The organism is Thalassotalea litorea (genome assembly GCF_005843925.1).
Classification (GTDB): domain Bacteria; phylum Pseudomonadota; class Gammaproteobacteria; order Enterobacterales; family Alteromonadaceae; genus Thalassotalea_A; species Thalassotalea_A litorea_A.
This window is the reverse complement of sequence record NZ_VCBC01000013.1, coordinates 1-46003: the sequence shown is the minus strand read 5'-3', so window position 1 is coordinate 46003 and position 46003 is coordinate 1. Positions and strand designations below refer to the sequence as shown.

Here is a 46003-nt window from a genome sequence, read left to right as displayed (position 1 = left end):
AGTTGGGAGAGAACCGCCCGCTCTTAACAACCCGCGCCGAATCACTGGTTCGAGCCCAGTACCGTCCACCAATATACCAAGTCCAATAGTTATCTGCCCACTGAGTCGCATTTTCCTTGAACTAAAATGCAACCCTACGGGAATGAATCTAACACGTTCTAACGGCTTAAAATTTAATGAAGATAGGTCGACTATCCCCATCAAATTTTAATTGTTATAACCCGTTATCTCACATTCTCAATAGAGCACCTAACTAATGGAATTGGCATTAGTTCTCAGCGTATGTACGTCAAAAACTAATTCCAAAACCATAATTTATGCAATCGCTTTCGAAGCAACGTTTTATCGCGGGTACAGAATTTCAGTTCCCGACAAACTCGGCATACCAAGGTTCATGTTGGCAACCCTAAATAATCTTCGATGATGTACCCACAGCAATGTTGTTTATCGCGTACCCTCAACCATCTTAGACCTTAATTTCGAGTTATTTGCGTTTATCGTTTTAACCTGTCCCGTCCTCTGCTAAAATATGGCGCAAATTTTTCCGTGTTTCTCTGTTATGCAGATTCTTATAAGTCAGTGATTATTCTGCGAGAATTGCTACCTGTACAGAGACTTTGTTAGTGAGATAAATATGACTTTAACAACCCGTTTTGCACCAAGCCCAACTGGTTATTTGCACGTTGGTGGTGCCCGTACAGCCCTATATAGCTGGTTATTTGCCAAGAAAAATGGCGGTGATTTTGTGCTTAGGATTGAAGATACGGATCTGGAACGTTCCACTCAGGCATCTGTCGATGCAATTATGGACGGGATGAACTGGTTGAAGCTTGACTGGAACTTAGGGCCATATTATCAAACCAAGCGTTTTGATCGTTACAAAGAGGTAATTCAGCAATTAGTGGATAACGGCCAGGCATATCGCTGTTATTGTACGCCGGAAGAAGTTGAAGCGATGCGTGAAGAGCAACGTGCCAATGGCGAGAAACCTCGCTACAACGGTATGTGGCGTGAACGCACTGATTATCCGCAAGATAAGCCTTACGTAATCCGTTTTAAAAACCCGTTGGCTGGTTCGGTCATTATCGAAGACTTGGTGAAAGGGAATATTGAAATCTCTAACCAGGAACTGGATGATTTGATTATTGCCCGTTCTGACGGTTCGCCAACCTACAACCTTACAGTGGTTGTAGATGATTGGGATATGAAAATTAGCCATGTGATCCGCGGTGACGATCACGTTAACAACACACCTCGCCAAATCAATATTCTTAATGCCTTGGGTGCTCCTTTACCAAAATATGCGCACATTCCAATGATTTTAGGGGATGACGGTAAGCGCTTATCGAAACGTCACGGCGCCGTTGGTGTGATGCAGTACCGCGATGACGGCTACTTGCCTGAAGCTCTGCTGAACTATTTGGTTCGTCTTGGCTGGTCTCACGGCGATCAAGAAATTTTCTCCCGTGACGAGATGATTGAACTATTCGACTTAAGCGGCTGTAACCGCGCGCCGTCAGCGTTCAATACTGAAAAGCTAATTTGGGTAAACCAACACTACATGAAGTCATTAGATCCAGAATATGTTGCGAGTCACCTGCAATGGCATATGGATAATCAGGACATTAATACTGCACAAGGCCCTGCGCTTGCTGATGTTGTTAAGGTTCAGGCAGATCGTGTAAAAACGTTGAAAGAGATGGCCGAAATCAGTCGCTATTTCTTCGAAGAATATCAAGAGTTTGATGCTAAAGCGGCGAAGAAACATCTACGTGGTGTTGCCAAAGAGCCATTAGAAGTGGTGAAAAGCAAGCTTGCTGCTATTGACGAATGGTCTCCAGAAAATATTCAAAAGGCGATCAATGATACCGCAGAAGAACTCGAAGTTGGCATGGGGAAAGTGGGAATGCCATTACGTGTGGCTTCAACCGGTGGCGGGAATTCACCATCGTTAGATGTGACGTTAGCATTATTGCAGCCAGAGCAAATACAAACACGTATTGATAAAGCAATTGCCTTTATTGACGCTCGCGCCCAGCAGTAACTCACGAAACTTGTTCGTAACCGACTAAACTAGTTAGTAACCAATAAAAACGCACAGCTTGTAAATACATTCTGTGCGTTTATTTTTATCCTCCCAAGGAGCATAGATTTTTGCAATTTGATCAATTTAATCTGGATAACCGATTAGTCAAAGCCATTGAACATTTAGGCTTTGAGCAGGCGTCTGAAATTCAGCAACATGCGATACCGTCTGCCATGGCAGGCAATGACCTGATCGCATCTTCGAAGACTGGTTCAGGTAAAACGCTGGCGTTTCTATTACCAGCGTTGCATCGTTTAATTCGCCAACGCGCATTGGCAAAGCGCGACCCCAGGGTTGTGATCTTAACGCCAACTCGAGAATTGGCCAAGCAGGTGTTTAGTCAACTGCGCTTAGTAAGCTCCGGTACCCAGTTTAAATCGGTTTTGATTTTAGGCGGCGAAAATTTTAATGACCAGGTAAAAGTGCTAGCCAAAGAGCCGCATATCATCGTGGCTACCCCAGGTCGGTTAGCGGATCACCTTAAACAAGGGCATTTTTATCTGCACGGATTGGAATTGTTAATTCTTGATGAAGCGGATCGGATGTTAGATTTGGGCTTTGCCGACCAACTGAAACAAATTCATCAGGCAGCCGATCATCGCAAGCGTCAGACTTTGATGTTTTCGGCAACCATGGATCACCAACAAGTAGAAGATTTTGCTCTCGATTTATTAAATAAACCGAAGCGTATTAAGGTTGGTGAAATCACTTCAGAGCACAAAGATATTCATCAGCGATTTGTGTTAACGGATCACTTAGATCACAAAGAAGCTTTACTAAACCATTTGCTGAGTAATGAATCATTCCAGCAGATGATTATCTTTACCGCAACTCGTTCCGATACCGAACGGTTAGCGAGCTTCCTGCAGGAGCAGGGGGTCGATTCTGTGGCGTTAAGCGGTGATTTAAAACAATCGGATCGAAACCGCATCATGGAACAGTTTGCCAAAGGGCAGGCGAAGGTACTGGTGACAACCGATTTAGCATCCAGAGGATTGGATCTGGTGAATGTTTCCCACGTGATTAACTTTGATTTACCGAAGCACCCTGAAGAATATGTGCATCGCATAGGCCGAACCGGTCGTGCCGGAGAAAAAGGGGATGCGATTTCCTTTATCGGACCGAAAGACTGGCAAAGTTATTTAAGCATTCAGGGGTTTTTGCAACAGGCTATTGAATTTAGCGTTGTTAATGGAATGGAAGCGAAATTCAAAGGCTTAAAACCAAAAGCGAAACGTAAGCCAACGAATAAAGGCCCCGCGACCAAAGCGGCTCAGAAGAAATCGTCAAAACCTAAAGCGAAACCGAAGAAACGAGTATTTCATGATGCTCAAGATATTGGTGACTTACCAGTAATGCGTCGAAAACCCGGTGAATATACCGATGATGGTGAGTAATAATTTAGCGATATAATCTTAGGCTTTTCGTCTTATTGATTAAAGGCCTATAGAAGCTTTCATACAAAAAGAGCATCTAACCGATGCTCTTTTTTTGTGTTTAATATTTAAGAGAGTTAGTTAGGGTTGGCAACAAGTTCCTGTTCCGGGACTTGATATTTATTGTGCAGGTTTGCGTTAATCACACCTTTGCGATGGGCAAGCGCGGATTCCATTTTTTTCACGGAATTTCCGATAGCCTTATACAGATCATCGGCAGCGGCGGTGACAGAAACTTTCGCATTTTCGTACTGAGTCGTGACTTCGATTTTTTGGATGTTTTTCTCCACTTTAAGAATGATGTCAAGAGACATAAGGTTGGGGAAGTGGTTGGCAACTTTTGCATATTTACTATGAATGACTTCGGCGATAGCCTCGGTTACTTCTACATGATGGCCTGAAATATTTATTTTCATACAGCTCTCCTTTTTTCGAGTCTTCATGATAAGCATGGGGACGATAATCTGACCTTACAAGCTTATCCGGGGTAAAAAATTTTATTTAATAAGAGATTTAAGGTTCCTTATCGATTGTTGATGTTTAAAGTGATTGATTAAACAGGATATTTTAATTCCATATCCTGGTAACTCAATTTGATTAATTGTTTCAAAATATCGAGATTAATATCTGCCAGTTTGTTGATATACAAACACGACTTGCCGACTTTGTGTTTTCCTAATTGCGCCATTAACGACTGATACTGACTAAAGCCAAGAATGATATATAGGGCGATGTTTTGTTTTCGCGGTGAAAAGCCCGCTCTTAAAAAATCTCCTTCGCGACCTGAATCATAACGGTAATGATATTGACCAAAGCCAATAATGGAAGTTCCCCAAAGTTTTGGCTTTTGTTTGGTAATGTCGGAAAAAATTTGCAGTAGTTGTTCACTGTCCTGTCGTTTAACAGGGTGTTCGATAGCAGCGATAAGTGTATCGGGGTCAAGGTTTGTTGGTTGGGTTTTGTTGTCGCTCATTAACCACCTTAATCGTTCGCTCTTTACTTAACCTTACTCCATATTTGATTATTCTGACAAGCCATAAATGAAACAATTTTCTTTACCTTGCTTTAAATCAACATCCGTAACCGTATTGGCGTTTATGGAAGGAACAATGGCTGGTCAAAGCATTTGTTTATGCCCAAAAAAAAGGAGCCAATTGGCTCCTTAGATTTTAAATGCATCTAGTGGTCGCACAACATGGTGCTTATTTACTATTTCTGGCTTGCGAGATACTCGTCGTAACCGCCCGCAAAATCAACATAATTATCGCCTTTGAGCTCGATCACGCGAGTGGCTAGCGAGGAAACAAATTCACGGTCATGACTGACGAAAATCAAGGTCCCTTCGTATTTTTCTAAGGCAATGTTCAATGATTCGATTGACTCCATATCCATATGGTTTGTTGGTTCATCCAATACCAGAACGTTCGGCTTTTGCATCATCATTTTTCCAAATAACATGCGGCCTTGCTCACCACCAGACAGAACTTTCACCGATTTTTTGATGTCGTCTTGAGAAAACAATAAGCGCCCTAAGAATCCACGGACTACCTGTTCATCATCGCCAGGATTCTTCCACTGACTCATCCAATCGAATAACGTGAGATCTTGCGCGAAATCGTCCGCATGATCTTGTGCATAATAAGCAATGTTGGCATTTTCTGACCACTTCACTTCTCCAGACTCCGGCTGTAGTTCACTCATTATGGTCCGCAAGAAGGTGGTTTTACCGATACCATTTTCGCCAATGACCGCAATTTTTTCACCGACTTCCGCCATTAAATTAATATTTTTGAGGATATGGTTATCATCAAATGACTTGTTCAATGATTCAATTTCAATGGCATTACGAAACAGCTTTTTTTCCTGATCAAAACGAATAAAAGGATTCACCCGGCTGGAAGCTTTGACTTCATCAAGCTGAATTTTATCGATTTGTTTGGCACGAGATGTCGCTTGTTTTGCTTTTGACGCATTTGCAGAGAATCGACGAACAAAATCCTGCAATTCAGAAATTTGTGCCTTCTTCTTCGCGTTATCGGCCATTAGACGGGCTCTTGCCTGAGTCGCAGCAAGCATATATTCATCATAATTACCGGCGTAGACATTTAACTCACCATAATCCAGATCCGCCATATGGGTACAGACACTATTTAAAAAGTGACGGTCATGGGAAATTATGATCATTGTTGAATTGCGCTCGTTGAGAATTTCTTCCAGCCATTGGATCGTATGAATATCCAGGTTGTTGGTAGGTTCATCAAGCAGCAGAATATCGGGATCAGAGAATAGTGCCTGAGCCAGCAATACTCGAAGTTTAAAACCTGGGGCAATTTCACTCATAGGACCAAAGTGCTGATCCACTGGAATACCAACACCCATCAACAGTTCACCAGCGCGACTCTCGGCGGTATAACCGTCCATTTCCGCAAACTGGGTTTCCAGGTCAGCGACTTTCATACCGTCTTCTTCACTCATTTCGGCCAGCGAGTAAATACGATCTCTTTCTTCTTTAATGGCCCAAAGTTCAACGTGACCCATGATCACAGTATCGACCACAGAATACTCTTCAAACGCAAACTGGTCCTGGCGAAGTTTACCCACCCGCTCATTAATATCGACGGAGACATTTCCAGCGCTTGGCTCTAAATCGCCGCCCAAAATTTTCATAAACGTGGACTTGCCGCAACCGTTGGCACCGATAAGACCGTAGCGGTTACCGCCACCAAATTTTACTGAGATATTTTCAAAAAGAGGTTTAGCACCAAATTGCATGGTGATATTCGCTGTGGTGATCAATGAACTAATCCTGACTACTGGGTTTGTAAAAGTGGCGGCATTATAAAACAATGCAAAGCAGATAGGAATGTCATTCCCCCATCATTACTGTATCAATTGTGTATCCCGGAACAATTACAAAGGGGCAGGCTTCATGGTTTTAATTTCAATTGTATTGCCAAGTGGATCTTTGATGTATACCGACTCGCCAAATCCCTGTGCGCCATAGTTATCATGGATGTCAGAACATTCAACGCCATGATCGGCAAACCATTCTAATAATTTTTTGTCTATTGTTTCGTTAACGGTCAGACAAAAGTGGTCGACATTTTTTTGCCGGAATATTTCGCTACCCGCAGGATTTTGAATTTGATGATTGGATTCTGGCCCAGTCAGTAAATCGATAATGGAAAACCCGGCTCGAAGCTGGGTTAAATGAAAATCCGGTTCTTGTCGTTCCACTACGCAACCGAGTACCTGACAATAAAAATTTAACATGTCCTGTGGCGATTGCTGGGCGTTGAGGACAATATGGTCGATATGTTGTGGTGTCAGCATGTGATTATTCCTTTATCCGGACAAAGTGGATTGTAAATATCCCAAATCCCCTGATGCTTAGTTTTAACTTGCTGATCTCGATGTGAAAAAAGCAATGTTGGGTGTTCAAGTATAGGCGATGAATACCATAAATTCCTATGCAACCCCCTGATACTGATGCGCACTCATTGCGAATCGTCAGCAGAATATCCTGTCATTTGTGTAGCCACTAAATGCTCAGGAAAATGTGAAGAACAGGTGCATTAAAAGTGTTGGAACGGCGGTTAAGGGGGGGCGGTTTTTCAGCCCTGGGGGTGAGCCTGGTGGATTTAAATTATCACTTGGCGAATCGAGAATAGAGATTTACAATACGTTTACAACGAAACATATTGAGATAGGGACCAACACCTCAATGTTATTTAATGCTAAATATCGAATCGCTTTGCCTTTACTGCTGGCCAGTATTCTCGCTGCATGTAGCACTTCCCCTACAGGGCGAAGACAGCTATTAATGCATTCTCCTGATGAACTCAACCAAATGGGCGCAAGATCATTTGATGAGATGAAAAACCAGGAAACCATTTCTACCGATCCCGCGGTCAATAAATTTGTGCAGTGTGTTGCCGATGCGATCACCGTTAATGTTGATCCCAGTGTTCACCAAGGAAGCTGGGAAGTGGTGGTGTTCGATTCAGAAATGGTCAATGCATTTGCCTTACCGGGTGGCAAAATTGGTGTCTATACCGGTATTTTGCAAGTGACTGAAAATCAAGGGCAGTTAGCGGCGATAGTCGGTCATGAAGTTGGCCATGTGATTGCTCAACATTCCAATGAACGTTTGAGCTCGGATCAAATCAGCAAAATTGGTCTTGCGGTTGCAGGTACAACCCTGGCATTAAGTGACGTAGATAATAAAGCCTTAATCATGGCGGGCATGGGGATTGGAGTCCAATATGGCGTTTTGATGCCCTATGGTCGTACCCATGAAACAGAAGCGGATATTATCGGTCAGGATCTGATGGCTAAGTCGGGTTTTGCACCCGAGGAATCGGTTGCTTTGTGGCGCAATATGGCCAAAGCCGGCGGCGGCGAGCCACCAGAATGGTTATCGACTCACCCGTCTAATCAAACTCGTATTAACAATTTAACCGAGCACTTGGCTAAGTCTGAGCCCATTTATGCGGCAACTACCGCCAGACCACAATGTGTTAAACCAAAAATCCCAACACCGAAGAAAGCCAAGTAAAGTTAACTGTTTATTTATTAGACCTTTTACCCAATTATTGTGGTAAAAGGTCTGTAGAGTTGAGGCGGGATATGCTAAGCTTGCCGGCGAATTTTTTATAGAAGAACCTATCATGTCAGAAAATAAATTTGAGTCTATTGAACAGCGTGTTAGTTATGGTGTAGGTCGTCAATTAGGTGATCAATTGCGTAATAACCCGTTTAAAGAATTTGACGTTGCAGCAGTACAAGCTGGTATTGCTGATGCATTATCTGGTGCTGCGAGCGCAGTAAGCCAGGAAGATTTACAAGACGCGTTTACTGTTGTTTCTCAAAAACTTCAGGAACAAGAAGCGGAAGCGGCAAAAGAAGCATCTGCTGCTGGCGAAGCATTTCTTGCTGAAAACGCTAAGCGTGATGAAGTCACTGTTACCGAATCTGGCCTTCAGTACGAAATCTTAGTTGAAGGTAATGGTGATAAGCCATCTGCTGATAGCACTGTTCGTACTCACTATCACGGTACTTTCCCTGACGGTAACGTATTCGATAGTTCATACGATCGCGGTCAACCTGCGGAATTCCCAGTGAACGGTGTAATTGCCGGTTGGACTGAAGCGCTACAAATGATGCCAGTTGGTTCTAAATGGCGTCTACACGTACCTTATAACCTTGCTTATGGTGAGCGTGGTTCTCAAGGTGCGATTCCTCCGTATGCTACTTTAGTATTCGATGTGGAACTGCTAGACATTCTTTAGTATTTAAAAAGCCGGGTTTTCCCGGCTTTTCTTTAAGTAAACATCTAACGGTCCACATTGATGTGAATCGTGAATCGATAACATGTAAATAAAAGCCACACGTAAAGCACCATAAGTGGATGCTAATCGTGGGTCACTTGCTGATAAGTTTAACAAGGATTATCAATGACCATAAATGTCGCGATATTAGGTTGTTCCGGTCGCATGGGACAAAACCTGTTAAGAGCTGCCATTGAAGCAGAAGATATTACATTGGTAGGCGGCACCGTTCGCCAGAACTCAAGCTTAGTCGGTGTAGATGCCGGTGAACTTTGCGGTATGAGTAAAGCTGATGCGCCAATTACTTCTTCGATGGACGATTTACTCAACGCTGATGTGTTTATTGACTTTACCGCGCCCGGTGCAACACTAAGTCATATTGACTGGTGTGCAACGCATAATAAAGCGCTGCTTATTGGTACCACCGGCTTTGATGCTCAAGAAGAGCAACGCATTCGTGAATGGGGTGAGAAAATCCCAGTGGTTCTGGCACCGAATACCAGTGTTGGGGTGAATTTATTATTTAAGTTATTGCAAATTACCGCTCAGGCGATTGGCGACTATACTGATATAGAAATTTTTGAGGCTCACCATCGCTTCAAGAAAGATGCACCATCGGGTACTGCGGTAAAAATGGGGCAGGTCATCGCCGATACATTGGGTCGTGATTTAGAGAAATGTGCAGTCTATGGGCGAGAAGGTATTAGCGACGAAAGAAAGGCCGATACCATAGGATTTGCGACCGTAAGAGCGGGCGATATTGTTGGCGAGCATACGGCATTTTTTGCTGACTTAGGTGAACGATTAGAGATCTCTCATAAAGCGACTTCGCGAATGACGTTTGCGTTAGGTGCGATGCGCGCTGCACGCTGGTTAAGTACAGCTGAAAGTGGTTTTTATGACATGCAAGACGTACTGGGATTGAAATAGATAATTGTTGTTTTTGGCGGTTTAGACAAGTTTTTTACCTGAAACCGTTAATTAGTTTTAATTTGTTATAGACGGATAGCTCTGTAACGCGTAAAATGCGCGGAATTTGCCAAAATTTAGCTTTTGGCATTAAATCCGCTCAATAATTGTTAAATCTGCTTAGGAAAGCGGCGTGTTTAACAGTTATAGACTATTTCTTCACTATGGAGGTTAAATTGACTAAATCTGCCATCTTGGTGCTGGAAGACGGCACTATCTTCAAAGGCACTGCAATTGGTGCAACAGGGGCAGCCGTTGGCGAGGTTGTATTTAATACAGCTATGACAGGCTATCAAGAAATTCTTACCGATCCATCCTACGCTGAACAAATAGTCACTTTGACTTATCCTCATATCGGCAACACAGGTACCAATACCGAAGACGAAGAGTCTGGTGATATCTGGGCCAAAGGCCTGGTAATTCGTGACTTACCTTTGCTGGCGAGCAATTTCCGTAATGAACAGTCTTTATCTGAATACCTGATTGCCAACAATATTTTAGGTATTGCCGATATCGATACGCGCAAACTGACGCGAATTTTGCGTGAAAAAGGTGCTCAGAACGGCTGTATTCTAGCCGGTGACGAGCTTGACCTTGAAAAAGCACAAAACCTGGCAAAAGATTTTCCAGGCCTGAAAGGCATGGACTTAGCAAAAGTTGTGTCAACCAAAGAACAATATCAATGGACTGAAGGTAGCTGGCAACTAGGCAAAGGCCATGTGAGTCCCGAAGCATACCCTCACCATGTTGTTGCTTATGATTTTGGCGCCAAACGTAACATCTTGCGTATGCTAGTTGACCGCGGCTGTAAATTAACGGTTGTACCAGCGCAAACTCCGGCATCGGAAGTACTGGAAATGAGCCCAGACGGAATTTTCCTTTCCAATGGCCCTGGCGATCCAGAACCATGTGATTATGCGATTTCAGCAATCCAATCGTTCTTAGAGACCGATGTACCAGTATTTGGTATCTGTCTAGGTCATCAGTTACTTGGTCTGGCTTCTGGCGCCAATACCATCAAAATGAAATTTGGTCACCACGGTGCCAACCACCCGGTGAAAGATATCGGCCGTGATGTGGTGATGATCACCTCACAGAACCATGGTTTTGCGGTTGACGAAGACACCTTGCCTGCGAATCTTGAAGCGACTCATAAGTCTCTGTTTGACGGTTCACTGCAGGGTATCCACCGTACTGACAAGCCTGCATTTAGTTTTCAGGGGCATCCTGAAGCAAGTCCAGGTCCGCATGATGCGGCACCTTTATTCGATCACTTCATCGAATTAATTAATGAATACAAAGCCAAATAAGCGCCACAAACTGAATAGATAGAGTAGAAACATGCCAAAACGTACTGACATAAAAAGTATTCTTATTTTAGGGGCGGGTCCAATCGTAATTGGTCAAGCCTGTGAATTCGACTATTCGGGAGCTCAAGCTTGTAAAGCACTTAGGGAAGAAGGTTACCGGGTGATTCTGGTAAACTCCAACCCGGCTACCATCATGACCGACCCAAATATGGCCGATGCAACTTACATTGAGCCGATTCACTGGGAAGTGGTTCGTCGTATTATCGAGAAAGAGCGCCCGGATGCGGTATTACCGACCATGGGTGGTCAAACCGCATTGAATTGTGCGCTTGATTTGGAAAAACACGGTGTTCTGGAAGAATTCAATGTTGAAATGATTGGTGCGACTGCCGATGCAATCGATAAAGCGGAAGACCGTAATCGTTTTGATAAAGCGATGAAGAATATCGGCCTGGAAACGCCTCGTGCAGAAATCGTCCACACTATGGCAGAAGCCTTGTCGACGTCTGAACGTATCGGCTTTCCATGTATTATCCGACCTTCATTTACCATGGGTGGTACCGGTGGTGGTATCGCGTATAACCGTGAAGAGTTTGAAGAAATTTGTACCCGCGGCTTGGATTTATCACCAACCAGCGAACTTTTGATTGATGAATCATTGATTGGCTGGAAAGAGTATGAAATGGAAGTGGTTCGCGACAAAAACGATAATTGTATTATTGTTTGTGCGATTGAAAACTTCGACCCCATGGGGATTCATACGGGTGACTCTATCACGGTTGCACCAGCTCAAACGTTGACCGATAAAGAATATCAAATCATGCGTAATGCCTCATTGGCTGTATTGCGTGAAATCGGTGTTGAAACCGGTGGTTCTAACGTGCAATTCGGTGTCGACCCAGATACTGGCCGTATGGTCATTATCGAGATGAACCCGCGTGTATCGCGTTCATCGGCGCTCGCTTCGAAAGCAACAGGTTTCCCAATTGCAAAAATCGCGGCAAAGCTGGCCATTGGTTACACCTTAGATGAACTAAGCAATGATATTACCGGTGGTGCAACCCCTGCATCATTCGAACCAACAATTGATTACGTCGTTACTAAGATACCGCGTTTTAACTTTGAAAAGTTCGTCGGTGCAGAAGATCGTCTAACCACGCAAATGAAATCTGTTGGTGAGGTTATGGCCATCGGTCGTAATCAACAAGAATCTTTACAAAAAGCCCTTCGTGGCTTGGAAGTAGGCGCTCACGGTTTTGATCCTATCGTTGATGTAACCAAACCGGGTGCCAAAACCACTATCATGCACGAGTTGCAGGAAGCTGGCGCTGAGCGAATCTGGTATATCGCCGATGCATTCCGTTTAGGTCTTAGCGTTGATGATGTATTTAAAGCAACCAAAGTTGACCCTTGGTTCCTGATCCAGATTGAAGACATTGTTAAGCATGAACAAAAAGTCACTGATGGTGGCATGGCGGGATTAACCGTTGACTATTTACGTCAGTTAAAACGCAAAGGTTTTGCCGACATTCGTCTTGCCGAGCTTATCGGTGTATCGGAAGCGGAAATTCGTAAGAAGCGTCATGCAGCTGAAATCTTCCCGGTATACAAGCGTGTTGATACCTGTGCGGCAGAATTTAGCTCAGATACGGCATACATGTATTCAACCTACGATGAAGAGTGTGAAGCGAAGCCGTCAGACAAAGATAAGATTATTATTCTTGGTGGCGGCCCTAACCGTATCGGTCAGGGAATTGAATTTGATTACTGTTGTGTTCATGCGGCTTTGGCCTTACGTGAAGACGGTTATGAAACCATCATGGTTAACTGTAACCCGGAAACGGTTTCTACCGACTACGATACCTCGGATCGTTTGTACTTCGAACCAGTAACATTTGAAGACGTGCTCGAAATCGTACGTGTTGAAAAGCCAAAAGGCGTCATTGTCCAGTATGGTGGTCAAACACCATTAAAACTGGCCCGCGCTTTAGAAGCGGCTGGTGTTCCGATTATTGGTACCTCTCCGGATGCCATTGATCGTGCAGAAGACCGTGAGCGTTTCCAGCAGGCAGTAGATCGCCTAGATTTGCTACAGCCAGAAAATGCAACGGTAACCTCTTTGGAAGAAGCCGTTGCCAAAGCTAACGGTATCGGCTTCCCTATGGTGGTTCGTCCATCCTATGTGCTTGGTGGCCGAGCGATGGAAATCGTATATGACGAGCAGGACTTGCGCCGCTATATGACCGATGCAGTAAGTGTTTCTAACGAAGCACCGGTATTGCTTGACCGTTTCCTTGATGATGCTATTGAAGTGGATATCGATGCCATGTGTGATGGCAAGGACGTGGTTATAGGCGGTATTATGCAGCATATCGAACAGGCAGGTGTTCACTCCGGTGATTCAGCGTGTTCATTGCCAGCTTACAGTCTGAGCCAGGAAATTCAGGATGTAATGCGTGAGCAAGTCACTAAGTTGGCGTTCGAACTGGGCGTTATCGGCTTAATGAATACCCAATTTGCGGTAAAAGATAACAAAGTTTATCTGATTGAAGTAAACCCACGTGCTGCTCGTACCGTACCGTTTGTTTCGAAAGCGACAGGTGTTCCTTTAGCGAAAATCGCCGCGCGTGTTATGTCTGGTAAGTCTTTAAAAGAGCAGGGCATCACCAAAGAAACAATCCCTCCATTTTACTCGGTGAAAGAAGTGGTGATCCCGTTTAACAAGTTCCACGGTGTCGACCCGCTTGTTGGTCCGGAAATGCGTTCAACGGGTGAAGTCATGGGTGTAGGTGATACGTTTGAAGAAGCCTATGCTAAAGCAAACCTAGGTGCGGGTGTGACGGTTCCAAAAACCGGACGTGCGTTAATCTCGGTTCGTGACAGTGATAAAACCCGAGTACTTGAACTGGCTAAACAGCTGATTGAATTGGGTTATAAACTTGATGCTACACATGGTACTGCCGTTGTTCTTGGCGAAGCCGATGTGCCAGTGCGTTTGGTTAACAAGGTTCACGAAGGGCGTCCACACATTCTTGATAGAATTAAAAATGGTGAGTACAGCTACATTATTAACACCACTGAAGGTCGTAAAGCTATCGAAGATTCGAAACAGCTTCGTGGCGGTGCATTACGTTACAAAGTTAATTATACTACGACGTTAAATGCTGCTTTTGCTGCATGTATGGCGCATTCAGCAGACGACCGTAATAAAGTAACATCTATCCAAGAATTACATAAAAGGTGTCAATAATGACTACGTATCCGATGACAGTTCAGGGAGCCGATAAGCTTCGTGAAGAATTAAATCAATTGAAATCTGTTCGTCGCCCGGAAATCGTTGCATCGATTGCAGAGGCTCGCGAGCACGGCGATTTGAAAGAAAACGCTGAGTACCACGCTGCACGTGAAGAACAGGGTTTTTGTGAAGGCCGTATTCAGGAAATCGAAGGTAAATTGGGTAATGCTCAAATTATCGATATCACTAAAATTCCGAATAATCATAAAGTGATTTTCGGGGTGACGGTAACTTTGTTGAATATCGACACCGACGCAGAAGTCACCTACCAAATTGTTGGTGATGATGAAGCCGACATTAAGCAAAACCGAATTAGTGTGAGCTCGCCAATCGCTCGTGCGCTGATCGGTAAACAGGTGGATAGTGAGGTAGAAGTCACGACACCGGGTGGTCAGGTTGAATATGAAATTATCTCGGTAGAGCATAAGTAATCAAAAAAGGCGTCCTCAGGACGCCTTTTTTATTGGCCAATTTTCCACGCTATTGTTGGTTGTGATGGAAATTTTCATTTCCATTAATCCGTTATTTGTTTGAGCTCGTATCTCTTGGCAGGCTTGGTAAAGGATTTCCCTTTCCGTTATATTCCGACGCTACTTTAGTTTCTCTTTAAGTAGTAAACTCTTGTTAACGTTAATTAAGTATTTCGCGAATGATAAATAAAATTATAATTTTTACACTCTTTTTCTGGTTGTCCGCAAATGCGATTGCGTTTCAAGAAGAGGTGAACCAAGAGGCCAATCGTGGTCGTGGCGAGAACCGCTCAAAAGTCGAACCTTATGGGTTTATCTACGGACTGGGTTTGAGTCTCAATAATGAAATATACAAAGGCTATGACCGACGTTTTATTCCTCTACCTGTCATTGGCTATCGGGGTGAGACATTCACAATCTATGGTCCGTTTGCAAGTTATGATGTCTATGAAACCGATAGTATTGAAATCTCGTTAAAACTGGCTCCACGATTTGCCGGTTTTGATGAAGACGATAGTTTTATTTTTGCAGGGATGGCAGAGCGTAAATTTTCGATGGACGCTGGGCTTGGGTTCCGTTGGCAAAAAGATGACTGGCGCTTTGACACGCAAGCAGTCTTTGACGTGCTCGGTCGTTACAATGGTTATGAATTAACGGCATCGTTTGGTAAGGTGTTTAGTTACGGCCCATTCTTTTTTGAACCGAATATCGGCCTGAGTTACGTCGATGATAAAATGGCCGATTATTATTACGGTGTGCGAGCCAATGAGGTGTCAGCACAACGCTCGTTTTACCAAGCAGGCAGTGCATTGAATCCAACCTTGGGGGTGAGTTTCTTTACCCCGGTATTATTGGGCGGCATTACACGAATGGGGATTAAGAAAACCTGGTTCGCAGATTCAATCGTGGATAGCCCACTTACGGATGAATCCAGTCGTATTGATATTTTCTTTGCATATTCGCGGCGGTTTTAACTACGACAACCGATCCGGAGCCAGTTGAGCATTATTTCACTTTAAGTGCTTTTATTTGGCGAAGGGGAATGAAAATCGCAAATCGATAGGCACAAAAAAAAGCGCATCGCGGCATAGCCACAAGCGCTTTTTTCGACTTTGACACCATTGCTTACAATTTAGGAATGGCGATTTTTTTCTCGTCAGACTGACGGTACATCACCAAAGTTTTACCAATGGTTTGTACTTTTGTGGCATTGGTTTCACGGATAATGGCTTCAATGATCAACTGCTTAACTTCTCGGTCATCGGTTGGGATTTTAACCTTGATCAACTCGTGATGATTCAATGCGTAGTCAATTTCAGCGATAACCGCTTCGGTTAATCCATTACTGCCTAAAAGGACCACAGGCTTCAGCGAATGAGCCATGCCTTTAAGGTACTGAATTTGTTTTTTATTTAGGTTCATTAAAAAATTTCATGGTGGTTACTTGAATTCCTTATATTTTAACGCCATCTTGTCAGTAATACTAATTTATCTATGCATTTAAATGAGTAAATCTAAGAAACCAAAATTAGCCTCCAGTTCAAATCGCTGGATGCAGGAACACTTTGACGATGAATATGTCAAAAAGGCGCAGAAACTGGGCCTGCGCTCCCGTGCCGTATTTAAAATTGAAGAAATTAATCAAAAAGATAAATTGATCAAACCCGGTATGACCATAGTCGACTTAGGCGCGGCGCCCGGTGGTTGGTCAGAATATGCGGCGAAAGTGGTAGGAGAGAGTGGTCATGTTGTGGCGTGCGATATCTTACCAATGGACCCATTAGTCGGGGTCGATTTTCTGCAGGGCGATTTTCGTGAGGACGCGGTTCTGGAAACCTTGTTAAACCGAATCGATGGCCGCAACGTAGATACCGTTATGTCCGATATGGCGCCAAATTTTAGTGGTAATGAGGCCACGGATCAGGCTCGCAGTATGTACTTAGTCGAGCTGGCGCTTGATATGTGCACTCAGGTGCTGAAACGAAACGGCAGTTTTGTGGTCAAGGTATTTCAGGGTGAAGGCTTTGACCAGTTTGTGAAAGACGTCAGGCAGGCATTTACTACGGTAAAAACCCGCAAACCTGACTCTTCTCGGGCCCGCTCTCGAGAAGTTTATATAGTAGCTACTGGATACAAACTGTAGTAAAGTTAACTATTAGTAACATCGCCCTGTATTTTATTTATCCGATTTTCTAAGAGGCCATCAAATTGAGCGATATGGTAAAAAACCTAATTTTGTGGTTAGTGATAGCCATTGTACTAATGTCCGTGTTTCAAAGCTTTACACCAAGCAATGCCACTGACAGTAAGATTGACTATACAACCTTCATCAATGAAGTGACGCAAGGTCAGGTTCGAGACGTAAAAATTGAAAGCAATGGTGTAATTACCGGAACCAAACGAGCTGGTGGCACTTTCACGACACTAATCCCGACTCAGTACGATGATGGGTTGCTTGATGACCTGATCAGTCATGATGTGAGAGTGGAAGGTGTACTTCCTGAAGAGCAAAGCCTACTTGCCAGTATCTTTATCAACTGGTTCCCGATGTTATTGTTGGTCGGTATCTGGATTTTCTTTATGCGCCAGATGCAAGGCGGCGGTGGTAAAGGCGCAATGTCGTTCGGCAAGAGTAAAGCTCGCCTGTTAAGCGATGATCAAATCAAAACGACGTTTGCCGATGTCGCCGGTTGTGATGAAGCCAAAGAAGAAGTGGCGGAACTGGTTGATTACTTACGCGATCCTTCAAAATTCCAGAAGCTTGGTGGTCGTATTCCATCGGGTGTTCTCATGGTAGGTCAGCCAGGTACCGGTAAAACCTTATTGGCGAAAGCCATTGCCGGTGAAGCGAAAGTACCATTTTTCAGTATTTCCGGTTCTGATTTCGTTGAAATGTTTGTTGGTGTCGGTGCGTCTCGTGTGCGTGACATGTTCGACCAGGCGAAAAAATCTGCACCTTGTATCATCTTTATCGATGAAATTGATGCCGTCGGCCGTCAACGTGGTGCTGGTCTTGGTGGTGGTCACGATGAGCGTGAGCAAACCTTGAACCAAATGCTGGTTGAAATGGACGGCTTTGAGGGTAATGAGGGGGTCATCGTGATCGCCGCGACGAACCGTCCAGACGTACTTGATCCAGCGTTACTGCGTCCAGGTCGTTTTGACCGTCAGGTGACAGTCGGCTTACCGGACATTCGTGGCCGTGAACAAATTCTTAAAGTGCATATGCGTAAAGTACCTCTGGGTGATGACGTAGATGCTGCGGTAATTGCCCGCGGAACGCCGGGATTCTCTGGTGCTGATTTGGCAAACCTGGTTAACGAAGCGGCATTATTTGCAGCCCGTACCAGTCGCCGTTTAGTGTCGATGGCAGAATTTGACAAAGCCAAAGATAAAATCATGATGGGTGCAGAGCGTCGTTCCATGGTGATGAGCGAGTCTGAAAAAGAAATGACCGCATACCATGAAGCCGGTCATGCGATTGTTGGTCGCATGGTACCAGAACATGATCCAGTGTATAAAGTCAGTATCATTCCTCGTGGTCGTGCGTTGGGTGTGACCATGTACTTACCTGAGCAAGACCGTGTTAGTCATTCTAAAATGCATTTGGAAAGTATGATCTCGAGCCTTTATGGTGGTCGAATTGCCGAAGAGATTATTTATGGTGCGGAAAAGGTTTCAACCGGTGCTTCAAATGATATTGAGCGTGCGACTGAGATCGCCCGTAAGATGGTGACGCAATGGGGTCTTTCAGACAAGATGGGACCGATGTTGTATGCCGATGAAGAAGGTGAAGTATTCCTTGGCCGTTCGGCAGCGAAATCGAAGCATATGTCTGATGACACTGCGAAAGAGATTGACGAAGAAATTCGCGCATTTATTGAACGCAATTATAAACGTGCAGAAGATATTCTGAAAAACAATATGGATATCTTGCACGCCATGAAAGATGCGTTAATGAAATATGAGACCATCGATGCATTGCAAATTGATGATCTAATGGCGCGTGTTGAAGTTCGAGCTCCGAAAGGTTATGGCGATGAAGACAGTTCTGGTAATCCACCGAGTGGTTCTGCCAATGCAACTGTAGACGTGAATAAACCGGACGATATCCCGGCGAACTAATTAAATAATGCTAGAAGCCCTCGCTGTCGCGGGGGCTTTTTTTTGATTAATTCACTATCTAGCCTTTATAAATCGTTGATATCCACTTAAAATTGTCGTTAGGGAATCATCATGTCTAGCGTATAAATCGCCAGGCAAAATAACAATAATTTGGACATGACAGTCAAGCAACTTACCTTTAAAGATCACATTCTGGATTTAGCCACGCCGAAAATCATGGGGATACTAAATGTCACCCCGGATTCTTTTTCTGATGGTGGCCAGTTTAGCAATATCGATGTCGCCCTTGCTGCAGCGGAGCAAATGATTATTGATGGGGTATCCATTATAGATATTGGTGGTGAATCGACTCGTCCCGGTGCAGCGGATGTCGCTGTAAACGATGAACTAGCAAGGGTGATACCTGTGATCGAAGCGATTAAACAACGCTTTGATATTCTTGTCTCGATTGATACCAGTAAAGCGCAAGTTATGACCGCGGCGGCGAGCGCCGGTGCCGACCTCATTAATGACGTACGCGCACTGCAAAACCCTGGTTGTATTGATATTGTCGCAAAAACCCAATTACCCGTTTGTTTAATGCATATGCAAGGCTTGCCTCGCACTATGCAAGATGCTCCGCATTATGACGACGTGCTTCAGGATGTCATACAGTTTTTTAAGGAACGCATTAAGGTGTGTGAGCAAGCCGGGATCCAACGGAAAAATATAATTGTCGATCCTGGTTACGGTTTTGGTAAAACCTTACAACAGAACTATCAACTTCTCGCCAATCAACACGAATTACAGGAACTAGGTCTGCCAATTTTGGCGGGTATTTCTCGTAAATCGATGATTGGTAATTTATTAAATCGACCGGTAGCAGAACGCTTATCGGGCAGTTTGTCGGCGGCAGTTATCGCAGCCATGAATGGTGCCAGCATTATTCGTGTTCACGATGTCAAAGAAACCGCGGATGCAATTAACGTGTTAAATGCAACTCATAAGGAGATCCGTTAAGTGAGTTCAAGAAAATATTTCGGTACCGACGGGGTACGTGGCTTAGTCGGTAAAGCGCCAATTTCGCCAGAGTTTGTAATGAAGCTTGGTTGGGCCGCAGGTAAAGTATTAGCGACTAGTGGTACCAAGAAAGTCTTAATCGGTAAAGACACCCGGATCTCGGGTTATATGCTTGAGTCGGCGCTTGAAGCAGGCTTTAGTGCAGCTGGCATTGATATCGGCTTAATGGGGCCAATGCCAACACCGGCGGTGGCGTATCTGACCAAAACGTTCAGAGCAGAGGCTGGCATTGTTATTAGTGCTTCTCATAATCCTTATTATGACAACGGCATTAAATTCTTTTCAACCAGTGGTGAGAAACTGCCGGATGATATTGAGTTGGCGATCGAAAAAATGCTCGACGAACCAATGGATTGCGTGGAATCTGCGAAATTAGGCAAGGCCGTACGCATTAATGATGCCGCGGGTCGTTATATTGAATTTTGTAAGAGTAATTTCCCAGCGCCATTAACGTTAACGGGTCTTAAAATCGTCGTAGATTGCGCAAATGGTGCCACCTACCACATTGCCCCTAATGTATTTAGGGAGCTTGGCGCTACTGTTATTGAATTTGCATCTAAGCCAGATGGTATCAACATTAATGACGATTGTGGCGCAACATCCATGGCCAATATCAGTCGGTTAGTGGTTGAACAGGAAGCAGACTTAGGTATTGCTCTGGATGGTGACGGTGACCGTTTGATGATGGTTGATCACTTAGGGAATGTCGTTGATGGTGATGAATTAATCTTTATCATCGCTCGCGCGGCGCAGCAACGTCAACAATTGAATGGCGGGGTTGTTGGTACTTTGATGAGTAACATGGGTCTTGAGTTGGCATTACAGCAATTAGATATTCCATTTGAGCGCGCCAACGTTGGTGATCGTTATGTGATGGAAAAACTAAAAGCCAATAATTGGCAGCTTGGCGCCGAAAATTCAGGTCATATTATTAACCTTAATTGCACGTCTACTGGTGATGGTATTGTTGCCGCATTGAATGTTTTAGAAGCAATTCAACAATCCGCAAAGAATCTGTTTACCTTGCGTCAGGGAATGCAAAAGCTTCCGCAATTACTGGTCAATGTCCGCTTCGTTGAAGGTAGCGATCCGTTATCTGATCCAAGCGTTAAACAACAGGTGAAAGTGGTTGAACAAGAACTCGCGGGCCGTGGTCGTGTATTGTTACGCAAATCCGGAACTGAGCCGTTAGTTAGAGTGATGGTTGAAGGCCCGGATGCCGATGAAGTAAAAACATTGGCAGAAAGTATTGCCGATAAGGTTCGTGCTGTTTAATCAGCGCGAATGCCGACTTCGGTTACGCTTGTAAACAAATTGTTTGTCTTTTAAGCAAATAAACAGGGAAGTGATTTATTCACTTGTATCTTGTTTGCAGGTTCGTTAATATCTCGCCACTTAATAAGGGAGCGACTATGCACAGAAATACAATTGTTGCCGCTAACTGGAAAATGAACGGGGATGCCTCGTTGATTAGCGAAATGACCACTGCATTAAATGCCATTACGATTAGTGATGACGTGCAAGTCATTATCTGTCCGTCTGCACCTTATTTAGGGGCTTTGACTCAAGCAAATAGCAATAGCCGTGTGGCAATTGGTGCCCAGAACATCAATGAGCAGTTAAAAGGCGCATTAACCGGTGAAGTTTCAGCTTTAATGCTGAAAGATTTATCGGTACAATATGTCATTGTCGGTCATTCAGAGCGTCGCAGTTTATTTGCGGAAAACTCCGAGTTGATTGCCGAGAAAGCTAAAGTTGCTTTGGCACAGGGCTTAACACCAATTGTATGTATTGGTGAAAGCGAACAGGAGCGAGAAGATGGGAATACTGAGAATGTGTTATCCCAGCAATTAGCTCCAGTGTTGGCGGCTTTAGAGAGTCACGAATTATTTGACGTTGTTTTTGCCTATGAGCCTGTTTGGGCGATAGGAACCGGAAAAACAGCGTCCGCTGAGATGGCTCAGCAAACGCATCGCTTTATTCGCGAGTATATTGCGGCAACAGACGCCAATGTGGCAGAAAAAGTTGCAATTTTATATGGCGGCAGTGTTAATGCTGGTAATTACCAGGAACTGTTTGCTCAGCCGGATATCGACGGCGGCCTGATTGGCGGTGCGAGTTTAAAAGTAGAAGAGTTTAAGACAATCTGCGCTGCAGAATAAAGGATTCATTCATGTTATACGAGATTTTGATCGTTGTTTATTTAGTTGTTGCATTAATCTTGATTGGTTTTATTTTGATCCAACAAGGTAAAGGTGCCGATATGGGCGCGTCTTTTGGTGCAGGTTCATCAGCAACGATTTTTGGTTCAAGTGGTTCTGGCAATTTTATGACAAAAACCACCGCAATTCTTGCAACCGGATTTTTCGTGATCAGCCTATTTTTAGGTAACTTAACCGCACAAGCGACTAAGAAAGGTGACGAGTGGAACAATCTAAACCCAGGCGCTGAACAAACCCAAAGTTTAGAGCCAACAGATGTTCCAGTGAGCGACGACAACAACGAGTCTGACGTTCCAAACTAAGCAAATTCTCGCGGATGTGCTGAAATTGGTAGACAGGCAGCGTTGAGGTCGCTGTGCTCGAAAGGGCGTGAGGGTTCGAGTCCCTCCATCCGCACCATTATTAGGTTCAAAGAGAACCCAGAAAAGCCGAAATACTCTTATTTAACAAGAGGTTTCGGTTTTTTATGTCCTAAGAAATATCACTAGATTTGTTGAGAACAGAAAAGTTTAGCGGTACTTTAAGGAGTTCCAAATAGTTAGCCAATCAATCGGTACTCCACAAAATCAAACAAAACCTGATCAATTCACCCACGTCATGCTACAACAATTAAACTCGCTAAGCCTAAGAACAAAGTATACAAACTGCGAGAGGGCAGAGGTTTGGTTGTTAAGGTAATGCCTGTCTTCAACAAGCAATGAATTTTTGTTTACACTAAAACTTTAACGGGAAAGCGCACGACCATGGGGTTAGGTGCGTTCCCTGAGATTTCACCAAAGCAAGCCCGAGAAATGCGTGCAGAGCCCAGTAAACTTCAGAGCCGTTAATGTGCTATTCAAAAAGGCCAAAGCTATGCTCCTCGACCTTGGGTCACTAAATCTGAAGAGGCCGAGCATTTTGATGTGAGTTGACCAGCTTTGAACAAGGCTTGGTGTTAATCCGGTAGTTAGGATTTATGTTATCCGGAATAAAAAAAAGGGACATTAAAATGTCCCTTTTTCGCGATGTTATAACCTGTTATGGGTTATAAAACTCACCATTTTTACGTAAATAGAACCACCAGTTAATCAATAAGCACACCATGTAGAACACAGCGAATCCGACTAATGCGATTTCTGGCGTTGTCGCTTTGATTTGCTCACCCAATACTTTCGGGATGTAAAATGCGCCATAGGCTGCTACTGCTGAGGTCCAGCCAAGAACCGGGCCTGCCTGTTCTTTCGGGAATACCATAGCAATGGTTCTGAACGTTGAGCCGTTACCGATACCGGTTGCAGCAAATAACAACAAGAACAACACAAAGAACTCAACAAAGAACTGTTCAGGCGTTGCTGATTGATAAGCGGCCTGCATGTAGTAAGCAACACCCAGTGCGCTACCTACCATGACTACGGCACAGATTTGTGTCACTAGTGCGCCACCAACTTTATCGGATATCCAACCACCAACTGGGCGAATTAACGCGCCGATAAATGGTCCCATCCAGGCATACATTAATGCACTTGGGCCATTCGGATTTATCGTATCATGGGTCATCACACCATCGACCATCAAGTGTTGATAGCCAAAGATGACTTTAATTGACAGTGGGAAGGACGCCGCAAATCCAATAAATGAACCAAACGTCATGGTATAGATAATACTCATTACCCATGTGTGTTTGTTGTCAAAAATTTTGTATTGACGTTCCAGACTGTTTTTGATCGCGCCAGGTAATTGCTTTAACAAGAATACAGTCGCGACGATAACCAGAACCAGTACGATTTCTTTAGGAACTCCGAACCCTGAACCATTTGCCGCTTCTGGCAATAATAGCCACAGGCCAACACCAGCCGTTGCAAAACCAATCAGTAGCATTACGGTGATTAACAACCAGGATTGCAGTGGGTTTGAAATATTCGGAGAAACTTCTGGAGTACGGATATTATTAAGTCCGAACCAGCCAGCAAAGGCGAGAGGCACTAAGAATATTAACCAGACGAAGCCTGCATTTTGAATCCAGGTATCGGTACCTGCCGGGATTTTACCGATCAAGGTGCCGCTGGAATTTAACAAGGTCATTGGATCACCGCCAAAGGCAGCAAAAGTCATAAACAGTGGTACCAAAATTTGCATTGAGGTTACACCGAAGTTACCTAAACCCGCGTTCATTCCAAGGGCGTAGCCTTGTTGTTTTTTAGGGAAAAAGAAACTGATGTTAGACATTGATGATGCAAAATTACCACCACCAATACCCGATAGGAATGCCAAAAGCTGGAACACCCATAACGGTGTGTCTGGGTTTTGCAAAGCAATACCAGTACCGACCGCTGGGATAATTAATAGCGCTGTCGTGTAAAAGAGTGTATTTCGTCCGCCGCAGAGGCGAATAAAGAAGCTGCTGGGAATGCGCAACGTTGCCCCGGTCAAGCCCGAGATTGCCATTAATGTAAATAATTCAGGCTTCTCAAATGGAAAGCCTAAATTCAACATCTGTACAGTGATAACGCCCCAATAAAGCCAAACGGCAAAGCCGCAAAGCAAGCTAGGGATTGAAATCCATAGATTACGATTTGCGATTTTTTTCCCTTCGGACTCCCAAAATTTTTCGTCTTCAGGATCCCACTTTTGTAGGTCAGCCATGGTTTTCTCCAAATTTTATGTTTTATGATTGACTGGTTCACTATGGGCAAAGTCGAGCACGACAACAATTCACTTCAGTAGGTACAACTTATTGATATAAAACGATACAAATGTTCGGGAACTGTTCGGGAAGTTAACCCAATATTTAATGCAAGCCTTATTTTTACAGGGCTTCAGGGCGAAACGGAACATTTGATAGATACTCCCTTTGGGATAGGTTAATCTACCTCCTAAAGTATGTTTACTTGATGGACAAATCCTAGGAAAATTTGATTCATATCAAGTTTATATGCATCCAACAATTTATCATGGGCGCGACTAAGGTAATGGAGAGTGATCGCAATGAGTAAAGAGCAAGCAGTTTCAATCCTGATGGTGGACGATCATCCGTTGTTACGTAAAGGGCTTCGGCAATTAATTGAATTTGAAGATGAGTTAACCTTGGTAGGAGAAGCGAGCTCTGGTGCAGAAGCGCTGGAATTGGCGAAACAATGTGAACCCGATTTAATTACTCTTGATCTAAATATGCAGGGAATGGACGGGTTGGAAACTTTAAGAACATTGCGTGCCCAAGGCGAAACCGCTCGTATCTTAATGTTAACGGTATCGGATAACGATGAAGATGTGATTGAAGCGATAAAATCCGGTGCCGATGGCTACTTGTTAAAGGATATGGATCCGGACGAGCTAATTGAAAAAATTAAAGAAGCTACGTTAGGCAAAATGGTGATGAGCGAAAAGCTCACCGAAGTGCTGGCAACGGCGCTGCGCAAGCCAGATCGCAAAGGTAATAACGGAATTTCCTTATTAACCTCCAGAGAACTGGAAATATTAAAATTAATCGCCAAAGGATTAAGCAATAAACTTATCGCTCGAGAACTGGACATTTCCGATGGCACGGTCAAAGTTCACGTTAAACATCTATTGAAAAAACTGCAGCTAAAATCAAGGGTTGAAGCGGCGGTTTGGATGGTCAATTATCAGGCTCGCTAGCGCCTTGAACTTATCGAATATTGAGTTTCAATCACTGGCTGATAACAAAAAATTCGAGCATTTAGCGATATTAAAATTACATTGTTTATACCTGGGTAACGATAACCTGGATGTGAACATCTACCTACAAGAGAACTATCATGGTTGATTGCTGCAGTGCCCCAGGCCTGATGCCAATGCAAGACGCATTAGCAAACCTTTTGAACAACATCACGCCAATTCATAGCGTTGAAGATATTTCGATTACCCATGCGGATAACCGCGTAGCGGCCAGCGAAACCGTTTCACCAATCAATGTGCCCGCGCACAATAACTCAGCCATGGATGGTTACGCCATTTGTGGCGATTTTTCTGATGGGATAATTGAAGCGGGTCGTCAGTTTCATCTCGTTGGTGTGGCAATGGCAGGACAACCTTTTACTGGCCAACTGCAGGCAGGAGAGTGTATTCGCATCATGACCGGAGCCGTGGTTCCGGATTCTGCTAATGCGGTGGAAATGCAGGAAAATGTGCAAATCAATGATAAGCAGATCACTCTGAACCAGGCGCTAAAGCCTGGCAGTCATATTCGTATGGCCGGAGAAGATATTGCCAAAAACCAACCAGTATTTGCCGCCGGCCATCGTTTTAAAAGCGTTGATGTTGGCCTGTTAGCCTCATTGGGGGTAGATAAAGTCAGTGTTTATCGCAAGCCTAAAGTCGCCGTCTTTTCCACCGGAGATGAATTGAAATCGCCGGGCGATACGCTGAATGACGGTGACATTTATGAAAGCAATCGCCATGCAATCATTGCGATGTTAAAGCGGGTAAATGTCGATATCATTGATTTTGGCATTATTGCCGATGATATGGTTAAAATTCGTGATGCGTTTAATCAGGCAAATGAGATGGCTGATGCGGTGATTAGTTCAGGCGGGGTTTCAGTCGGAGATGCGGATTACACCAAAGATGTGCTGGATGAATTGGGGCATATTGAATTTTGGAAAGTGGCGATGAAACCTGGTAAACCATTTGCCTTTGGGCAATTACCAAACAGTGTGTTTTTTGGGTTACCAGGGAATCCTGTCTCTGCGACGGTGACTTTTCATCAACTGGTGGTGCCCGCGTTAACAAAAATGTCCGGCGCCAAACCGGTAAAAACTCTGACATTAAAAGCCATCACTAAAATGGCAATCAAAAAACGTCCGGGCCGGATGGATTTTCAACGGGGGTTTGCCGCGGTTGATGACGATGGCAGCCTAGTGGTAACGCCGCTGTCGCACCAGGGATCAGGCGTGTTGTCCTCAATGAGTAAAGCCAATTGTTATATCGTTTTAGGTCAACAACATCCCGGTTGTGAACAAGGTGCACAGGTTGATGTGCAATTGTTTGACCACGTACTTGGTTAGTGGTTTTTAGCTACCACAGTTTCATTACAGCCCCTGGATATTGATTTGTTCAGGGGCTTTTTGTTCGTTAAGTTAAAAGCGATATCGTGCACCAAATCAAGCCCTGTGTATAAGGCTTTATGGAGAACTGTGCATAAGGCTAAGCACAGACCTAGCTAAAAGGCACAGGGGAGAGTTTTGCTCAATTGATTAGGGATTGAGTAGGCTCAACCGACAACGCTAAAATATACGTCAGGTTGAATACCGATATGAATTTTAGGCTTGAGCGGTTTTATCCGCCCAACATCGCTAAATTTTTGGTGCTGCCGACAATATTGTCGTGCAATAGGTGGGTTGCGACTTTATTTTCCATTGCTGCCTGAATGGCCTCGCACGTACCATTAATATCGTTGGCGGTTAACCAGGGACGAATATCAATGCCATTGTCGCCAAACAAACACAAATGTAATTGTCCTTTTGCCGACATTCTCAAGCGATTACAGCTATGACAAAAATCTTTACTGTAGGGCATGATAAGCCCCAGTTCGCCTTTAAATTCCGGGTGGTAAAATTCCTGCGCCGGACCTGCTAATTTATGTTTGATTTTTTGTTGCCAGCCATTGGCAAGCAAATGCTGTTTTATTAAATCACCGCTGACGTGGTTTTCGCGAAAGAAGGCTTTGTTATCGCCTATTTCCATCAGTTCAATAAAACGAATGGTAACTTCTCGCTCTTTGATCCACGCCAGATATTGCTCAAGTTGGTGATAATTGAACTGTTTGAGCAACACCGCATTCATTTTTATCCGCTCAATTCCAAGTTGCTGCGCGCGTTCGATGCCAGCTAAGATGTTTTCAAGCTTTTGGTGGCCGGTAATGGTGGCGAATAAGCGGGAGTCGAGGCTGTCAGCGCTGACGTTAAGGGCGGATAATCCTGCCTGATGCCAGGCGTCGATGTTTCTTTTCAGGTTAAAGCCATTGGTCGTTAGTGCGACCTGCTCAATGCCCGGCGTTTGTTTACACAGGGCAATAATGTCGGTGAGATCTTTACGTAGTCCTGGTTCACCGCCGGTCAGGCGAATTTTCTTCATCCCCAGTTTGGCAAACGCCTGAACCAGAGTTTGCAGTTCTGCTAGTGACAGAAATTCTCGGGAACTGTCACAGTCGTACCCATCGGGAAGGCAATAATTACAGCGAAAATTGCAGGCATCGGTGATCGATAAGCGCAAGTATTCAAATTGACGGCCAAAATTATCTGAAAGCATCGTATAACCAGTCTTTGTTATCAAAATTAGCGGTGTAAAAGGTATTTCGTTGACACCTTGACTGTGTCGGGAAATCGTACCTTTAGTACCATAGTTCCAGCACTTCGGTGCCGGGTCACGAGCCAGTAATCACATCATTAATCGTCAGGTTTTGTTAGAGTTAGTTGCCGATGATTACTATCAATATGCAGCGAACCAAAATGTTTTAAATGATGTTTCTCAATGAACCACGGCCAATTTACCTTAATTTACCGGGGAATGACCATTGAGCTTAAGAGATATTCACCTACTCATTTGTGAGTAGGTGAATAAACAGAGGAGGGAAATTTAGAACTTAACCGTTGCCATTGCCCAAAATTTAGACGTGTCGGTTGCCAGCTCATCGGCATCATAAGATGCGAATTTAACAAGCAAGTCGGCATTGTTGTTGACTTTATATGCCGCGACTAAATCAATTTCACTACCGTAGCTAATGCTATTTTTATCGGAACTGAAATCGTGATAGGTTGCAATCAGCTTGACGCCGCCCAAAGAGGTAATCGCTGACACATATAGATCTTCGATACCGTTGCCAGGCGTCCCTAAAAACTTATCGGCAAAACCCTGGAATTTATGCAAAGTTGCCAGTGGCGTACTAAAGCCAACACCATTATCACTGCCTAACACTTCAAGGCCACCTAGGACTTTAACCGGGCCAACATTGCCAGCTAATTCGGCTTTGAAATAATTGGCGCTAAACTCGTTCGGGTTATCACCAGCGTCAACTTGGTTGGCGTAGCTTACGCTTGCGGTGACTGGACCAAAGCTCCCGACATAATCAAGGCCGTAAGTATCGGTTGAGGTCGCTGCGGCATCGTCATTATCGATGAGATAAGCAAAGGCAGTAACCTTATGATTATCATTGATTTTATAATTACCATTCGCAAAATGGAATGTACCATGCCAATCGGCAGGTTGGGCACCATCATCGGGTCCGAAGATACGATTAACATTAAACACTAAGCTGTAATCTAGGGTGAGTTTCTCGGTCGCATTATATGTGACTCGGGCACCATCGTAAGTTTGCTCGTTTTGACGCCAGCCAACACCACCGACAAAACGTTGGTTGTCCAGATTAATGCGTTGACGACCACCAACCAGAGTTAGCGCTTCACCTGTGAATTTTATTGCCGCCTGATTGATATCGGTACCTTTTGGATCGGCAACCACCGGGTAGTCCGTTTTACCATTGTTGGTGCTGTTAAATTGATCAGCGCCAATATAACTGACGTTATCGACTTCGACTAATGCAGATACGCCATGCAGTGGTGCAGATGTCCATGTTAAACGAGTTTTTAATGTGGACGCCATCGCATCTTCTGTTTTGCCGTCTTGATCTACGGTTTCAAGACGATAACGTAGCATCACATTGGCAGTTGAATCACTGACTGCAGAGGCGATATCGTCTGCTGCGACAGCAAAAGTTGGGGTTAGGGCACCTGTTAAAAGGGCACCGGCAATCAAGCTTAATTTGTGATGTTTGTTTTTCACAGTCTGCGTTCTCATTAGTTTTCTCCGAATGGGTTTTTTCACCACCTTGAATTTAAATCTTTGGTTGAATATTCCAGTATTTAAATTCCGTCGTGTGTGAAAGTCACCGTTTTATCGTTTTATTAAAGTTATTGAATTTATGGGTTCACCATACGCGGAAAACTGCTTCAAACCTTGATTTAAATCAAACGTTTGAAAGGGTACTTACAGTAAATCCTGGGACTACTCCCTTTGGGGGAGGAGGGATTTATCGAGACAATGCAGGTGCCAAATCCACGATGAAAGAAGCAAGCGTGAAAGAAATACAACCATGCTAAGGCATTACGGCAGTAAACGAATGAAAAGAAGAAAAATCAGGATGTTAAGGCGATACCTCTGGTTCAAAGTACCGCTTAGGCACATTTACTATCCAGGGCGGCCATCGACTCTTGGACGAGTTAATACCGGCCAGTAAATTATCGCAAAGGCGGAAAAGCTAACAATCCACAACAATGCACTTATTTGCCAGCTCATTAAACTGGATTGACTGTAAAAATTGACCCCGACAAATCGAATTAACGTGGCAATAAGCAGCAGCAAAAATGCGATAGGCATGAATGGGTGCAGTTGCAAGGGTCTGCCGGAATGGCCAAGAGAAACCCGGGATATCATTGCCAGGATCAAGTTGGCCATTGCCCCCAGTGTTAAACAATGAATAATGCTACTTAAATTAAATAGGCCAAACGCATAATGACAGGCGAATAAAAACAGGCTGATTGGGATCAGGCTGTAGGCTAGATGTAGCGACCATAATAGTGGAATGCTTAAGGTATGTTGAAAGTTCCATCGAAGGCAGCGCGCCATATTGGTGGTTGCTGCGATTAGAGATAAACCAGCAAGCCATGGAAAGCTCGCGCTATTGCTTGGAATGTTGAATACAAAACATAGTGCCAGCAGCCACATCGAACCTAATGCCACTTGCTCCAGTATTTTTATCGGCTGACGTTTTACCACTTTGGTCGCGTTTGCCGTAAAAAACGGGATCACTCGGCCACCCATTATGACCATGATCATAGTGATCAACATAATCACAGTATAGTGAATCTCTTGAAAGGTTATCGGTATATCAAAATGCGGTGATATCGTTAAATGGGTGAAAACATTGCTCAGGGCAAGTATTGCGAGCACCGGTACAAAAAACAAATTGCGATATTGTCTAACCTTGATGATGGGCTTAGCCAATAAATAAGCACTTAATGGCAAAAACAGAATGTCCAGTAACACCAATATCGTTTCAAAGAGTAGATGTTGCGGGCCGATTAGCATGCCAACTCGTGCGACGAGCCATACCATAAACAACCCAAACAATGACCAGCCACGAACACCGCTGACGCCGGTCCAGGTTTGCACGGCAGTAAGCAAAAAACCGACAATGATGGCGATCACAAAACCAAAAAGCATCTCATGGGCATGCCAGAAAAACAGGCCACCGTAGGGCTCAAAGTTTAACCAGCCTGATAATGCCGCAATCCACAACGCAATCGCAGTCACTGAAAATATGGTTGCCGATAAAAAAAACGGGCGAAAGCCGAGACGAAAAAATGCCGGGATTTTTTGTTCTTGGGCATTATCGGTAATGTTTAACATGGTTTAATTTCTCAAAGGGAAAGGAATGCTAGTCGCGTTCCAGAAAATTGGTTTCAATTGCATGCCTTACCCGCTCTTGATGTTTTTCTTTTTTGTTGGCCACAAACATTAATAGCATGCATGCGGCGAGCACCGCATACAACAGCATAAAACAGGCACTATAAACACCGATGAAATCGACGGCGATACCAAAAATCAAAGGCAATGTACAACCACCTAATGCCCCAACCATAGCCACAACGCCACCGACGCTGCCCATTTGTTTGGGGTAATAGTCATAGATAATTTTATAGACACTGGCGCGACCAAAACCTTGTGCAATACCAATCACAAATATCAAACCGGTGAATACCCAGACATTAATTTCAATATGCAGGTTTACTTGTTTGTCGACTCCTTGGATTACCATAGTGGTTGGTGGATAACTCAAAAAGAACAGACAGACCAGACAGGTCCAAAATACACTCCAATTCACCGTTCTGGCGCCATATTTGTCTGCAAACCAACCGCCAGCGGCGCGGACTAAGCTTGAGCTGGTGACGTACAATAACGTTAACGCCATTGCCTGATTGATATTTAAATCATAGGCACTGACATAATATTGGGGTAACCATAGGGTCAGAGCCAGATAACCGCCAAACACAAAATAATAGTAAAGACCAAAACGCCACACGGCGAGATGGCGCAGCGGTTCGAAGTGATGTTGCCAGCCTTGTTTGTTCTTTTGCAGTATATAAGCCGGAGTCTGCGGGGCCACAAACCCAAACAGTAAAATGACCAGAATCATCCCTGCCGCGTATATAGGGCCTAACAAGTCTAATCCTGCATGATCGATGATCCAGGGCGCCAACGCTAAGGTAATTGCCGCACCGGCATTGCCGGCACCGAAAATACCCATCGCCGTGCCTTGTTTTTGTGACGAAAACCAGTCAACGACATAACGAATACCGATGGTAAACGATACACCAGATACGCCAATAAGCAGCCCTAACCAAAGGTAATCGACCAAAGTCGTGGCATCTTTTAGCATAATCAAAGGAATGATTAAAAACGCCATTTGCCACAAAAGTAGCTTTTTCGGGGCATACCTTTCCGATAAGAAGCCTATTGGTAACCGTAACACCGCACCGCTAAAAATTGGGGTTGATAGCAGCAAACCAAATTCCGTTGCGGATAGACCCAATTGGCTTTTTAAGTGGATTCCGATAACGGCGTATAACACCCAAACTGAAAAATTGGCTGCAAATGCCAGGGTGGCTAAGGTCAGTGCAATATTGGCTTTTGTCGATGGTGATTGCATGGTATTTAGTTCGCCGTAGGTTAACGGATTAAAATTTTTAGTTCGTTGATTCCCTTCCATTATTAAACGAACTCAAGGGATATCTCAATACTCCCAAGTTTCTTTGTTTTGCTGTTTTGTCATTCGGATTACCTAAAAAGGGGTAGGGGGTGGTGAAAATGCTGAGCTGGCAAGGGATCGGCGCTTGCCTTGTGGAGGTAGACGTTAATCTGGCTGTCATATTCCAGAGGCAAAAGGTTGATTCAAATCAAAGTTTTTTTCTTCATTAACAATAATGATTAGCACCAGATACCATTTATAGACTCTTTGGAGAAATACAATGTCTGGACAACAGGGAGCGGTTCCCGATACTGGCGGAATCCGATTATTCAACTTTAGCGATCCTAAAATCAAGACCTTACATATCACTTGGTTTGCCTTCTTCTTAACTTTTGTCGTGTGGTTCAGTCATGCACCCATGCTGGCATTTATCAAAGAAGCATTTGACCTAACCACGCCGCAAATTAAAGCATTATTAATTCTAAATGTGGCGTTAACCATTCCCGCGCGTATCGTTATCGGTATGCTAGTCGACAAATACGGACCGCGGATCACCTTTAGTTGTCTGTTATTTATTTCAGCGTTTACCTGTATGGGGTTTGCGTTTGCCAGCAGCTATGAACAGCTTGCGTTGTTTCGCTTTCTACTCGGTTTCACCGGTGCAGGATTTGTCATCGGTATTCGCATGGTTGGCGAATGGTTCCCTGCTAAACAGGTAGGTATTGCTGAAGGCATTTATGGCGGTTGGGGTAATTTTGGCTCTGCAGCAGCTGCAATGACATTGCCAACCCTTGCTTATCTTTATGGTGGCGATGATGGCTGGCGCTATGCGATAGCGACTACGGGTGTCGTTATTGGTCTTTATAGCTTTGTTTATTATGCCAATGCTCGTAATACACCGAAAGGTTCAACCTACTTTAAGCCGAAAAAAGCCGGTGGCCTTGAAGTAACCAGCCGAGGCGACTTCTTCTTTTATCTCTTGATGAACGTTCCTATGTATATCGCCCTTGGCGTTTTGGCATGGAAACTGTCTCCATCAGGTGTTGGGCTTTTCACTGAGCAAACTATGCAAATTTGCTGGGTAGTGTTAGCGGTTCTGATGGTCTTTCAAATTAGCCAAATTTGGAGCGTTAACAAAGAAAACCTAACTAAAGGTGTTCCTGAGTTAGAAAAGTATCGCTTTAAGAACGTTGCGATATTGGATGTTGCTTACTTCGTTACCTTTGGTTCTGAACTTGCTGTTGTTTCCATGTTGCCGCTGTTCTTCCTGGATACCTTTGAGGGACTGGATCCTGTTAAAGCTGGCTTGCTTGCTTCTGGTTTTGCATTTATGAACCTGGTGGCTCGTCCTACAGGCGGTTACTTATCTGATAGAATCGGCCGTCGCAATTCTTTGATGCTGTTAATTGGCGGCTTAGCAATCGGTTACTTTGTACTTAGTCAGATCACCGGTGCATGGGCTATCCCTCTGGCGGTAATTGCCACTATGTGTTGTTCTTTCTTCGTGCAAGCAGGTGAAGGTGCAGTATTTGCGATAGTACCTCTGGTTAAACGTCGTATGACCGGGCAAATTGCCGGAATGGCAGGCGCTTACGGTAACGTGGGTGCGGTAACTTACCTGACAGTATTATCCTTTGTCGATTACAGCACATTCTTTATGGTGATTGGTTGTTCCGCATTGGTAATATTTATTGCAGCTTTCTTTTTGGATGAGCCAAGAGGACAAATTGCTGAAGTTATGGAAGATGGTACGGTACATATGATCGACGTATCTTAATCGATACAACTGATAAGATAATGGGGGGGTAATGTTTCATTCCCCCTTATTTTATTTTACCCTCGAATATATCAATGAAAACAATGAGCAAAGGGAATGACACTATGTCGCAATCGAAGCCGCAATCGAGTGTATTGGAAGTTGCTGTTGGCTGTAGTAGTCGGGCAGGCATTAAAACTATCAACGAAGATTCCGCTTCATTTTCCATTCCTGAGCAACAATCAATGGTTATCAATAAGGGGATTTGCTGTGCGCTGGCCGACGGTGTAAGTACCGCAGAAGCGGGAAAACAAGCCAGTGAGTTAGCCGTGAGTCGTTTTATTGATGATTATTTTCTTTCCCCGGAGACCTGGTCGGTAGCTCACAGTGGTGAAAAGCTTCTATCGGCAATCAATCTGTCGCTGTTTAAAAAAAGCCATGAATTTGCTTCTGAAGAAAAGGGCTATTTGTGTACGTTCGTGGCGATGGTGTTTAAATCGCAAACAGCGCACTTTTTTCATGTCGGTGATAGTCGAATTTATCACTTTAGAAACAATAAGTTAAAGCAACTTACCCGAGATCACTGCGCCTTTGTTGGCGAAGGGAAAAGCTATCTTACCCGTGCCTTGGGGATGGATAATAATATTCATGTCGATTACGGTAAGCTTGCGGTTGAACCGGGCGATCGTTTTCTGTTGAGCAGTGATGGTCTTCATGACTTTGTTGATGAGGCACAACTCATTGAGGCACTGCAATCTGAGGATGATGAGCAAACCATTGCCACTAAACTTGCCGATCTCGCATTAGATCAACAAAGCGATGATAACATTTCATGCATCGTGGCCACCGTTGCCAGTATCGCCCATGAAAGCCTGGATGATTTTAATACCAAATTAACCCGCCTGCCTTTTCCACCGGATCTTGCGCCGGGCATGAAACTTGATGGATACCTGATCGAAAAAGAACTTTTTGCCAGTAGTCGTAGCCAATTGTATTTGGTGAGTGATATCGAGAGTGGTGAAAAGTTGGTAATGAAAACGCCATCGTTGAACTTTCAACAAGATACCAGTTACATCGACCGGTTTATCCAGGAAGAATGGATCGGAAAACGATTATCGAGCGACAAAATTGTCCGGGTGATTAAGCAAAGCCGACCGCGAACCTGTCTGTACTATGTCATGGAATATGTTGATGGTATTGGATTGGATAAATGGATAGAGCAAAACCCGTTTCCAGCACCCAAGCAAGCGATTGCTATTATTAAGCAAATTGCTGCCGGTCTTGAGGCATTTCATGAAAAAGAAACCATACATCAAGACTTAAAGCCGGGCAATATCCTGATTAATGAGCAGCAAGACGTCAAAATTGTCGATTTTGGCTCGACTTTCGTGGCCGGAACCGCAGAGCTATACAGCCCTTTGGTGCATGAAGGAGCGTTAGGTACCGCCACGTACTCAGATCCACAATACTTACTGGGTAAAAATACGGGCATACAAGGGGATTTGTATGCGCTTGCAACCATTACCTACGAAGTATTTACCTCAAAGCTACCCTATGGCGAGGGAGTCGAAGAATGCCAAACTGCGTTCGATTACGACCGCTTGCGCTATGTAAGTGCCACCTATCATAATCCGATTATCCCTATTTGGTTTGATCGGGCACTGGAAAAAGGGGTGCAAATACAACCGGAAAAACGCTACCTGACACTGGATCAGTTTCTTTCCGATTTAACCAATCCCAATCCTTTATTCTTACATGATGTAATTGAGACCAAGGAAGAACAAAGCCGAGTATTTTTTTGGATGATCCTGTCGGGGTTTTGGGTGGCAATGCTGATATTAGTCTTCTTTCTTTTTAAATCTTAATTTGTTAAATGCAGCGCCAATTTTCAATGGCTTAGAGTGCAAACCTGTACGACCATAAAAACAAATATCCATTGATATACCGGACCTTCTCGGACCTTCTCGGACCTTCTCGGACTTTCTCGGACTTTCGCGGACCTTCACGGATATTAAAGGGGCAAAATGTACGAAACGGCGGAGCAGGTCTTCTTTGGCTAACCCGGCTTTAATCGGTCGAATGCTTTATTGATCTTATGTTTTAGGGCTTGGCAGGGGGAGATTTAAGATTGGGTCTTTGTATGTCTTAGGTAAAGCTGCGACAGAGATCAGCGATTGTATATCGATAATCTTCCATCGCTCTTATAGTGGTTCAACCTGAATTAGTTGACCATCATTTCAATCGGCTTACCGGCGCGATCAAGCACCACATAGTTCGCAATGTTGTTGCCGGTTACCAGATCATTGGTCATTTTGTTTAAATAAGGCTCGGCTTGCTCAGTATCAGGAGCGGTGCCATCCGTACCACTTAATGCGGCAATGAAAATGAATTGCCAATCCTGTGCAACAGAGTCAGCTTCGGCCACTAATGATTCAAACTTTTGCACTTCCTCTGGCAATTTATCGACACACATAATCGGTTGAAGATGGCCGCGTTGCATTTTTTTGCTCTTTTTCGGATTGTTGCCTTCAGGTTTGGCAAACAAAAATAATAGGCGTTGCGGTTGTTGTTGTTCATTCGCCATCGCCAGCAATTCGTTGTAGGTTGCACTCATAGGTTGTTCTCCAGACCTTATTTTTTTTGAGGTTCTCATATTTTTGGGCATACGTATAACCGCCCATTATCTAATGCCAGTGCCCCTGAGGCAGTGCTTGGGCAGACAGGTAGTCAGTGTACCGTAACTGATGTAGACATAAATTGTACTGAGGGGGTACTCCCTTTTAGGTAGGGTGGCGAAAAATTAATCGTTTTCAGCAAGCCACGGAACCCTCCATTTAAGGTTCTGAGCCAGCACAAAAAAGGCTAATTAAGCCCAATGCTACGGCATCAAGTACGATAATACGTGCTTTAAGGCAACTCCTGTTTGCATTTGTGTTGGCATTTGTATTTGTGGCAGGGTCAATGCGCTTTGTTTGGATATTGGTTTTTCCTAGGCACCTTAAACCGGTTAAGTTGGATCACAACAGGCACTACCCATAAAGGTAAATAGTAGAGTCAGGCACACTCTAGTAAGGTAGCGATATTCATTGCATAAGGAGTGCAGTAATGCCTGTTATTAATCAATTTTTTAGTGCCGATCATGAACGTCTCGATTGTTTATTTATGGAATTTAAACGTCGATTAGAGGAAAGCGATGCGAAGGCCATCACTTTTTTTCAAAAATTCACTGCCGGACTACTCAGACACATTGAATGGGAAGAGCAGGTTCTGTTTCCCTTTTTTGAACAACATACCGGCATGAAAATGGGGCCGACTCTGGTGATGTGCTCTGAACACGAACTGATTAAGAACTTACTGAACGTGATTAAGTGCAAAGTCGTGCATAAAGATACCCGGGAAATTCCAGAGCTTGAAGAACTGCAAAGGTTGCTCGCTCAGCATAATATGAAAGAAGAAAAAGTGCTGTATCCGATGATTGATAACCATTGTGACCCGCGCCAGGCTGCCACACTGTTTTCACAAATGGCGTGATAGTCAGTCGTCAGTAACGAAACCGGTAATCGTTTATAAGATTCGTATTTTGACTTCTGTTCAGATATCCGTAAATTAATCAGAGGCTTTTGCTCACAATCACAAGCGTGTACTTGTAGCGAAAGCTATCTACCTAGTTAGTCATTGGGTTTACTGGGAATATCAGGAAGTGTCAGGATGATGTCAAAAAATCAAAAATTACTTGTCGGCCTTCTAATAGCATTGGTTTTCGTCACGATAGGGGGAGTTTATTTGAAAATCGCGAAAGATGAAATTTTCTATCTTTGCGGTAACTTCTCGGCAGGTGTAGATAAATCAAGTGTTATCAGGCAACTAGAAACAGCAAACCTATCCAACTATAAACACACTAATCATGACCAGGGTTCGAATATCGTACTGAGCAGCAAATTATTTTTTGTGACTAATCAATGTATTATTGAGTTAGATACGCGTGATAAGGTTGTCAGTGCAACTTATCAGTAAACCGACCAAAGACTTTGTTTGAGACTCTCGTGTCTTTTGCTGTTGCTAACAGCTTAAATTTATCATGCTTGCGTCACTCGCACATGATCTAAAGCAAACAAATAGGTCTGATCCCGGTTGAGGCGACTATAACGAGCGATCTTCAGTCACTTAATTGGAGTCGAAAGAATAAACTGTTTTAGCAACCTAACAAGGATTAGCAAGCATGAATAGAACCATAGATATACTAAAAATAATATATGCATTATTTTATCTGGTGATTGGACTTCGTGGAATCGTGGCTTACTTAGGCCTAATGCCAACTCCTAACTTTGACATGAGTGACCCCGCCAGACAATTTCAAAATGCACTTGCAGCTACTGGCTTCGTAATGGAAATAGTAAGTGCTGTATTCTTCGTGGCTGGTACGCTAATGCTATTCAAAAGAACTACGCCCCTAGGACTGATTTTGTTAGCACCGCTTGTCGTGGTTATTCTATTTAATCATTTAATGCTGCAAGGTAGTGCGATATGGGGGGTGTCGCACGCTGTGTTGTTGGCAGTATTCGCGTGGTCATATCGGGATGCGTTCAGCAGCCTTTGGAACTATTCGGCCGATCGCTAACGGACTGTTCCTGACACAAATTTGACGTTAACCAATTGAAAAGGTTAATGTCTCCAACGAGCTGTGAGTTCAAGCGGTGAATGCAACGCTATCCTTATACTAACTTGAGGAGCGACTACGCAAAACTAAAATAAAGCATTCAATGTGATACTTTAATATTTGTACTGAGGCATTTCACTGGGGTTCTGTTTAAATACAAGGCTTTGGTGGTCGCCATTGACCGCAAAGCGATTTTGGCCTGTTATCTTCATTTTTAAGGACTGATTACTAAACATGAACCTATTTAAATGGATTGCATACCTTTCGTTTTGTCTAATCCCGACTTGCAAAGTTTACGCTGTTGAAGCTGATGTATGTTCTGAAAATAAGTTATATGACGGTAAATTATTTCAATTAGATGTTTTTAAGTTTGGCATGGGGCACTATAAATTTGAGTTTTGTGTAGATAGTCAGCAGGGGTATTTAATATCTCAATACACTAAACATGGGCGTTCTTCTGAAAGTTCAGTACATAAATCAACAGTTACGCTAACTAATCAATTAACACAAGATATTAAGAAGCAGTATTTAAAAAGCTTAAGCATGAATTTGAAAGATGATTTAAAGGGTCATGATGGCTCTACATGGTGTTTCATGCCTAAAGAGGCTTTTTCACATTCCAATCACTGTGTATGGTTCCCTGAATATAACTCCGAAGAAAGAGGCTTAAACGAGTTAATTCGTCTTGGTGGTCTAGCTTTTGAGCATTCAAATTTGAAGTTGGTTGGTGCAACTTTCTCTGAATAACTTTTTTCTAACGTGCAGCAAATGGCACAAATTTGACGTTAACAGATTGAAAAGGTTAGTTTCTCTAGCGAGAGTTCTACAGTCATTCAAGTATTCTTTTCATATCTAAACAGGTCAACAGGGAACAATCTTGATTATTAGAAATTTCATATTAGCTTTTGTACTTGCCTATTCAACGGCCTCAGTTGCTAAGGAGTTAAAAACAAAAGATATTGATGCTATATTTTCTGAATTTGATGGCAACGTACCTGGTTGTTCCGTAACCGTCAGTCAAAATGGAAAAACTACCTTTGATAAAGGCTTTGGATTATCAAATCTCGAATATGGTATACCTATAACTAGTGATAATCGCTTTTTAATTGGCTCAACTTCAAAACAATTCACAGCATACTCGATCGCTCTTTTAGTTCAGAAAGGTAAGATCAAATTATCAGACAGTTTATGGAAATTTTTCCCTAAGTTTCCTGATTACGCTCAAAGTATATTGGTATCAGATTTAATCCACCATACAAGCGGTATTCGTGACATTGATCATCTCACTTATCTTGGGGGATTTGGAGAAAGCATCGACTATACCGATAGTGACGCTATGTCATTTTTAGTTAGGCAGGAAGCACTTAACTTCAATCCTGGCACAGATTATATGTATTCCAATTCTAATTATTTTCTTTTAGCCAAGATTATAGAAGTCGTAACGAATAAGAGCTTTAGAGAATTTACAACAGAAAATATATTTGAACCACTAGGAATGCATCACTCTTATTTTAATGATGATCATACTGAGGTCATTAAATTGCGAGCCAGCGGTTATTGGCCATCCGATAAGGGTTATGCTTTGGCATTCAATACAATGGATATAGTGGGCGCCAGTGGTTTATATACCACGAACAAAGACCTGCAGATTTGGTTTTCTAATTTCATGGAAGAGCCGTTAGGCTCTGATTCTAAGAGCCTATTTCAGGAGCTAGTTAAGGTTGGAAGATATCGAAATAATGAAAGACTTCATTATGCATATGGTTTAGAAGTAGACAGATTCAACGGGTTATATCGGGTGCACCATGGCGGCGGAGACGCTGGGTATAGAGCTATGAGTATGATGTTTCCTGAAGAAAAAACTGCTTTTAGCATTTTGTGTAACAACGGTTACGTGAATACGATGAATTTAGCTCAGAAACTCACGAAGGTAATCTTTTCAGTTCGAGAAGAAAGTACACTTAGCGTTAACAAGTATACTCCGGTAAATCCAAAAGAAATTGTTAACTTGCTAGGTGACTATTGGAGTGATGCCCTCAAACAGAAGGTTTCCTTAATCGAAGATGATGGCACCGTTTTTTACCAGATAAATAGTCGAAGTAAGCATGTATTGTATCGCATTGATGATTTAACTAACTCATTCAATGTGTATTTATCTAATGGAGTTCCCACACATATAATACCAAATTCTGAAGATACGATAACAGTTATGACTATGCGTCATGGTCTAAAGCAATCTGTAAAATATGAAAAAATCAGTAGAAGTGTTAAAAGTCTTTCATCAAATATTTCTGGTAAGTATTACTCACTAGAATTAGACAGTTATTATCAATTGGCAGCGACAAGAAGTGGATTAATTTTACATATGGCTGGAAGTGGCCCCCATAAATTAACAACAGTAAAGAAAGGTGTTTTTACTGATGAGTATGGTCAAATCGTCATAACATTTGATTCTCATGGCGACTTTCTATTAAGTTCAAGTAGAGCTAAAAATATAGCATTTAAACAAGTCGGAACTTAACCCCTTAGACTTTAACTTATTGAAAATGCTAATGTCGCAAAAGAGCGTTCTGCAGCCACTTAGATAAGGAAATAAAATGAAGTTTAGAATTAAAAAATGGAATCAATTAAGCACCGCCAAAAAAGCTTTTCGAATTATTGATATTGTTGCCATTTTTTACTTAGTTGTTCTTGGCTCATTTGTTGTTAGAGCCGAAGTTACGGCGAAAACTAATACTGAAAGACTATTTTTAATTAACTCTCCTTTGCTATTTAAAGTATTAAACCCAACTTCAGGGAATGCTTTAGGCGCTACTTTACCTTTCGTGAATATTGGTTTTTTAAATAGATCAAAAATAGACGAGTTGAATGAAAATATTGACAATATTAGAAGACACGAAGCCAAGCATTTAGAGCAGTTTCAGACGCTAGGGCCAATAAAAGCCTTTCAGTTAGAAAACTGGAAAAGTGAAGGTATAGCTGAATACGCAAGAGGCAGTTCTACTATTGATATCTGCGCAACAACCCCAGTAGGAACAGAGGCGCAATTAGACTATCGGGAATATCACACGGTTGTAAAATATTTAATCGAGTCTGAAAAATTAACAGAAGAAGACATTTATGCCTTAGATAGTTATCCATTAAAGTTTGCGCAAAAGTGGGTAGCAGAAAAGCATTGTACAATGCTTGTCATTGAGTAAGAAACTTATGGCTCAGCTGTTTGCTAGAAAAGAAAAAATTTTTTACGCAGTAGTTATTGCGGTTAGCGGAACAATATTTGCCTGGTCACTATATAGGAATGAAACTTGCGGGTATGATTGTGGCTTGTTTACGGTCTCAAGTGGACCAACTGTTGTGGGTGTTTACGTGTTAAGCTTTTGGACTTTAGCAATCACTACTAGCGTATTTTTTCTCAAGTTTTTAATTCGAAAATTCAGAAGAAATAATACATCACAAAGCAAATAGTAATGGATTGTTCGCGTTTTACTGACAAGGTTGTGGCAGAGCTCATCTACTAATTATTCGTGCATTGTCACTACAAAAATATCGCATATTAGAAGTTCCTAACGGGCCGAGTTTGGCACATTTGCGAGGTCGCAATAAATAACGTAACTTATTGAATAGTTGTTAGTCGCCAGCAGCTGTTGTGAGCGTTCTAGAGTCATTATCATTATCATAATAATAAAAATAGGGGTGTTGCCATGCGAGTAAATTTAGCTGGAATTCTAGCAGCTTTGACTTTGTTGGTTATTCAAGGTTGTGCAACTTATACCACTCCAGCGGCTGGAGCAAATATCTCGGAGTTAACCGATGTAGATATCGCTGATCTTATGAAAGTGGAACCTGCGGCCACTTTTCCATCAAGAATTGCCGTTGCTAGGATTCAAGCTCCAGGATATAGCTCACGCACAAATTCAGGATATGGTACTGGTAATTACAGTGTCGTAACAACAAGAGATATTGAAGAAGAATCAGACTTTCAAGTGCTTGCTGACTCGCCAATGATTGCAGGTGTAGCACCTTTAAGTCGATTACTTCTTCCGTCTCAACTTGATTCTATTAAAGATTTGAGAATTGCTGCTGCCAAATTGAAAACGGACATGTTATTGATTTATTCAGTAGACACGTCTTTTCATATTGAAGGTACTTCACTAGGGCCATTATCTTTAATAACTCTTGGGTTTATTCCTAATGAACAAGTGTGGGTAACATCTACAACTTCAGGCATATTAGTCGACGTAAGAACAGGTTTTGTTTATGGGGTTGCCGAAGCAACTGCTCGCGAAGACCAGCATACAACTATTTGGAATTCCAAAAATACTATCGATGAAGCGAGACTTATATCTGAAAGAGCAAGCTTTAAAGCATTTATTGATGAATACAGAGGGTTGTGGGTTAATACACTGAATCAACATGGTAAGGCGGAAGGCTAACTTCAACTGTTAGTAGTAAGCGAACTACAGATACTCAGGGAATAACATATGGCATTAAAAACACCTAAGCTGGCGATTATTTTAGCGCTAGTTTTGTCACCATACATTGCTATGGCGAATGCCAGTGGTGCATGCTCAGAATCAAACTTTGATTTTGTGATGACTAAGCTGAATGGCAATGAGTTGGCTGATAACGGATTGACCCATGAAGAGTTCAGTAAAACCGATCCTAAGCCAAGCGCCGTTTGTGAAATCAAAAATGATTTGATGAGCGATGGACTAGCTTTTACGGTGTATAAAGAAAGTGCAGACACTCAATTTTATATAAGTGTATATAACGGGGTAAACGGCTCAGTTAAATATTTTGGCCCATTTGAACATTAGCGTTTAGGTCTGCAAAGAGTGAGCAGCAGATATTCAATTCATTGTTGAATAATCAAGCTAATTAATAGCGATTCACGTTATGTAATTACAGTTAAGCCTAATTGTCAGAATACTTTTGCTGCTGTTTGAGATCATTTATCTAATCGTGGCTGTTTATTACAACCGTTCATTTATCAGTAGAATATTGGTTTTAAAACATATGAATAAAGAAAACAAGAAAAAAGTAGATGTAGTTGTAGGCCTAAGTAGACTCGCTGGTGGAACTCTGATAATTGTTGGCTCTCTCATTGTTTATTTCTTTGCGCAAGCTGCATTTGATCCAAATGCTGTCATTGAAATTAATGGAACTCCAACGCGTGATCAAAACGCAAAAATAGGAGCATTGATTTTTATTTGTCTTTTTCCTGTTTTAGGAATGTTTTTAGCATTTACACCTGACAAATTTATGGATAAATGGGTTGCAAAGGTAATAGCACGATTAGGTTAGTTACGAGTTTTTTGACTATTTAAAAAATTGAGAAGATGACTTTAACGAGCGATAAGCGGAAGTAGGAATAGGAAGTCAAGTAATGAAAAAAGTGATTTTAATAACGGCATTTGCCTTCGCTTTTGTCTTCTTAATTTCAGTTTTTAGCATCGATGCGTGTATGGATGCAGGAGGAGCTTGGTCAGACTTTGGTTTTACATGTCATATCCCTCGTGAAAACTTTGTACCGCAATATATGAGACCAGCACCTGTGTTTTGGGGATTAGTTGTTTTCCTATCAAGTATGTTTACTCTGCTTGTTAATAAAATCATACCTAAATAACAGGCTGGTTAGAGCGAACTGCAGTCACTCAACCATTCTTTTTCTTTATCCGATGAAAGTATTTTGCTTGTATAGTCAGGAAAACGGCTCAATCGCTATAAATATGTTAGGCATCTAGGGAAAATATATGCGTGCATTTGAATTTGTTAAGACCATGATCTCTCTAATGCCTAAAGAAGAAGAGCTATTGTCATATGGATTATCAAATGAAGACATAGTCGAAATTCAGAAGAGTTTCATTGCTACTAGAAACAAAGATATTAGCTCTTTCGAAAATGTCAGTGAATTAGAAAAACTTGTAACTGAGTTTGAGTTCGATAGCTTGCAAGTAGCATCCATTAACTTCCCGAAAGAAGCCATAAAACATGATATGGGAATCATTACAGCCTACTGGGAAGCAGATCCTATTGTTGTTACTAAAAACAATTCAATTGTTGCTATAGACCACTCAGTCGACAGTTTTGTTTTATCCAAATGTGCGAGTGACTCTAATAGTTTTTTTGAAGCCTTAGCTTTCGTTGCGAGTATTTATCAAAATTCAGAAAGCAGATTAAATTGGGCAGGGAAACACGCCTTTGCTGCTGAAAACTGCGCTAAACTTGCAAATGAACGCGAGTCAGTGAAATTTTGGGCTTCGCTTTGTCCCAGCAGCTAGTCAACGCCTAGCAATCGCTTTGTTGCGCTCATACCTCGCTTAGTTTAGCCAAGCAATTTCCAACCTATAGGTGATCGTAACCTTGAAATCATCGTATATTAGCAATTGCTAACGGACCGAGTTTGGCACATTTGCGACGTCGCTAAAAATAACGTAACTTATTGAATAATCGATAGCCGTGAGTGGCTGGTGTGAGCTGTGAGTTCAACCGATGGACGCAACACACTCATTAAATCGTTCAGCAGGTGTTTCATATTCTAGCGTCT

General features: G+C 43.0%; 42 protein-coding genes and 1 tRNA gene. 32 read left to right on the top strand and 11 right to left on the bottom strand.

Annotation, left to right across the window (positions count from 1 at the left end):
• Window positions 1–634: 634 nt before the first annotated feature.
• Together gltX and FE810_RS13290 are read left to right on the top strand one after the other, a co-directional pair.
• Window positions 635–2044: a glutamate--tRNA ligase gene (gene gltX / locus FE810_RS13295; protein WP_138320558.1), complete on the top strand. Its 1410-nt coding sequence runs from the start codon at window positions 635–637 to the stop codon at window positions 2042–2044.
• A gap of 110 nt (window positions 2045–2154) precedes the next feature.
• Window positions 2155–3483 carry a DEAD/DEAH box helicase gene (locus FE810_RS13290; protein ID WP_138320557.1) on the top strand — a complete coding sequence of 443 codons (1329 nt, stop codon included), beginning with the start codon at window positions 2155–2157 and terminating at the stop codon, window positions 3481–3483.
• 116 nt (window positions 3484–3599) lie between these two features.
• On the opposite strand, the gene hpf is transcribed toward FE810_RS13290, so the two are convergent.
• The 4 genes from hpf to FE810_RS13270 all read right to left on the bottom strand — a co-directional run bounded on the left by hpf (window position 3600) and on the right by FE810_RS13270 (window position 6855).
• The gene (hpf, locus tag FE810_RS13285) at window positions 3600–3938 is read right to left on the bottom strand and encodes a ribosome hibernation-promoting factor, HPF/YfiA family (protein WP_138320556.1); all 339 of its coding nucleotides are present in this window, start codon (window positions 3936–3938) and stop codon (window positions 3600–3602) included.
• A 137-nt stretch (window positions 3939–4075) separates the two neighbouring features.
• Window positions 4076–4495, bottom strand: a complete 420-nt coding sequence (locus FE810_RS13280; RefSeq protein WP_138320555.1) for a DUF1801 domain-containing protein — start codon at window positions 4493–4495, stop codon at window positions 4076–4078.
• Between the two features lie 236 nt (window positions 4496–4731).
• Window positions 4732–6318, bottom strand: coding sequence for an ABC-F family ATPase (locus FE810_RS13275; protein ID WP_138320554.1), 1587 nt, complete (start codon window positions 6316–6318; stop codon window positions 4732–4734).
• Between the two features lie 114 nt (window positions 6319–6432).
• A complete protein-coding gene (locus FE810_RS13270; protein WP_138320553.1) occupies window positions 6433–6855 on the bottom strand; it encodes a VOC family protein in 423 nt (140 codons plus the stop codon).
• Between the two features lie 391 nt (window positions 6856–7246).
• Between FE810_RS13270 and FE810_RS13265 the strand changes: the two genes are divergently transcribed.
• The 7 genes from FE810_RS13265 to FE810_RS13235 all read left to right on the top strand — a co-directional run bounded on the left by FE810_RS13265 (window position 7247) and on the right by FE810_RS13235 (window position 15870).
• Entirely contained in the window at window positions 7247–8080 is an 834-nt protein-coding gene (locus tag FE810_RS13265) for a M48 family metallopeptidase (protein ID WP_138320552.1), read from the top strand.
• Between the two features lie 112 nt (window positions 8081–8192).
• Entirely contained in the window at window positions 8193–8813 is a 621-nt protein-coding gene (gene bamJ / locus FE810_RS13260; protein WP_138320551.1) for a BamJ family beta-barrel-assembly machinery protein, read from the top strand.
• Window positions 8814–8978: 165 nt separating this feature from the next.
• Complete coding sequence (dapB, locus tag FE810_RS13255) at window positions 8979–9782, top strand: 4-hydroxy-tetrahydrodipicolinate reductase (RefSeq protein ID WP_138320550.1); 804 nt, start codon at window positions 8979–8981, stop codon at window positions 9780–9782.
• A 215-nt stretch (window positions 9783–9997) separates the two neighbouring features.
• On the top strand, window positions 9998–11131 hold the full coding sequence (carA, locus tag FE810_RS13250; RefSeq protein ID WP_138320549.1) for a glutamine-hydrolyzing carbamoyl-phosphate synthase small subunit: 1134 nt from the start codon (window positions 9998–10000) through the stop codon (window positions 11129–11131).
• 31 nt (window positions 11132–11162) lie between these two features.
• The gene (gene carB, locus FE810_RS13245; RefSeq protein WP_138320548.1) at window positions 11163–14381 is read left to right on the top strand and encodes a carbamoyl-phosphate synthase large subunit; all 3219 of its coding nucleotides are present in this window, start codon (window positions 11163–11165) and stop codon (window positions 14379–14381) included.
• Window positions 14381–14857, top strand: coding sequence for a transcription elongation factor GreA (gene greA / locus FE810_RS13240; protein WP_138320547.1), 477 nt, complete (start codon window positions 14381–14383; stop codon window positions 14855–14857). Before carB ends, greA begins: the two co-directional genes overlap by 1 nt.
• Window positions 14858–15075: 218 nt before the next feature.
• Window positions 15076–15870 carry a MipA/OmpV family protein gene (locus tag FE810_RS13235; RefSeq protein WP_138320546.1) on the top strand — a complete coding sequence of 265 codons (795 nt, stop codon included), beginning with the start codon at window positions 15076–15078 and terminating at the stop codon, window positions 15868–15870.
• Window positions 15871–16021: 151 nt separating this feature from the next.
• On the opposite strand, the gene yhbY is transcribed toward FE810_RS13235, so the two are convergent.
• Window positions 16022–16318 carry a ribosome assembly RNA-binding protein YhbY gene (yhbY, locus tag FE810_RS13230; RefSeq protein WP_138320545.1) on the bottom strand — a complete coding sequence of 99 codons (297 nt, stop codon included), beginning with the start codon at window positions 16316–16318 and terminating at the stop codon, window positions 16022–16024.
• Between the two features lie 82 nt (window positions 16319–16400).
• On the opposite strand from yhbY, the gene rlmE reads away from it, so the two are divergent.
• From rlmE to FE810_RS17295, 8 genes are all read left to right on the top strand, one after another.
• A complete protein-coding gene (rlmE, locus tag FE810_RS13225) occupies window positions 16401–17039 on the top strand; it encodes a 23S rRNA (uridine(2552)-2'-O)-methyltransferase RlmE (protein WP_138320544.1) in 639 nt (212 codons plus the stop codon).
• A gap of 65 nt (window positions 17040–17104) precedes the next feature.
• Window positions 17105–19021, top strand: coding sequence for an ATP-dependent zinc metalloprotease FtsH (gene ftsH, locus FE810_RS13220; protein ID WP_138320543.1), 1917 nt, complete (start codon window positions 17105–17107; stop codon window positions 19019–19021).
• A gap of 156 nt (window positions 19022–19177) precedes the next feature.
• Window positions 19178–20020: a dihydropteroate synthase gene (gene folP, locus FE810_RS13215; RefSeq protein ID WP_138320542.1), complete on the top strand. Its 843-nt coding sequence runs from the start codon at window positions 19178–19180 to the stop codon at window positions 20018–20020.
• Window positions 20021–21355, top strand: coding sequence for a phosphoglucosamine mutase (gene glmM, locus FE810_RS13210; RefSeq protein ID WP_138320541.1), 1335 nt, complete (start codon window positions 20021–20023; stop codon window positions 21353–21355).
• Between the two features lie 137 nt (window positions 21356–21492).
• Entirely contained in the window at window positions 21493–22242 is a 750-nt protein-coding gene (gene tpiA, locus FE810_RS13205; protein ID WP_138320540.1) for a triose-phosphate isomerase, read from the top strand.
• An 11-nt stretch (window positions 22243–22253) separates the two neighbouring features.
• Entirely contained in the window at window positions 22254–22604 is a 351-nt protein-coding gene (gene secG / locus FE810_RS13200; protein ID WP_138320539.1) for a preprotein translocase subunit SecG, read from the top strand.
• Window positions 22605–22614: 10 nt separating this feature from the next.
• A tRNA-Leu gene (locus tag FE810_RS13195) sits at window positions 22615–22701 on the top strand.
• A 302-nt stretch (window positions 22702–23003) separates the two neighbouring features.
• On the top strand, window positions 23004–23129 hold the full coding sequence (locus tag FE810_RS17295; protein WP_370738936.1) for an Arm DNA-binding domain-containing protein: 126 nt from the start codon (window positions 23004–23006) through the stop codon (window positions 23127–23129).
• A 190-nt stretch (window positions 23130–23319) separates the two neighbouring features.
• On the opposite strand, the gene FE810_RS13190 is transcribed toward FE810_RS17295, so the two are convergent.
• Window positions 23320–24924: an MFS transporter gene (locus FE810_RS13190; RefSeq protein WP_138320538.1), complete on the bottom strand. Its 1605-nt coding sequence runs from the start codon at window positions 24922–24924 to the stop codon at window positions 23320–23322.
• A 342-nt stretch (window positions 24925–25266) separates the two neighbouring features.
• Between FE810_RS13190 and narL the strand changes: the two genes are divergently transcribed.
• Together narL and moeA are read left to right on the top strand one after the other, a co-directional pair.
• Complete coding sequence (gene narL / locus FE810_RS13185; protein WP_138320537.1) at window positions 25267–25917, top strand: two-component system response regulator NarL; 651 nt, start codon at window positions 25267–25269, stop codon at window positions 25915–25917.
• 140 nt (window positions 25918–26057) lie between these two features.
• Window positions 26058–27305 carry a molybdopterin molybdotransferase MoeA gene (gene moeA, locus FE810_RS13180; protein ID WP_138320536.1) on the top strand — a complete coding sequence of 416 codons (1248 nt, stop codon included), beginning with the start codon at window positions 26058–26060 and terminating at the stop codon, window positions 27303–27305.
• Window positions 27306–27576: 271 nt separating this feature from the next.
• On the opposite strand, the gene moaA is transcribed toward moeA, so the two are convergent.
• The 4 genes from moaA to FE810_RS13160 all read right to left on the bottom strand — a co-directional run bounded on the left by moaA (window position 27577) and on the right by FE810_RS13160 (window position 33064).
• Entirely contained in the window at window positions 27577–28548 is a 972-nt protein-coding gene (gene moaA, locus FE810_RS13175; RefSeq protein WP_138320535.1) for a GTP 3',8-cyclase MoaA, read from the bottom strand.
• A gap of 327 nt (window positions 28549–28875) precedes the next feature.
• On the bottom strand, window positions 28876–30093 hold the full coding sequence (locus FE810_RS13170; protein ID WP_138320534.1) for an alginate export family protein: 1218 nt from the start codon (window positions 30091–30093) through the stop codon (window positions 28876–28878).
• Window positions 30094–30483: 390 nt separating this feature from the next.
• On the bottom strand, window positions 30484–31704 hold the full coding sequence (locus FE810_RS13165; RefSeq protein WP_138320533.1) for an NnrS family protein: 1221 nt from the start codon (window positions 31702–31704) through the stop codon (window positions 30484–30486).
• Window positions 31705–31732: 28 nt separating this feature from the next.
• Window positions 31733–33064 (bottom strand): MFS transporter, encoded by a 1332-nt coding sequence (locus FE810_RS13160; RefSeq protein ID WP_306416956.1) that lies wholly within the window; start codon window positions 33062–33064, stop codon window positions 31733–31735.
• Window positions 33065–33323: 259 nt separating this feature from the next.
• Between FE810_RS13160 and FE810_RS13155 the strand changes: the two genes are divergently transcribed.
• Window positions 33324–34820, top strand: a complete 1497-nt coding sequence (locus tag FE810_RS13155) for a NarK family nitrate/nitrite MFS transporter (RefSeq protein WP_138320532.1) — start codon at window positions 33324–33326, stop codon at window positions 34818–34820.
• A 104-nt stretch (window positions 34821–34924) separates the two neighbouring features.
• The gene (locus FE810_RS13150) at window positions 34925–36664 is read left to right on the top strand and encodes a bifunctional protein-serine/threonine kinase/phosphatase (protein ID WP_138320531.1); all 1740 of its coding nucleotides are present in this window, start codon (window positions 34925–34927) and stop codon (window positions 36662–36664) included.
• Window positions 36665–37020: 356 nt separating this feature from the next.
• Here FE810_RS13150 and FE810_RS13145 read toward each other — a convergent pair whose 3' ends face one another.
• Window positions 37021–37413 carry a ribonucleotide reductase subunit alpha gene (locus FE810_RS13145; protein WP_138320530.1) on the bottom strand — a complete coding sequence of 131 codons (393 nt, stop codon included), beginning with the start codon at window positions 37411–37413 and terminating at the stop codon, window positions 37021–37023.
• 491 nt (window positions 37414–37904) lie between these two features.
• Here FE810_RS13145 and FE810_RS13140 point away from each other — a divergent pair, with 491 nt between their 5' ends.
• The 11 genes from FE810_RS13140 to FE810_RS13085 all read left to right on the top strand — a co-directional run bounded on the left by FE810_RS13140 (window position 37905) and on the right by FE810_RS13085 (window position 45737).
• Entirely contained in the window at window positions 37905–38330 is a 426-nt protein-coding gene (locus tag FE810_RS13140) for a hemerythrin domain-containing protein (protein WP_138320529.1), read from the top strand.
• A 177-nt stretch (window positions 38331–38507) separates the two neighbouring features.
• Window positions 38508–38813, top strand: coding sequence for a hypothetical protein (locus tag FE810_RS13135; protein ID WP_138320528.1), 306 nt, complete (start codon window positions 38508–38510; stop codon window positions 38811–38813).
• A 205-nt stretch (window positions 38814–39018) separates the two neighbouring features.
• Window positions 39019–39417, top strand: coding sequence for a hypothetical protein (locus FE810_RS13130; protein ID WP_138320527.1), 399 nt, complete (start codon window positions 39019–39021; stop codon window positions 39415–39417).
• Window positions 39418–39690: 273 nt separating this feature from the next.
• The gene (locus tag FE810_RS13125; RefSeq protein WP_138320526.1) at window positions 39691–40203 is read left to right on the top strand and encodes a hypothetical protein; all 513 of its coding nucleotides are present in this window, start codon (window positions 39691–39693) and stop codon (window positions 40201–40203) included.
• A gap of 130 nt (window positions 40204–40333) precedes the next feature.
• Entirely contained in the window at window positions 40334–41977 is a 1644-nt protein-coding gene (locus FE810_RS13120) for a serine hydrolase domain-containing protein (protein WP_171022362.1), read from the top strand.
• Between the two features lie 76 nt (window positions 41978–42053).
• Complete coding sequence (locus FE810_RS13115) at window positions 42054–42656, top strand: hypothetical protein (protein WP_138320524.1); 603 nt, start codon at window positions 42054–42056, stop codon at window positions 42654–42656.
• Window positions 42657–43157: 501 nt separating this feature from the next.
• Entirely contained in the window at window positions 43158–43889 is a 732-nt protein-coding gene (locus FE810_RS13105; RefSeq protein WP_138320523.1) for a hypothetical protein, read from the top strand.
• Between the two features lie 48 nt (window positions 43890–43937).
• Window positions 43938–44273 carry a hypothetical protein gene (locus tag FE810_RS13100; protein ID WP_138320522.1) on the top strand — a complete coding sequence of 112 codons (336 nt, stop codon included), beginning with the start codon at window positions 43938–43940 and terminating at the stop codon, window positions 44271–44273.
• A gap of 199 nt (window positions 44274–44472) precedes the next feature.
• Window positions 44473–44760: a hypothetical protein gene (locus FE810_RS13095; protein ID WP_138320521.1), complete on the top strand. Its 288-nt coding sequence runs from the start codon at window positions 44473–44475 to the stop codon at window positions 44758–44760.
• An 82-nt stretch (window positions 44761–44842) separates the two neighbouring features.
• The gene (locus FE810_RS13090; RefSeq protein ID WP_138320520.1) at window positions 44843–45082 is read left to right on the top strand and encodes a hypothetical protein; all 240 of its coding nucleotides are present in this window, start codon (window positions 44843–44845) and stop codon (window positions 45080–45082) included.
• Window positions 45083–45209: 127 nt separating this feature from the next.
• Window positions 45210–45737, top strand: coding sequence for a hypothetical protein (locus tag FE810_RS13085; protein WP_138320519.1), 528 nt, complete (start codon window positions 45210–45212; stop codon window positions 45735–45737).
• The last annotated feature ends 266 nt before the right edge of the window (window positions 45738–46003 follow it).

What these genes read in the sequence shown, in the direction of transcription:
- gltX (WP_138320558.1), top strand. Translation starts at nt 635, where the DNA reads ATGACTTTAACAACCCGTTTTGCACCAAGCCCAACTGGTTATTTGCAC.
- hpf (WP_138320556.1), bottom strand. Translation starts at nt 3,938, where the DNA reads ATGAAAATAAATATTTCAGGCCATCATGTAGAAGTAACCGAGGCTATC.
- FE810_RS13280 (WP_138320555.1), bottom strand. Translation starts at nt 4,495, where the DNA reads ATGAGCGACAACAAAACCCAACCAACAAACCTTGACCCCGATACACTT.
- FE810_RS13270 (WP_138320553.1), bottom strand. Translation starts at nt 6,855, where the DNA reads ATGCTGACACCACAACATATCGACCATATTGTCCTCAACGCCCAGCAA.
- FE810_RS13265 (WP_138320552.1), top strand. Translation starts at nt 7,247, where the DNA reads ATGTTATTTAATGCTAAATATCGAATCGCTTTGCCTTTACTGCTGGCC.
- bamJ (WP_138320551.1), top strand. Translation starts at nt 8,193, where the DNA reads ATGTCAGAAAATAAATTTGAGTCTATTGAACAGCGTGTTAGTTATGGT.
- dapB (WP_138320550.1), top strand. Translation starts at nt 8,979, where the DNA reads ATGACCATAAATGTCGCGATATTAGGTTGTTCCGGTCGCATGGGACAA.
- carB (WP_138320548.1), top strand. Translation starts at nt 11,163, where the DNA reads ATGCCAAAACGTACTGACATAAAAAGTATTCTTATTTTAGGGGCGGGT.
- greA (WP_138320547.1), top strand. Translation starts at nt 14,381, where the DNA reads ATGACTACGTATCCGATGACAGTTCAGGGAGCCGATAAGCTTCGTGAA.
- FE810_RS13235 (WP_138320546.1), top strand. Translation starts at nt 15,076, where the DNA reads ATGATAAATAAAATTATAATTTTTACACTCTTTTTCTGGTTGTCCGCA.
- yhbY (WP_138320545.1), bottom strand. Translation starts at nt 16,318, where the DNA reads ATGAACCTAAATAAAAAACAAATTCAGTACCTTAAAGGCATGGCTCAT.
- rlmE (WP_138320544.1), top strand. Translation starts at nt 16,401, where the DNA reads ATGAGTAAATCTAAGAAACCAAAATTAGCCTCCAGTTCAAATCGCTGG.
- folP (WP_138320542.1), top strand. Translation starts at nt 19,178, where the DNA reads ATGACAGTCAAGCAACTTACCTTTAAAGATCACATTCTGGATTTAGCC.
- tpiA (WP_138320540.1), top strand. Translation starts at nt 21,493, where the DNA reads ATGCACAGAAATACAATTGTTGCCGCTAACTGGAAAATGAACGGGGAT.
- secG (WP_138320539.1), top strand. Translation starts at nt 22,254, where the DNA reads ATGTTATACGAGATTTTGATCGTTGTTTATTTAGTTGTTGCATTAATC.
- FE810_RS13190 (WP_138320538.1), bottom strand. Translation starts at nt 24,924, where the DNA reads ATGGCTGACCTACAAAAGTGGGATCCTGAAGACGAAAAATTTTGGGAG.
- narL (WP_138320537.1), top strand. Translation starts at nt 25,267, where the DNA reads ATGAGTAAAGAGCAAGCAGTTTCAATCCTGATGGTGGACGATCATCCG.
- moeA (WP_138320536.1), top strand. Translation starts at nt 26,058, where the DNA reads ATGGTTGATTGCTGCAGTGCCCCAGGCCTGATGCCAATGCAAGACGCA.
- moaA (WP_138320535.1), bottom strand. Translation starts at nt 28,548, where the DNA reads ATGCTTTCAGATAATTTTGGCCGTCAATTTGAATACTTGCGCTTATCG.
- FE810_RS13170 (WP_138320534.1), bottom strand. Translation starts at nt 30,093, where the DNA reads ATGAGAACGCAGACTGTGAAAAACAAACATCACAAATTAAGCTTGATT.
- FE810_RS13165 (WP_138320533.1), bottom strand. Translation starts at nt 31,704, where the DNA reads ATGTTAAACATTACCGATAATGCCCAAGAACAAAAAATCCCGGCATTT.
- FE810_RS13160 (WP_306416956.1), bottom strand. Translation starts at nt 33,064, where the DNA reads ATGGAAGGGAATCAACGAACTAAAAATTTTAATCCGTTAACCTACGGC.
- FE810_RS13155 (WP_138320532.1), top strand. Translation starts at nt 33,324, where the DNA reads ATGTCTGGACAACAGGGAGCGGTTCCCGATACTGGCGGAATCCGATTA.
- FE810_RS13150 (WP_138320531.1), top strand. Translation starts at nt 34,925, where the DNA reads ATGTCGCAATCGAAGCCGCAATCGAGTGTATTGGAAGTTGCTGTTGGC.
- FE810_RS13145 (WP_138320530.1), bottom strand. Translation starts at nt 37,413, where the DNA reads ATGAGTGCAACCTACAACGAATTGCTGGCGATGGCGAATGAACAACAA.
- FE810_RS13140 (WP_138320529.1), top strand. Translation starts at nt 37,905, where the DNA reads ATGCCTGTTATTAATCAATTTTTTAGTGCCGATCATGAACGTCTCGAT.
- FE810_RS13135 (WP_138320528.1), top strand. Translation starts at nt 38,508, where the DNA reads ATGATGTCAAAAAATCAAAAATTACTTGTCGGCCTTCTAATAGCATTG.
- FE810_RS13130 (WP_138320527.1), top strand. Translation starts at nt 39,019, where the DNA reads ATGAATAGAACCATAGATATACTAAAAATAATATATGCATTATTTTAT.
- FE810_RS13125 (WP_138320526.1), top strand. Translation starts at nt 39,691, where the DNA reads ATGAACCTATTTAAATGGATTGCATACCTTTCGTTTTGTCTAATCCCG.
- FE810_RS13115 (WP_138320524.1), top strand. Translation starts at nt 42,054, where the DNA reads ATGAAGTTTAGAATTAAAAAATGGAATCAATTAAGCACCGCCAAAAAA.
- FE810_RS13105 (WP_138320523.1), top strand. Translation starts at nt 43,158, where the DNA reads ATGCGAGTAAATTTAGCTGGAATTCTAGCAGCTTTGACTTTGTTGGTT.
- FE810_RS13100 (WP_138320522.1), top strand. Translation starts at nt 43,938, where the DNA reads ATGGCATTAAAAACACCTAAGCTGGCGATTATTTTAGCGCTAGTTTTG.
- FE810_RS13095 (WP_138320521.1), top strand. Translation starts at nt 44,473, where the DNA reads ATGAATAAAGAAAACAAGAAAAAAGTAGATGTAGTTGTAGGCCTAAGT.
- FE810_RS13090 (WP_138320520.1), top strand. Translation starts at nt 44,843, where the DNA reads ATGAAAAAAGTGATTTTAATAACGGCATTTGCCTTCGCTTTTGTCTTC.
- FE810_RS13085 (WP_138320519.1), top strand. Translation starts at nt 45,210, where the DNA reads ATGCGTGCATTTGAATTTGTTAAGACCATGATCTCTCTAATGCCTAAA.